This window comes from Mariprofundus sp. KV (assembly GCF_013387475.1).
GTDB lineage: Bacteria > Pseudomonadota > Zetaproteobacteria > Mariprofundales > Mariprofundaceae > Mariprofundus.
Genome location: NZ_VWNB01000002.1, coordinates 1 through 57,671, shown reverse-complemented (window position 1 = coordinate 57,671; position 57,671 = coordinate 1). Strand labels below are relative to the sequence as shown.

The window sequence follows — 57,671 nt, the reverse complement described above, 5'->3', positions numbered from 1 at the left end:
GCTCTTTGAGTCCGGCTATTTTTTTGTTTATACGTTGATGTTCCTGTAGTCAATTGCAGGAGTTCTTTCCAGTTTCATAAAAGTGGTTTATGTTTGGTAGGTTGACTGAAAGTCATTAACGTATCAAATCATGCTTCGGGGTTTTAAAGGGATCTATGCATTTAAAGCAGCAACGGCAACTGATTCAGCTGGGGGTGGTAACAGAGGCTCAAATTGCCGAGGCTGAGCTGCAGGCTAAAGCCAACAAAAAGAAGGGGCTTCTGCTCTGTCTTCTGGAATTGCCGGATGTGGAGCCTGATGCGCTTCTCTCTGCACTCTCCAAAATTTTTAAAACGCCCTATATCGATCTCACCAACATTAAAATCGATGATGAGCTTCTTGAGATCTGTCCGGAAAAGCTCTGTCTGGATTACCATTTTGTACCTTTAAAGCATAATGCTACTGATATCCATATCGCCACAGGCGATCCGCTGGATTTGAACATGCTTAACGCACTCGGCTTTAAGCTGGGCAAACGTATTATTCCTCACTTTACCCGACCTGATCACATTCACCGTAAAATATCAGAGGTGTATCAGGATAGTGATAGTGCATTTGATGCGGCGATGGAAGATCTGGATGAGGAGCACACCCTTACTCAGGAGATGGACTCAACAACAGAGTCTGCCAACCTGGATGAACTCAAACGGGGCGCTGAGGATTCACCCATCATCAAACTGGTCAACGGTGTCATTGTGCAGGCCATGAAAATCGGCAGTTCGGATATCCATATTGAACCGGGTGAGCGTCAGAGTGTGGTACGCCTGCGTGTTGATGGCCGCCTGCGGCCCATGCTCAGGTTCCCGTCCAAAGCGCATGCGCTTGTTGTCTCTCGTATTAAAATCATGTCCAAACTCGATATTGCTAACGCCAGAACACCTCAGGATGGTCGCTCCCGTATCAAGTTGTGGGGCAAGAGTTACGACATGCGCATCTCCACGCTGCCCGCCATGCATGGCGAAAAGGTGGTAATGCGAATTCTGGATAAGGGTGGCCTTGCCCTTAATCTTGATGTGTTATGTTTTGAAGAGCTTGCCTACAAGCGCATTCGAGAGTGTATCGGCCAGTCTACCGGTGCCGTGCTGGTAACCGGCCCAACGGGTAGTGGTAAAACCACAACGCTCTACTCATTCCTGCATCACATCAAAGATGAGGAGATGAACCTGATCACCATTGAAGATCCTGTTGAGTTCCAGATCGAGGGGATCAATCAGGTTCAGGTTAACGTTAAAGCGGGTATGACATTCGCCACAGTGCTGCGCTCGATTCTGCGACAGGATCCCGATGTGGTGATGATTGGTGAGATTCGTGATGAGGAGACTGCTGAAATTGCGCTGCATGCCGCTCAGACAGGCCATCTTGTGCTCTCCACGCTGCATACCAATGATGCGCCATCTACCATTACCCGCCTGATCGATATGGGTATCGAGCCGATGATGCTCTCCTCCTCTCTGAATCTGGTGGTTGCACAGAGACTGGTGCGCCGCCTCTGTCCAAAATGCCGAACACAGGTGAAGCCGTCTGCAGAGTTGATTGAACGACTGGATATTCCTGAAGATGTTGTCTTTTATGACAAGGTGGGTTGTAAGTCATGTATGGATATCGGTTATAAAGGGCGACTTGGCATCCATGAAGTGCTCTATGTTAATGATCGTATGCGCAAACTCATCGCCAGAGGGGCAACAGATCGTGAATTGATGCACGTTGCCCGGGAGGAGGGGATGTTTACCATGTTTGAGGATGGCCTCTCTAAGGTGCTTTCCGGTCAGACCAGCATTCAGGAGGTGATGCGTGTTTGTCCTCATCCTGAAGATTATAAGGTAAGCGAGCATCTGGATGAGAATCAGCAGCTTATCTCTTTTGGTGAACTGCAGAAGCAACGCGATAGGGCGCAGTTGCAAGAGAGTACAGATACCGATCAGCAGATCATTCTGATCGTAGATGATTCCAGTAGTGTTCGTAATCTGGTGGAGTTCATCCTGGATGCCGACGGTTATAAGGTGATTCAGGCCGAAGATGGGCAGCAGGCATGGCAGATGCTGCAGCGCGTAAAACCGAGCCTTGTGCTTACAGATTATGAGATGCCGAACATGACCGGGGTGGAGCTTCTGCAACGCATGCGTGAACAGGAACGTTTTAATGATGTGCCGATTATTTTGCTGACGGCACGCAAGAGTGAAGAGGATGAGGTCTTTGGCCTAAAAGCCGGTGCAGATGATTACATTGGTAAGCCGGTTGAACCCCTGAAGCTACAAGCCAGGGTAAGAAAAACGCTGGCTCTGTATCAGAATTTCCGGTCCAGGTTACATTGATGGAGATTAAAGCAGATAAAGGTGAAGTAGCCGCTATGAGCAGTGAGCAGACGGATCTTCTTCAGGTCGTGATCGGCGGCCGTGAGGTGCTGATTCGCTCATCAGAGATTCGTGAGGTGGTACGACCTCTGCCGCTGACCAGGGTGCCTATGGGGCCAGACCATATTCTGGGGCTTGCCAACATTCATGGTCAGATCGTCTCGGTTATTGATGTGGTCAAAGTATCTTCGCTGTCTGCCATCAGCAGTGACGGGAGTAGTTCCAAAGCCCGTTTTCTGGTTCTGCGCCACCCGGTGATGCATGTGGCTGTATGGGTGGATGAGGTGAAACGACTTAGAAAAGTAGAAACCCGATTGTTGAAGCCGACAAAGAGTAGCTCTGATACGGTGCACGACATCGACATCGACGGCTCTAGATTCGCTCTCCTCGATACAGGCAAGCTATTTCACTGATCCGACAAAGTATAAAGTATTGAACTGTTTTAAAATATCCTGCTAAAGTTGATTCGGCAGGGGAATTGCTGAAGCAGAGAGGGGAGCATCATGGAAGATAGTATTGAAAACAGGTCAGTAAAGCAGGTTTCATTGATGCAGATGGCCAAGCGTAACTCTGTACTATCACTGTTACTTTTCATTACTCTTATCGCTATTATTTTTGTTGCCTTCCAGCGTGACCGGGACGCCATGGCAACGCTGGAAGATGTTTATCGCGATCAGTTTAATATTGAACATTTCAAAGCCACATTGTTTGATGTCATCTCTCCGCTGAATGACTTTGCCCTGACTGCTGATGAGAAAAATTTTCAGAAGCTGAAAGATGCCATCAAGCATTATGAAACGACCTATGCTGTAATTAAAACGATCCCAAATCTGACAGCAGAGCATCACAAGTCACTGGTCAAAGTGCATCAGTTGATGAGCGAGGTGATGAATATCGCCAGCGATGTGGCCGATCAGAAGATTGCAGTCAATCAGGCCGGAACAGTAACCATTCTTGCTCAGAATCTGGTGCTGGGTGCCCAGTCCAGGCTTGAATCCATTGTTCAAGGACTTGAAGAACAGCTTAATCGAAGTTCGGCAGCACGACAGGAGAAGGCGACCATGCAGCTCTATATTCTGCTCGCTTTCATCATTTTTATTGTGCTTCTGCTGGAGTTCCTGAGCCGGAGGCTACTCAAACATGCCCAGCAGCTCTCCAGGGCATCTTCAAGTGTAGCAACCGGAATCGGAGACATTCTTGATGCCAACAAAGCGCAGGCCAGTGCTTCAGAGCAACAGACACGCTTCATGGAGAAGGTGATTAAAGGACTTGAACTCATTGCCGACTCCGGAAGTAACATTGCAACAACAGCGTCCGGCGTAGAGAAAGCTACCTCTGTCTCAGCCTCATTTGCCAAGGGCGGTTTGATGGAGGTGGAGAATATCCTTGCAGCTGTCGAAGCGCTGAAAGGTGATGTAAACCAGGACCATAGCAAAATCAGTATGGTAAACAGTAAAGCCGACCAGCTGATCGGTGTGCTTGAGCAGATCTGTGAGGTTTCAGATGAGGCGCAGCTCATGGCTGTGAATGCCTCGATCGAATCATCCGGGACATCTGGCTCAGTGGTAGATGAGATGGAGCGCATGGCAAATCAGATTCGCTTAAACAGTGATGAGATCCGTGCCATTGTAAAAGAGTTGCGCGATGGTGTGGCTGCTTCAACCTCAGGTGATAGAGCCCAACACATTGAAAGTATTGAAGAACTTTCTCATCGTGTCTCAGGATTACTGAGTAAGATTCATAACATGTCAGAGAAGGGTAGCCTCTCTTCCGGCACTGTGATTCAAGCTACATTGCGTCAAAATGAGCGGAATCAGAAAATTCTGCAGGCCCTGAAGCACATCTCGGAGCTACTGCAGGTCTCCGGCAGTAAGCTCCATGCATCCAACGAAGCCTCTGCGCGATTAAGCAAAGCATCTGAAAGTCTGCAGAACATGTCGTAAAGACATAAGGCCATTCAAATGACAGATTTTGATCTATCTGGTTTTCTGCTTCAGTTTTTTGACGAGGCCAAAGAGCGACTGGTAGCCGTAAATCGAAGGCTGGTGCTTCTTGAGTCAGGAAAACTTGATGAACAGGGGCTGGCACAGTTGTGCCGAGATGCACACACCATCAAAGGCTCTGCAGAGATGCTTGGCGTCAAGGATATCAGTGCGCTCAGTCACCTGCTCGAAGATGCTGTTGCGTTTGTAAAAGCTGAAAAACCGGATCCAAAATCACATCCGATGATGCAGTTTATTTTCGATATTCATGATCAGCTAGTGGAGCGACTTAAACATCCTGATGCTGAAATACGAATTGATAGCGCACCATATGCAGAGCAGTTCAATAAGATTTGCGGTAAAACCTCCGAGATTAAAAAGGCTGAGCAGGCAGAAGGTAACACTGCGCCAGTTCAAAAGGAGGGAGCTGAACCGGCTGTGAGAAGGCGGCCACGCAAACCGGCTGCGAAGAAGATGACGATCAACAGGAATCTCATTGCAGCAGTCATGGGCACCATTGAGGGGTCACTGAAGAAGCCCAAACCTGAGAAGGGTTCCGATCAAGCAGTTTCAAAGCAGAAGGGTGGTGATGCCGACATTTCGGTTGCAGTAGAGGAGATCTGCTTTCGCCCTGATATCGCTTCGCTTGAACAGGCATCCAAGCGCGAGGTTGATAACAGCTCCGGAAATTTCCTGCGCGTGGATAGAAGTCGCTTGAACAGACTCTCAAATCAGATTATCGAACTGAGCTCGGATCGTTATCGTAGCAGTGCTTTAGAAGGCGAACTGGATCGGTTGATGCAGGATTTTATACAGCTCAGAGAGTTGCTGTTTGCCCCTTCATCGACACAGGAAAGCGTTGATCATCGCTCTGAATTTGACCAGCGACTGCGTCAACTGCATAAAACCGGAGAGCATCTACGCATGCAGCAGAGGCGCTCCTCAGCCATGCTGGATGATCTGCGCAAGCAGGTTTTCGGCCTGATGTTGCGCCCGATCAGCAGTCTGTTTTCAGTGTTTCCAAGAACAGTACGTGATCTTGCTGCCCGAAGTGGTAAAAAAGTGCAGTTGCTTATCTCTGGTGATGCCATTGAGATGGATCAGTTGGCAGCAGAGTCGCTATCAGAGCCTCTAATACACCTCATCAATAATGCAGTAGCCCACGGCATTGAAACGCCTGAAGAGAGGCTTGCAGCAGGTAAACCTGAAGAGGCGCAGATCACCATTACCGCAAGGCAGCAGGGAACTAAGGTTTGCATCGAGGTTATTGATGATGGCAGGGGCATTAAAATTGAACAGCTGCGCAATAAAGCAGTAAGTTCAGGCATCATCAGTGCCAGTGAAGCAGAAGAGATGGACTCATCAGAGATTCTTGAACTTATATTCCACCCCGGCTTTTCTACGCTGGCGGTGGCAAATGAGGCGGCGGGCAGGGGCATCGGGCTGAATGTTGTAATGAATGCCATGCGGGAAGTGACCGGTTCAGTCCACATTCAGACTCAACCTGGTAAAGGAACCAAATTTATTCTTAATCTACCGGTGAGTGTGGCCATTCAGAAGGCCAATACATTCTCTGTTGCAGGCAACCGTTTTGGCATGCTGTCCAATCTGATCGTGAAGGTACTCTCTCTGGATACACAGACCGTTGAGAAGGGGCACGGAGCCTACCATCAGGGTTATATCAGTTATCAGGGGCATCGCGTACCCATTATCGATCTCTATCCGGCACTCAATACATCAGAAAGGAGTCACCAAGGCTCTAACATCATGATTGTTGAGCATTTTGAAGGGTTTCTCGGTGTGTTGGTTGATGAAGTGCATGATGAATGTGAAATTATCGTGCGTGATATTGATCCATACCTGAAGTTCTACCAGCCAGTAGGGCTTATGGGTAATGCCATTGCTGAGGATGGCACCGTTCTGCTACTTATCGAACCCAACGGGCTCAAAGAGATGTGGCGGACATCTCCTGAGTATGATTCCGGCCTTATAGAAGAGGCCACTGCTGCAGAGGCTTCTGAGTTCTCTCACAAAGTACTGCTTGTCGATGATTCAACAATCGCCCTTAAAATAGAGAAGATGATCTTCGAATCGCTTGGATTCACTGTAGAAACTGCAGTTGGCGGTATGGATGCACTGGAGAAGATCGGCCTGCAGGTCTACCAGCTTATGGTTACAGACATGAAGATGCCCGGCATTGATGGTGCTGAGTTGATTGCACAAGTCAGGGCAGATGAGCGCTATGCCGAACTTCCAATTATGGTGATTGCCACGCTGGAAGCAGAAAAAGATAAAAAACGAGCCATGCAAGCCGGCGCCAACGCATTTCTGGGCAAACGGCACCTGAAAGGCCATGAAGATCTTCTAAATAAGACGATAAGATCGATTCTGGGCATTGACGTAGGGGAGTGATCGCAATAGAAATCGCCCTCCGCAAAATGCTCTGTTCGTCTAGCGGTTAGGACGCTGGCCTCTCACGCCGGAAACAGGGGTTCGATTCCCCTACGGAGTACCAAACAAATCAAGCACTTACGTTAACGCGTGAGTGCTTTTTTTATGCCTGTTCATCGCCCGTAATGAATAATTCGTGAAACATGACCTTGTTTTCAATGCGCTCCGACTCCGGGGTTGTATCGAATTCGCGCATTATCCAGACCAACTACTACTGCTTTATCAGTAATGAAAATAAGCTCATGCGTGGATTCTGAAAACTCACCAGCAACACTCTTATCTGATTCAATTTAACAGAGAGAAGGGGGCAAAGTGACACTCTTATATTCGTTTAAGGTACGTTTATCTAAGCGTACATGAGCTGAATTGATGCATCGACACGTGAAGTGACGGCATGGATATAATTGTTGGTTCTTTTATTTTTATGATTGGTTTTAATGATTGTCTTGTTGTTTTTATAGCGTGCAATATGATACAACCAACAAAAGAACCAACACGTTAAGATGTTGGTCTTTATGTTGGTTCTTATTTTATGAAAAAGAACCAACAGAGAGGTCGGGAATGGCGTTATCTGAAGCAGAGATCGAAGCAATGAAAGTTCCGTATGGAAGAAACCAGTTTAAGGTCAGTGATGGTGGCGGACTCTACCTGCTGGTTAAATCCTCAGGTCGATACTGGAAGTTGGCTTACCGTTTTGACGGCAAACAGAAGACACTGGCATTTGGTGTTCATCCGACTGTCGGCCTGGATGAAGCTCGCGAAAAGCGTGAGGCAGCAAAGGCGTTGTTGGCGCAAAACATCGACCCTGGAGAGATCAGAAAACAGGAGCGCGAAGAGATTCGTGCATCTGTAGAGCAAAAGAATTCTGTAACATCAGCACAAGAGTCAAATCAACGTAGTGTGCAACAGCGACCGGCGGTGATTGATGATGCTGAACAGCAGCGGTTAGAAGGGCGTCGATTGCGTATTATTCAGATTCTTGCTCGCACAAAAAATTTCACGACAAATGAAGCGACTCTGCTTGAATCATTGCATTCAGAAGGGTTTCATATTTCCTTTGATCGCCTGAGAACAGATCTTGCCTGGTTATCTGAACAACATGCGATTCAACTTAAATGTGGTGCACTATGGGGTATCTATTTAACACAACCCGGATTGGATGCATCACTGGGCAGTGTATGGATTCCCGGCATCCGGAAGCCTGAATTTTCTACAGAGCAGGAGTAGGATTTTCTAGTTCTCTCATTTTCTCTTCTGATTTGAAATAAGTTGCTGTGCATTCCATTTGCTTTGATACAATCTTTTTATGTTGGTGGGCAGAGGCTCTTAATTTTATCTCTGTGTGTTTATAGTGTATTCATAGCTATGATGAACGAGAGGGCGCATGTTATGGTAGTGTGCAGCTGATTTTAATTTTTTCGCCCTTCAGGTCGACTTGCATAATAAAATACATAACGTCGCATAATGGATATTATGTAAAGTATTGGAGATAGTGCGTGCCAGGACGTATTAAGAATAAAGATAATCATTACGAAAAGTTATACGCTCTTATGAAGGTTTTGCGTGAAGAGTGTCCATGGGATAAGGAGCAAACCCTGCTCTCTCTTCGACGCTATACACTTGAAGAAGTGCACGAAGTCCTTGAGGCGATTGATATCGCCGATTCAGATGATAACTGGGAGCCACTGAAATCAGAGCTCGGAGATCTGCTCATCCAGGTACTCTTCTATTCACGCATTGCCGAGGAGTCCGATAAATTTGCCTTCTCTGATGTTATCGATGCGCTGATCGATAAAATGATCTATCGCCACCCACATGTTTTTGACAAGGCCAATCCGGATGATCTAACTGACCAATGGAACAGCCTGAAGGATGCAGAGCATCAGAGCCGGACAAGTCTGATGGATGAAATCCCTCCTCTGCCAGCTCTTAAATATGCACAGAAGCAGCAACAGCGTGCTGCACGTGTCGGATTTGACTGGGTCAAGGCAACCGATGTGTTGGCAAAAATGCGTGAAGAGCTAGATGAGCTTGAGCATGAAGTGACACATAGCAAGGATCTGAAGCGTATTGAAGATGAGTTTGGTGACGTGCTGTTTACGCTGGCCAACCTCGCCCGAAAACTCGATCTGGATGCAGAACTCTGCCTGATGAGCACCAACCGAAAGTTTGCTGATCGCTTTAGAATGATGGAGCGTTTGGCTGATCAGCAAGGAATTTCACTTAAAGATCTCGACCTTGATCAACAGGAAGAGCTCTACAGTCGTTCAAAAAGCATTACAGGTTAAGGAGTTACAATGGATAACAATGATAATCCAGAGGCGCCACAGGATATTCAGGTTCAGATTCCACCTGAGGTGCAACGTGGCAGTTATGCCAATCAACTGGTGGTTGCCCATAGTCCTGAGGAGTTTATTCTCGATTTTATTTTCGTCACGCCGCCAGCTGGTGTTGTAAATTCACGCGTGGTCATCTCTCCTGCACATGCCAAGCGTATGGTTGCCGCACTTCAGGAGAATATCATTCGTTACGAGGCTACATTTGGTGAAATTAATGTAAGCCCCCTCTCTTCCGCGCCCGCCGCTAAGGTAAAAACCCATTAAAAACAAATAGTTAAGATTAACTCTTTACGTTAAATACAGGACGGTAATACTTATCACCATGCAATGGACTATATCCAATCAGCTTACCCTCGGCCGTGTTGTTATCATCCCGGTGTTCATGGCCGCCTTTTATCTTCCCGGTGAGCTTAGCTACTGGATCTCCGCCCTGCTGTTCACGCTTGCCTCATTTACAGATTGGCTGGATGGGTACCTGGCAAGAAGCCGTGGTGAAATCACTGCATTCGGTCGTTTTCTTGATCCTGTAGCAGATAAGCTGCTTGTAGCTGCTGCACTTGTGATGCTTGTCTCTGCTGAGATGGCCCCTGCGGTTCTGGCAGTGGTTATTATTGGCCGTGAAATCACCATTGGTGCACTTCGTGAATGGCTGGCAGAGCGCTCTACAGTGGTGCATGTCTCACTCATTGCCAAATGGAAAACCGCCCTGCAGATGGTCTCGATCATCGCTCTTCTCCTGCACGTCGATATTCTTGGCATATCAATGCACGATGTCGGACTCACCCTGCTGTGGGTCGCTGCAGCGCTCACCCTCTGGTCGGCTTACGACTATATCAAAGGGGCATGGCCTGAACTGATGAGTCGATCAGATGAAGAGAATCCTCAAAAGCCTACAGACGGGAAAGAAGAAGCGCTCTGATCTCTTTGTCGGTTAAAACAATGGGGTTCGTAGCCATGCTGCCCCCACTGATATTAGCAATAATCTTCTCAAGCCCGGCCTCATCAACGCCATAATGGGATATCAGAGGCATCTCCAGTCTCTTACTCCACTCCTCTAGCAGCTTCAAAAGCGCGCTACGCGCTTCACTTTCACTGAGTTCGGGTTGATTCGTTAACAGGCGCCCTGCATGTGCATATTTGAATAGTCCCGGATTCTCAGGCTCGCGCTCCAGCATGGCCTGGATATTCAAACGCGTTGCTTCAAACAGTAGTGTTCCGCAGACCACGCCGTGTGGAATCGGATAAAAGGCTCCAAGCGGGGATGCCAGTCCATGTACCGACCCCAGCCCGGCATTGGCCAGCGTCAGGCCTGAGATGGATGAAGCGTAGAGCATGCCTGAGCGCGCATTCAGATTACTACCGTCCTGAACGGCCACGAGCAGTGAATCCCTTACTTTCTCCAGCCCGCTTAGGGCCAGCGCATCGCTCATCGCAGATGCTCTGCTTGAAACATAGGATTCAAGCAGTTGCGTGAAAGCATCCATGCCACAGGAGGCTGTGACAGCTTTAGGGCAACTTAGTGTCAGTTCAGGGTCAAGAAGTATCTGTTTTGCGACCAGCGCGTCATCCCTGAATGATTTTTTATAACCCGCTTCACCAATCACCGACAATACAGCATTTTTACTGGTCTCTCCGCCGGTTCCGGCCGTTGTTGGCAGAGCAACAAAGGGTGTGGAGGGTCCCTGATAACATTTTCCGCGCCCTACCCCTTCCAGGTACTCCATGACCGACTCCCCTGAAGGCAGTAGTCCTGCAATAGCCTTGGCTGCATCCACAGCACTGCCACCGCCAATCGCCACCACTGCATCAGGAGCCCACGCGCGATGTTCAGTAACAGCGCCATCTACAAGCTGCGGTGAAGGCTCTCCGGTGACTTTAATGCGGTGTATTTCGAACATTGAGGCAAGTTGCTGCATCAAATCACCACACAGCGGTGAGTCATCAAATGATCTGCCACCGGTTACCAGCAGGATTCTGGTGCCATAGGTGTGAAGGATATCCGCGAGTTTAAAGCGAACTCCTGCACCAAAATGGATATGAGGGGTGGAAGCAAAACTGAATGGAGCGTTCATCTCTGCACAATAACAGGAGATAACAATGGCGACCAGATTTTGAGGTTGCGGAAATACACATGCGCAATGGATGCGCTTACAAGGCTCTTGTACCTAGCAGCTTGTGGCTTATGATTGCCATTCATGAACAAGCTGCTTCCAATTATCAGCACATTTCTGCTGCTTATCACGCTCTCTGCTGAAGGGTTTGTAGCGTGGAAACTTCATGAGAAGAGCGCACCAGTCGAGCAGACAGCGGATGAGGTGGCTGTTGCGGAGGAAGAAGAGACTGTAGAGGTCGAGCCTGTTTTCATGGATCTGGGTGAGACAACAGTCAACCTGCATGGCAGTGATTCGGACAACAACTTCCTGCGTATCAAGATAACTGTCCTGTTGAATGGAGCCGATTCACAGGAGCGAATCACCCGCAATATTACACAGGTGACAGACCTGATTCTGAATCTCCTCTCAGCTCAAACCTTTGCCGATATTCGCACTCAGGAAGGCAAAGAGTCTCTGAAGAGAGACCTCATTGAACGTATTAACCGACTTGTCGGGCAGGATCCCATACGCGACATCTTCTTTGTGGATTTTGTTTCTCAGTAAGTGATCGGGAATTAGCGACTTTAAACCATTAAATACTTTGATGTCTGAATAAAAAAAAGCACTCACGGTTTCCCGTAAGTGCTTTATATTGGCGTCCCCAAGGGGATTCGAACCCCTGTTGCCGCCGTGAAAGGGCGGTGTCCTAGGCCGACTAGACGATGGGGACCTGTTGGACGCGGCGAACAATAGCGAAGGTTTTTTTTGCGTCAATCAAAAATTGCACCTCGGTTATCTGTGAATCCTGTGAATGATTTGTTGTTGATCATCCAGTTCAATCACTACATCTGCAAGTCCTGGAAGTTTCTCAAGACTGTGCCGCGTCAGTCGTTCAAAATGTTGAATAAATCGTGTCAGTTGCTGAGTCTCCATCCCCTCACCTGCCTTGAATGTTTGACGCTCCTGCCTGCCCCGCCATTGCATGACAGCATCAAATCCAGGCACCTTCAGGAATAACAGCACATCAATCTTGCTAAAGAGCCGCTGGTAGTCACTCGCCAGTGCCTCATTTGCAAAACGTCTCCAGACTCCCTCTCTATCTTCTGATGCCTCAAGTTCATTGACTGTTGTAAGAAGCTGATTCTGAGGCTGCGGCGGCGTTGCGACACACCACCCCTCAAGGAACAGGATATCGACAGGTGTCCGGTAGCAAGGCCATTCGGTTTCGTCCCATCTATCATCGGTGGATTTATCAAAACGTGGCACCGCAACGTCTCCTGATTCAGTGATCAGCTTGACGATCGTATCTACACCCAGCTGAATATCATGGGTGCCCGGTACACCACGGGTTTTAAATAGTGGATGAACTGTAGTGGCGAGTCTGTTGCGCTCTTCTTTTCTCAGGTAAAGATCATCAATGGAGAGTGTCGCAACACGGTGCCCGAAACAGTGCTTCAGGATGATTGCCAGGGCTACACTCATGGTCGATTTGCCACTGCCCTGTGCACCGTTAATGCCGATCACCAAAGGTTTTTCCTGTTTGCGCTCGTGTATCCATGCAGTCAGAGGTATTAAATGCCCGTGAACGAGATTCATATAACCTTCAGGCAGCCCCTCCTGTTTGAAAAAATGGTTCAGCGCATTACTTAAAGCGGTATCCATGTTAGTGGTCACAGGGTTCGCAGCAGTGATGATTGCAGTTCTGAGAATCTGATTCCGGCTGCAGTGTGACGTGTTCAATGGCTGCTTCACGCAGATGCTGTTGCAGAAGTGCCAGTGTTTGATCCCAATGCTGTAACTCTTCAACAACGATATGGGCTGATAATGCCCTGCCTCCTGCCGGCAGTTTCCAAAGATGGATATGATGCGCCCCTGATACACCGGTTACGCCGCACATAAGCTTCTCAAGCACCACAATATCAACATCGGAAGGGGTAGCCGCCATTAGTTCGCCGGTGGTCTCGCGCAGCAGGCTCCAGCCACCCCAGGCCAGAATGCCTGCAACCAGAAACGAGAGAATCGGATCAATCGGCATCCAGCCGGTGAGAAAAATTACAGCTCCGGCAACAATGGCAGCGACTGAACCCAGCGCATCGCCAAGTACATGCCAGTAGGCAGCACGTGTATTGATATCATCCGCTCCATGCAGCCATCTTAGTATGACCAGATTGACCACAAGGCCGACACAACCAATTACAATTACGATCCAGCCCTCTACCTCGGGAGGATCAAGCAGGCGACCCAGCGCTTCCCATACGATCCAGCCACTCAAAAACCAGAGCGCCACACCATTGGCTTGTGCAGCTAGCACCCTTGCCCTGCCATAACCGTAGGTCATACCGCTGTGTGCCGGCCGCATGGCAACTCGCCCTGCGAATGCAGCAACGCCAAGTGCTATGACGTCAGAACTCATATGCACGGCATCCGCCAGTAGCGCCAGCGAGTTGGATATCCATCCGCCAGCAAACTCCACAATAGCAAACAGCGCAGTTAACAGCAGCGCCATATCCAGATGGTAATGCGTATGTCCATGATGATGGTGACCGGACACTAGAGATCGCTCAAAACAGAAGATTCATTCATCAGTTAATCATTGAGAAACAGAGACAAGAATTCAACCATTAGAAAATCAAGGCAAATCCACGAGACCAAAAGATCGGCATTAACAGAAGCAGGTTGCCAAAGCCATGATCTGCATGGGGTTGGCTGAAATGGTCAGGCTGAACTACAATAGCTAACTATGGGCCACTTTGGCTCTGAAAGAATGTTAACAGGAGTGAAACAATGCCTTTTGAACTGCCTGCACTGCCCTATGCCAGAGATGCACTGGTCCCTCATATTTCCGAGGAGACGCTGGATTATCACTATGGCAAGCATCACAACACCTATGTGACCAATCTGAATAATCTGATTGCCGGTACCGAGCATGAGAACAGCTCACTGGAAGAGATCATTCTCAACTCAACCGGAGGATTGTTTAATAACGCCGCACAAGTGTGGAATCACACCTTCTACTGGAACTGCTTGTCACCTCAAGGTGGCGGTGAACCTGCCGGTGCACTGGCTGAGGCCATCAACGAGACCTTCGGTTCATTTGAGGTATTTAGAGAGAAGTTCACCACCTCGGCAGCCACCAATTTTGGGGCAGGCTGGACCTGGCTTGTGAAAAATGAAGATGGTGGACTTGAGATTATCAACACCAGCAATGCAGCCAATCCGATGACCGATGGCTATAACCCCCTGCTCACCTGTGATGTGTGGGAGCACGCCTACTACATCGATTACCGCAATGCCCGCCCCGTTTACCTGCAGGCATTCTGGAAACTGGTAAACTGGAAATTTGTTTCAGATAACCTTTAACGAACAATAGTTTACATAGTGTATCTTAATGTAAAAAATTCAGCATAATTTAAATGAGCCGGGCCTGGTTTCCGGCTCTTATGCTATGAGGGCTTGCCATTGCCGATGTTCATACGTGGAATGAGGCGATGTCGAATGAGAAGAGCGCAATAGAGCAGTTAAAAGCCATTCCCCTTCCTGCCGGACTCATCAAGCTCTGCAACAGGATCAGGGAGGCTGGCGGTCTGGGCTGGCTGGTTGGCGGCTCTGTGCGTGATATGCTGCTGGGCCAAAACCCCAAAGATTTTGATCTTGAAGTCTACGGCCTTGAGGCAGATCAACTTAAGATACTGTTAACAGCAATGGGCAGGACAGAGTCTGTTGGCAAACAGTTTGGCATTCAGAAGCTCTGGATGGACAATCTTGAGATCGATGTTGCCCTGCCTCGTACCGAGCGAAAAACAGCAACGGGCCATTGCGGCTTCTCTATACAGACAGATCCACACCTGAGTCCTGAAAAAGCCTCTCTGCGTCGCGATTTCACCATTAATGCCATGATGTTTGATCCACTGGATGAGTCACTGCTCGATTTTCATGGCGGCCTGCAGGATCTGCAAGCGGGCACACTAAGACATGTCAGCCCTGCCTTTGCAGAAGACCCGCTTCGACCTCTGCGGGCGATGCAGTTTGCCGCCCGCTTCCAGCTGTCACTTCACCCTGACACCGCTCTTCTCTGTAAAGGTCTGCTTGCTGAAGCGGAAAAACTCCCCACCTCACGCATTTGGCATGAGTGGAAAAAGTGGGCGCTCTCCACTCACCCCTCATATGGATTGGCTGCTCTCTTAGATTCCGGCTGGTTGGCCATCTACCCTGAGCTGAAAACGATGATTGGTTGCGATCAGGCGCCACACTGGCACCCGGAAGGCACAGTATGGAATCACACGCTTCAGGTTTGTGATCAGGCTGCGATGATCTCCAGCAGAGAAAAACTTCCGGAGGAGACTCGTCTGCTTCTTGTACTCTCTTCGCTCTGCCATGATGTGGGCAAACCGGACACAACATTTATCAACGACAAAGGGAACATCTGCTCTCCAGGCCATGCTGAGGCCGGTGTCGCCATAAGCAGATCATTTTTGAAGAGGATTGCGACACCTTCGAGGCTTGTTGATCTGATTTTACCGCTGGTCAAAGAGCACATTACCCACCTGCATGGAGAACCGACCGCTCGCGCTGTGCGCAGACTTGCTGACCGACTGATGCCGGCAAACATTGAGTTATGGGAGATGCTGGTCGAAGCCGATGCCTCTGGCCGCTATCCGGCCCCACCATCGCGCCCGGCGCTTATCTGGCTCAATCTTGCCCGCAAGCTGAAACATCAGCACAACAGGCCCGAACCCCTGCTCACTGGTCAGATGCTGCTTGAGCTGGGCGAAAGATCTGGCCCTGGCATGGGAGAAATCCTCAGCAAGGCCTATCAGGCGCAACTTGATGGGACCATTTTCGACCGGCCTTCAGCCATGCAGTGGTACCACGATTACAGGCCCTGGAATCAGGGGTTAGAGGAAGATACCCGAGGTCAATAGTCAACTATTTGATTTTATTGGTCTTTCATTGACGATTTTATTCGTGCCGCTATAATGCCGTTGCAAGAAAAATCAGGAGTTTCCATGCCCCACTATCGTCGTTTTTCCGATGCCTCTGTCAGTGAAAAAATACTTGATACCATGTTCCTTGTCACCATCGGACTGGGTTATCTTTTCGCCCTGGGCCATACATTTTTTTCTCACGAAGGGCGTGATGGGCAAGCTGGGCTATCAGTCGAGGATGTGAAGATCGCCTACTACGGTGAACACCAGCAGACCCGCCTCGGTGCTGCACTAAACGGCGGCATGGCTGGCAATCTGGATAATGATGAGCAGAAACAGGTGATTGTTGACTGGATTGAGGGCGGCAATGATAAAGCTGCATTTGAACTCAATGTGGCACCTATCCTGAACAGCAACTGTATCGGTTGCCACTCGGCCGAAGCCGAAATGGGGCTGCCGCCTCTGACCAGCTATGAAGATGTTGTAAAACTGACCCATGCTGATACCGGCGCTTCGATCCAGAGTCTGGTGCGCGTCTCCCATATCCATCTCTTCGGCATAGCTTTTATTCTCTTCTTCGTTGGCCGTATCTTTATTCTTTGTGAAATGCCTGTGATGACCAAACGCATTACCGTTGCCATACCGTTCCTGGCCATCCTTGTTGATATCCTCTCCTGGTATATCACCAAGTTTATTCCCGGCTTTGCCTTTGTGGTTGTGATTGCCGGTGGCCTGATGGGAATATCCCTGACCATTCAGATTCTGGTGTCGCTCTACCAGATGTGGTTCTATCATCCAAAAGTAGAGCCTATTGAGATGTAAGAGGTTAAGAGGTGTAATGTTTGAGGCTTGTCGCGCAAACATTACTCTTACAACAGTTGCAACAAGAGATTAATATCCTCCCATAGCGGAGAAAACAAGGAGAAACCCCATGAAAAAAACAGTTGTGATGATGATGGCAGCAGCCTTTTTCGGCCTGAGTGCCCAGTCTGCTCTGGCCTCTGATATTGATGCTTCCAAGCTCTTCGGTAGCAAATGCAAAATGTGCCACAAGATCGATGGCAAAAAGATGGGCCCTGGCCTGAAGCAGATGACAACTGATGCCGCTGCTCTGAAGGCTACTATCACAGATGGTCGTAAAATGATGCCTACCTATGGCAACAAACTGAGCGGCGAAGAGATTGATGCACTGGTTGCATTCATTCAGAGCAATCAGTAAAGATTTGGTAGAGCCCTGATCATTTCAGGGCTCTATTTTTTAAAAGCTGCAATAAGCTGGTTGGCCTTGGTTGATCTGCTGCACAAACCCTTGCGCTAAGAATCCGTGTGGTAAATAGTTAGCACTTCACACGGGAGGAGATTACTTATGGATTTCAAACGAATAACAGGGGTTGCACTTGCCCTTCTCATTATGCCTATCTCTGCAAATGCAGACGACAGCCTTAATGGCAAGGCGCTCTACCAGGCAAACTGTGCTGCATGTCATGGGGTTGATGGCAATCCAACGGAATTTGGTAAATCACTGAAGCCATTCCCTGCTCGCGACCATCGCGCAGTGGTAGGACTGGTTGAGCGCGATGAACTGCGCCGCATTATCAACTACGGCATTGCCGGCACAGAGATGACGCCGAAGAAGTATGATCTTGATGGCCTGCAGATTGAAGCTGTAATCGATTATATGGAGACCTTCAAATACACCCCTGACCTGGCGAATGGTAAAGTCCGTTTTGAAGCGGTCTGCGCAAGTTGTCATGGGCTCGATGGTCGTGCCAAGACAGGCATGGGTGCCAAAAATCTGGTTTATTCAACACTGACCCTGCAGGAGATGGCGCACACCATGCGTTATGGTCGCCCGGGCACCAAGATGACCAGTAAACGTCATCAGTTGACCAACAAGGATATCGCCGATGTTGCCAACTACGCCCATGAGCTGCGTTACAAAGCAGATGCGGCCAAGGGTAAGAAACTCTACGCCTCAAACTGTGCCTCCTGCCATAGCACACCTTCAGCGATCAAGCTGACCGGCAATGCTGCATCCAAGCGTACACTTGCTGATCTCTCTGACCGTCTGCTTGACCTGCGCATCACTCATGGTCGTCATATCGATCGTGCAGGTAAGGATGTTGGTAAACTCTCTGCTGATAATATCTCCGATATCATTGCGCATATGAGGAAGAGTACTAAATAATGACGTTACACTCCGATAGAGGCGCCTCCCAATTGGGGGGCGCTGATCTTTTTGACCTGGAAGTTATCAAAAAGTATGACAAGGCCGGGCCGCGTTACACCTCCTACCCTACCGCTCCGATGTTTCACACCGGTATCGGTGCCAAAGAGTATGCGCAGACACTGAAAGATGTGGCTGATAGTGATGCTCCGCTTTCACTCTATATCCATATCCCGTTCTGCAACACAGTCTGTTACTACTGTGGCTGCAGTAAAATCGTCACCAAACAGTATGATCGTGCAGCGCCCTATCTGGAGCTGCTGCTCAAAGAGATTGACCGTGTTGCTGATGTGATGGGCAATACACGGCGTCCGGTCACCCAGCTGCACTTTGGCGGTGGCACACCAACCTTTATGAACAATGATCAGATGCGTGCGATCATGACGCGCCTGCGTGAGCGTTTTAACTTTGTCCCCAAAGATGAGGGTGAGTTCAGTATTGAAATTGATCCGCGTGAGTGTGATCAGGATACGGTTCGTGTCCTGCAGGAAATTGGCCTCAATCGCATGAGCATGGGTGTTCAGGATTTCGATCCGATTGTACAGAAGGCGGTGAATCGCATTCAGTCCAAGGAAGAGACGCTGCGCGTGCTCGCTGAAGCACGTCAGCACGGCTTTGAGTCGATGAATATCGATCTGATGTATGGCCTGCCACATCAGACTGTTGAAACCTTTGATGCCACCTTGAACACCATTATCGAATGTGATCCTGACCGGATTGCGCTGTTTAACTATGCACATATGCCGCACATGTTTATGCCACAGCGTCGTATTGATGAGTCAGCCATGCCTACGCCGCAGGAGAAGCTCAACATCCTTGAGCACAGCATCAACAAGCTGCTGGATGCAGGTTACGTATTTATCGGCATGGATCACTTTGCCAAACCCGAAGATGAACTGACCATCGCCCAGCAGAGCGGCAAGCTCTACAGAAACTTCCAGGGTTACAGCACCCAGGCCGATTGCGATCTGATTGGTCTGGGGGTTACCTCAATCGGTTATGTTGGTGGTGGATTCTTCCAGAATGCCAAAGAGATGGATCCTTATGCCGAGGCCATCAACAACGATGAGTTTGCGGTATTCCGCGGTTATATCCTCTCGGATGAAGATCATCTGCGTCGTCAGGTGATTATGCGCCTGATGTGTGACTTTTCACTCGATTACTCGCAGTTTGAGTCCGAGTTCGGCATCAACTTCAAGGAGCACTTTGCCGATGGCATTGCCGACCTTGATGAGATGGCCAGGGATAACCTTGTTGAACTGCGTGAAGACGGTCTGACCGTGCTGCCTGCAGGTCGCCTGCTGATCCGTAACGTTGCGATGGTATTCGATGAGTATCTGCAGAAGAAAAAAGAGGGTTCCAGCTTCTCTAAAACCATCTGATTGCTCTTATCAGAGTAAACGTAAGACCATATTAAGGCCGGGTTTAACCCCGGCCTTTTTTATAGCTATCTTGCCCGCCCATAAACAAGACGAGGAATACCTATGCAAATCCAGAGTGATAGCCGCACCTTTTATGAACGCATTGGTGGTGAAGCACCGCTGCGCCGCCTCGTGCAGCGATTCTATTTTCATATGGATGCATTAAAGGAAGCAGAGACCATCCGCTGGATGCATGCGGACAACCTGCAATCGGCCGAAGATAAGCTCTTCATGTTCCTCTCCGGCTGGATGGGAGGCCCCTCACTCTATATCGAAAAGTTCGGCCACCCTCGCCTGCGCATGCGCCACATGCCTTTCAAAATCGGCGAATCTGAACGCGACCAGTGGATGCTCTGCATGAGACATGCACTGGCAGACGTTGTAACTGATAAAACTCTCTCAGATGAGCTCTACGCCGCCCTCTACGGCGTCGCCGATTTCATGCGCAACCATCCGAATTGATTGTGGCATTACGACTCTTCCACTAATAATCTTTTGTAACGTGGCTTGAGCGCAATTCGGAACAATCACTGTATAGACTACACTCCATGAGCACACCCTGTTCTAGTCAAACCCCATTCTTTTTATTCTGCTTTAAGTCTTTGCTCAGGCTGCTGCCGGGAATTTTACCTTAGTTAAACCGATTGAATTGCAGGCAGATAGTGAATTTGTGAAATAGTTCACAGGTCAACGCTTCCATGACCATATATACTAGCCAAACAGCAGAAAACAGACCTTCGCCTCTCCCCCTCCCCCTCACAGGCGAGGGTCTTTAAAAGCCCCGACTTTGTCAGTCGGGGCTTTTTTATGGTTCCTACGTTGAGGATTTTACGGAGGTTACGCTGGCGGGGAAACCGACTTTTTCCAGATTAACCACGGGTCTGTTCACCCGAAAATCGGAGAGATCCATCGATGGGGCTTCACCCATAATCCAGCGGCTCATGATATCGGCTGTGCCGGGGGCTAAGGCTACGCCATTACGGTAGTGGCCGGTGGCTACAAACAGACCGGGATGGCCATCTACAGGGCCGAGATACGGCATGCCGTCGGGGCTACCCGGGCGGAAACCCATCCACTGCTCGATAATCTCGGCACCTTTTAGCCCCGGTGTAATGCGATATGTCGCTTCCAGCAGATTATTGACGACGGATTCAGTGGTGCCGGGCTGAAAACCTACCCGTTCCATGCTGGCACCAACGAGAATATGACCATCTACACGCGGCACAAGATAGACATCGTCATGTTTGATGATGCTCTTCACTCTGCCCGGCTGATCTTTAAGCAGTACGATCTGCCCTTTTACTGGCTCTACCGGCAATTCAAGCCCAATCTGACAGGCCAGATCACCACTCCAGCTGCCGGCAGCCAGCAGAACAGCATCGCAATCAATGGTTTCACCACCGGCAAGTGTGACCGATGCAATCTCACCCTCTCCGTTTTTACCGACGCCAATCACCTCGGCCTGTTCGCGAATCGGAACCTCGGCGTTAAGCAGCGCCTGTTTGACAGCAGCCAGCAGGCGTGGATTGCGTACCTGCCCTACTTCAGGCCAGAGCAGAGAACCAGAAACCTGATCGCTCATGGTCGGCTCATGCTCGCATGTCTCTCTGGTATCCAGCTCTTCAACCTTCCATCCGAAGCGTTTGGACCAGTTCAGGGCATCCTGACGGTGGTGAATGCGATCATCGGCAAACATCGGAATCATCAGGCCGCATGACTGCCACTCGGTTTTCAGGCCGCTCAACTCTTGCAGCATACCATTCATTTCAGGGAACATAGCGAGACTGGTATCCACCAGATGGGTGAAACTGTCGGGATAGAGCCAGGGGTGAATCGGGCAGAGAATACCGGCACCGGCCCAGCTCGATTCACGACCAGTATTGCCTTTTTCAAGGATAATGGGGGTTGCACCAAGGCGGTGCAGATAGAGCGCTGTCAGGCAGCCGATGACGCCGCCACCGACAACTGCTACGCGTTTACCACTACCCTGTTTGAAACTGCTCACGAAACTCTCCCCGGATTCATCGTTTATGGGCTTGCGGAATCACTGCTGCATTGCCACCATGCCGCAATGTCAGCCTCTACAGGCCAGCCAATGCAGCTAGCGCAAGCTTATCAACATTGTCTGGATATCGCACGGAACCACTATGAGAACTTCCCTACAGCATCCAAACTGCTGCGCGCTGACCTGCGCCCGGCTGTAGCGGCGATCTACGCCTTTGCCCGTCACGCCGATGACCTGGCTGATGAGGGTAATGCGGCACCTGAGACCCGAATCAAACAGATTGATGCCTGGGAGACACTACTGGAGCGCTGTGAAACGGATGCGAACATCGATCATCCGGTCTTTATGGCACTCGGTGATGCCATTCGCAGGCACAACCTTCCGGTTGAAGAGCTGTATAATCTGCTCATCGCATTCCGTATGGATGTCACCATCCACGCCTACTCAAGCTTTGATGAGCTGCTCTTCTACTGCAAACACTCTGCCAATCCGGTCGGGCGTCTGATGCTTGCCCTGCACGGCATTCATGATGCTGAAGCCAATCGCTGCTCTGATAGTATCTGCAGCGCACTGCAGTTGATCAATTTTTGGCAGGATCTGAGCATTGATCTGCCACGCGGGCGCTGCTATCTGCCACAAACATGGCTGCAGGAGTCAGGGTTTAGCAGTCAGGATATGCTCGATGGCGAGGTTAGTGATGCGATGTTGCAGCCAGTTCTCAGCTTCGCCCTGCAAAGCACCAGAGATCAACTTGAGTCGGGTGTTCCCCTGCTCTTGAAGCTGCCCTTCAGACTGCGTCTGCAGATTGCTGCAACCATCCATGGGGGCCGCCGCATGCTTCATAAGATTGAACAGAGTGAACAACCACTGCAGCAGAGGCCAAGCCTGGGCCGTGGTGAGTGGCGAGCGATGCTGTTGCCGGTTTTAAAAGATTCATTTTTTCCCGCCAGTGCGATCAAAAGGAAGCCTGCATGACACCTGAACAGTATTGTCGCAACAAAACCCGTGGCTCCGGCTCCTCTTTTTTCTATGCATTCCTGTTTCTGGATGATGAGCAGCGCCGGGCGATGATGGCGCTCTACGCCTTCTGCCGTGAAGTCGATGATATCGCTGATGAGGTGAAAGAGCAGGAGGTTGCTCTCTCCAAGCTGGCCTTCTGGCGTGAAGAGCTAAGCCGCGCATTTAAAGGCAGAGCGCAGCATCCGGTGGGTAGAGAGCTGGCCTGGACGGCTAAACATTTCCCCATTAATGAGGAGCTACTGGTTGAGATTATCGATGGCATGCTGATGGATGTGAAGCGCCAGCCAATGCTTAAACATGCCGATCTGTCGCTCTACGCCTATCGGGTTGCCGGTGTTGTAGGGCTGTTGACCATTGAGGTGTTCGGTTACAAAAACCGTAAAAGCCGCGACTTTGCCACCTCGCTCGGTGAAGCACTGCAGCTGACCAATATCCTGCGTGATGTCGCCACCGATGCCAAAATGGGCCGCATCTATTTCCCGCAGGAGGAGCGCATCCGCTATCGGGTCAGTGATCAGGATTTCAAGGATGGCAATATGAGCGATGGTATGCGCGCCCTGCTTAGTGATTATGCCGAACGTGCTGAAAAAGCCTATCGCCAGGCTCTGGAGAGCCTTCCTGATGAGGATCGTGAGAGCCTGCGGCCATCGATTCTGATGGGTACAATCTATTATAACTACCTGCAGCGACTGCGTGATGCGGATTATGATATGTGGCAGAAACCGGTTCATATCCTGCCCCTGCGCAAAATATGGACAGCGTGGAAGACATGGCGTTATGAAACCAGAGCGGTGAAGAAGAACATGCCGCTGAAACTGGAGTTCTGAGATTAGCCGATCTGTTGCGGTGATTGGTGGCGGCCTCTGCGGCCTCACCGCTGCAATCCGGCTGGCTCAGACCGGCATTAAGGTTGAACTCTTTGAAGCCGCCCCTAAAGCGGGTGGTCGAACCCGTTCATTTATTGATAAAACCACAGGTGAGCTATGCGACAACGGCCCTCATCTGCTTATTGGTGCTTATGAAGCGACACAGCGACTGCTGAACGATTGCGATGCCACAGCTAATGTCACATGGCAGCCATCACTGAAACTTTCGTTATGGGATGAGCAGCGCAACCACTTCAGGCTTCAACCTAATGCCTATATGCCATTTGCTATGGCTCTGCTGGTTGCCGTGAAAGCACTGCCCGATCATGACTGGCGTTCAGCAGCGGCGATGTTACGGCTGGCCCGTCAGCTGGATCAAAACGACCAAATTAACACCTCTGTTGCTGAGCTGTTCACAATAGCTGCCATCCCCGCAAACCTGCGGCGCGATATGCTTGAACCGATCTGCCTGGGTGTGATGAATGAGGATATAAGTACGGCCAGTGCTGCAACTTTCAAACGGGTTATCAAAGAGAGCTTTGCATCCAAAACCTCGGCCAGACTTGGCTGGTTTAACGCACCTCTGGATAAGGCTCTGATTACACCCTTGCTAGAGAAGGCTGAGCAGCTGGGTGTAACCATTAGAACCGGTTACCGGGTTCGTTCTGTTCAAGAGCAGGCCGGTGGTATCGTAGAGGTGAATGGCAAACCGTTTGCAGCAGCAATCCTTGCACTGCCTGCTTATGCAGCGGCTACCCTGTTAGGCATAGATAACTGCTTCCAAACACGCGCCATCACCAACGTGCACCTCTGGTTCAGGGATCACTGCGGACTGCCCGAACCTTTGATTGGTGGTATTGGCACCACCGGGGAGTGGTTTTTCGATGTGTCACAGGCCTTTCAACAGACTCCGTCCCTAAGGCATCTCTGTGCCGTCATCAGTGCCGATGAAAACAGGATCAGCGATGAGGCTTTGGTGGCACAGATCAGTCACGAAATCGGACTTATTTCTGGTGTCGATTTGGCGCCTGTTCATCACCGGATTATTCGTGAAAAGCGGGCAACTGTTCTTGTTCGAAACTACCAGCCGATGTTCACAGCCTCCTCCAGAATTATTGATGCATGCGAAGCGCCTACCCCTGGTCAACTGCCTGCCACCATTGAGTTTGCTGTATTGCGCGGCGAAAAAGCAGCCTCAGAAGTCTGCAAACTGCTCACCTGATCCTTTTTATCCACTTGACAGGTCATATTTAACGCAAAAGCACACATGGCGCATTTTCTTGCTGTCGAAGTCGATATAATTCCCTTAAGCTACTGAATAATAAGCACTATTAGAAATGCCTAATTATTAGGCAATCGGCAGACATGTCACCGAAGTGTAATAAACAGAGGCCTCAAACCGGTTTCATCCACACAGTTATCCACAGGCACTGTGGAGAGCCTTGGAAGGCGTTGAAAACAAAGGGATTAGGCCTGTGTATATCCATTGTTGCGTTAAGGAATTAGCGATTTATGATTCATTCATGAACAAACCATTCCGTAATCCGTCCCTGGCAGATCAGTTTATTGGCGAGATTGATCGCGCCCTGAATAACATCTTTTGCAGGCAGGTCAGCTCTCGCACCTACCCCGCCTCCACAGCAGATGATCAGACACCACAACTCACAGCTGATGAGAAGCGATTGGCAGCTGGTCTGATGCGGGTGAATCACTCCGGTGAGATGGCCGCCCAGGCCCTCTATCAGGGGCAGAGCCTGACAGCGCGTGATCCCAGGCTGGTGGATAAACTGCGTCACGCCTCCATTGAGGAGGCTGATCACCTGAACTGGTGTCGTAGTCGCCTAGATGAACTGGGAGAGCGACCCAGTCTGTTCGACCCCCTCTGGTATGCAGGCTCCTTTGCCATCGGCATGGCTGCCGGCATTGCCGGTGATCGCTGGAATCTCGGATTTCTGGCTGAAACAGAACATCAGGTAGTGCGCCACCTCAACTCCCATCTGGATAACCTGCCTGCCAATGACAGCCGTAGCCGGGCGATTGTGGAGCAGATGAAGATTGATGAGCAGAGTCATGCCGAGCTGGCCGAAGGTCTTGGTGCAGCTGATCTGCCTCAACCGATCAAACAGATGATGAAACTGACCTCCAAGGTGATGACCAGCGTCGCTGAAAAGATATAAACTGAGTGAAGGGTTAGGCGTAAAGCATGAGGAGTGAGATTCTTCACCCTTCACCTCACACCTAACGTTTCACACTCACTCCCCCCCTGTTATGGTACGCATGAAGCTAATTCTGAGGGGATCTTTCATGTCAGGACATCGTAAACGGTCCACGATTCAACATGCTGTGACAGTGATTATAGCCAATTCAGCGCTGTGGATGTGCCCTTGAGAATCATCGGTGTTGACCCGGGATCGGTAAAAACGGGGGTAGGCATTATTGATGTGCAGGGCAGCCGTATTCGCCATGTCTATCACGCCATGATCCGAACCGGCAAAGGCGAGTTTGATGAGCGCCTGTTTCTTCTCTATGCCGGCCTGTCAAAGATTATCGCAGAATTCAAACCGGAGAGCGCAGCCATTGAGGATGTTTTTGTCTCCAAAAATGTCAGTTCAGCCTTGAAGCTGGGTCAGGCACGCGGTGCTCTGGTAGCGGCCTGCGGCTTTCACGGGCTGCGCGTAACCGCCTACTCTCCAACCACGGTCAAGCAGTCGGTCGTCGGCTTCGGACGTGCTGATAAGGATCAGGTCGGCCATATGGTTCGCATGCTACTGCATCCGCCTGAGCCATGCCCTGAAGATGCTGCAGACGCCCTTGCCGTAGCCATCTGCCATGCGCATCATTCACCGATGCAGAAACTGGCTGAAAAAAAATGATCACTGCCACTTACAGCTGCTACGGGAGAGTCTAAATTGATCGGTTGGTTATCAGGTACAGTGCGTGAGCTCGATCCGGCAGGCCTAGTCATCGTGGAGACCGGTGGTGTCGGTTATGAAGTGGCCCTGAGCCTGCAGACCCTCTGCAAGCTTAAACAGGGCGGCAAAGCTGAACTCTCCATCCACACCTATGTGCGCGAAGATCAGATTACCCTGTTCGGTTTTGCCAATGGCGCTGAGCGCGCCCTGTTCCGTAAGTTAACCAGTGTATCGGGTATCGGTGCCCGCATGGGGCTGAATCTGATGAGTGGGATGTCTACCGAAGATCTGGTGCGTGCCATTGAAAACGCAGATGATCTCGCCATCTCGCGCACCCCGGGTATCGGTAAAAAGACTGCCCAGCGCCTGATTCTTGAACTGCAGGGCAAACTCGATGCCGGTGCAGTTAGCAGCAGCGGTGTAAGCGTTGGCAATAGCCATGACGATGTGCGCTCGGCCCTTGCCAACCTCGGTTATAAACCGGCCCAGATAGATGCCGCACTGAAAAAGGTGGAACCGGCTGACTTTGAAACGATGTTCCGTAACACACTGAAGGTACTGTAATGAGTGATGCTGAAGAGCGCCTGATTGATGGTATCTCAAGCCCTGCGGACAACTGGGATGCAGCGCTGCGCCCCAAAAGTCTTGATGAGTATGTGGGGCAGGAGAAGATCCGGGCTAATCTGAAAATCTATATTCAGGCTGCCAAAGCGCGCAGTGAATCACTTGATCATGTGCTGCTCTATGGCCCGCCCGGACTGGGTAAAACCACGCTGGCCAATATTATTGCTACCGAAATGGGTGTGAATATCCGTGCCACCTCCGGCCCTGTTATTGAGCGTCCCGGTGATCTGGCGGCGATGCTGACCAATATTGAGGAGGGTGATGTACTCTTTATTGATGAGATCCACCGCTTAAGTCCGCAGGTTGAGGAGATTCTCTACCCTGCCATGGAAGACTTTCAGCTCGATATTGTCATTGGTCAGGGCCCGGCGGCCCGCTCGATCAAGATGGATATTCCCCGTTTCACCCTGATTGGAGCCACCACACGTGCAGGACTGCTGACCAATCCGCTGCGTGACCGTTTCGGCGTGATTGAACGGTTGGAGTTCTACACCCATGAACAGCTGGCACGCATTGTCAGCCGCTCTGCCTCCCTGTTGCAAATTCAGACTGCCGCTGTCGGCTCAATGGAGATCGCCAAACGTTCACGCGGCACACCGCGTATCGCCAATCGCCTGCTGCGCCGGGTCCGCGATTTTGCCGAGATCGAACATGATGGGCTGATTGATCAGGCCGTTGCCGACTCATCCCTGAAGCGACTTGAGGTCGATCATCTCGGTCTGGATCATCAGGATCGACGCCTGTTACTGGTGATCATTGATAAATACAGTGGTGGTCCGGTTGGTCTGGATACCTTGGCTGCCTCCATCTCAGAAGAGCGTGATACCATCGAAGATGTGCTGGAGCCCTACCTGTTGCAGGAGGGGCTCATAGCCCGCACGCCGCGTGGCCGCACCGCCACACCGCTGGCCTATGCACATCTTAAACGTGAACTGCCGGGCACAGGCAGGCAGGAGTCACTGCTGTGACCAGCTTCAGTGAATCATGGCCCATCCGCGTCTACTATGAGGACACCGACCATGGTGGTGTTGTCTATTATGCCAACTACCTCAAATTCATGGAGCGTGCGCGCAGTGAATTCCTGCGCTGTGCAGGTCTGGAGCTTGATACAATCGAAGCGGAGTTCGGTGTGATGTTTGCCGTTCGTCAGGCCAATGTCAGCTATCATGCCCCTGCCCGCTTCAATGAGATGTTGAATGTTGAAAGCGCACTGGTTGAGATGCGCGGTGCCCGTATCGCCTTTAAACAGCAGATCTACCGCCAGAGTGATGGTCTGTTGCTCACCGAAGGTGATATCCAGCTCGCCTGCATCAGCCGGGATGGTAGCGTTAGCCGCATACCCAAAGCTGTAACTGAACGTTTGCAAAGCCATTTAAATCAACCCGAGGAGTCTTCTTCATGAATCAGGACCTGTCGATCCTAACCCTTATCCTGAACGCCGGTTTTGTCGTTCAGGGCGTACTCATCCTGCTGATGCTGCTATCGCTTGTCTCATGGGCGATTATCTTCAATAAATGGCGTCTTTACAGCAAAACCCGCCGTCAGGCCGAGTCCTTCTCCAAAACCTTCTGGAGTGGCACCGATATGGACACTGTACTGGCAGGCATTCCGCAGCAGTATCCCAACTCGTCACTGCCCAACATCTTTCAGGCCGGTTACCGCGAATTCATGCGCACCCGACGTGATGCCAAGCAGAGTGAAGCGGGTAAAATTGTTGCTGCCGGTGGCATGGACGGCATCCGACGTGCCCTTGATGCCGCCTTCTCCCGAGAGATGGAGCGCCTCTCCCGCAACCTCGCCTTTCTCGCCACAGTAGGTTCCACCTCACCCTTCATCGGCCTGTTTGGTACCGTCTGGGGTATTGTTAATGCGTTTCAGAGTATCGCTCTGACCCAGAACACTTCCCTTACCGCCGTTGCACCGGGCATTGCTGAAGCACTGGTAGCGACCGCATTCGGCCTGATCGCTGCGATCCCAGCCGTTGTCGCCTACAACAAGTTTACCGCTGATCTAAAGCGTCTGGCCTCGAATATGGAGCAGTTCAACTCCGAGTTCCTGAACATCATTTCGCGCCACATAAAAGGTTAGATCCTGTGATCCACAACAACAGGCCTGGAGCCTTAATCCCTTTGCTAAGCAGCTTGACCGCTGCAGTGACTGATCTGTTTAAAGTTGTATGCAAGCCATTTGCAGAATCTGGCTTGCCCATTTGCAGCGAATGCGGTCCCTCGCCTGCAAGCCATAGCTCAAGCTATGCCTTTTGGCTGCAGAACCACCTCGAACGCAAATATTCTGCGCCATATTTCTGCAATCTTATGGATCACAGGAGCTGAGTATGTGGGCCGGACAGAGCAAATGGAGTAAAGAGAACGAACCGATGGGTGAGATCAATGTCACGCCACTGGTTGATGTGATGCTGGTGTTGCTGATTATCTTTATGGTCACGGCTCCCCTGCTCACCCAAGGGGTAAATGTCGACCTTCCGGATGCCGAAGCGCCTGCCATGCAACAGAATATTGAACCGCTGGTTGTGACCATTCGTGCCAATGGTGATATTTATATGCAGAAGCAGAAGCAGCCGATCAGCATTAAACAGCTGGCTCCGCGCATCCAGGCGATGCGCCAGCAGAAGCCGGAACTGCCCGTATTCATTCGTGGCGATGCAAAAACGCCCTATGGTCGTGTCGCTGAGGTGATGAGTCTTCTCGAAACAGCAGGCATCAGGAAGGTTGGTCTTGTCACAGAGCCGCGCCGTTAGACGAGTCCCGGCCGAAGATCATTCAGCAGATCTGACTAAACTCGATCTGCTCTATGCTTTTCTGCTGCATGCTCTGATCCTGATTGTCGTGGTCACCCTCTCCTTCTGGCAAAGCCAGAAGAAGGAGCAGCCACTGCAGCGCATCGAGGTGATGATGATCTCTGCCAAACAGCTCGCTGCCATTGAGCAGCAGTCTCGGCGCAAGATGAAACCGGTCAAAAAGCAGGAGCAAAAACCAGCCGCAGTAGAGAAGCCCAAGGTAGATACTAAAAAGGCTCCGGTTTTGAAACTTGAAGAGAAACCAAAACCCAAACCAAAAGCAGAGCCTAAAGTGGCGGCAAAGGTTGAACCCAAAGCTGTAGCCAAGAAGGTGGAGGATGATTTCGATCCATTCGCCCCTATCGGCTCATCTACTGATCGCAGCAGCTCAACCAACAAAGCCTCCACCTCACGCCCCGATATCGCCAACATCGCAGGCCAGCAGCTCTCTAAAAATGAGATCGAGCGCTATGTTGCGCTGATGCAGGCTGCAGTTCAGGAGCAGTGGAAGGTGCCTGCCAGTAGCGACAAACTCACCGACCCGCTGGTTGAGATGGTGCTTGCCCCCAGTGGTGCAGTCGTATCCGTGAAAGTCATTGAGAGCTCCGGCAATGAAATGATGGATGCATCACTCATCCGTGCGATTCAGGCAGCAGCACCATTTCAGCTTCCCCAACAGCAGTTCGAGTACTTCCGTACCAATCGCCTCCGTTTCCGCCCGCTGAAATAACAGAACACTGTATAACTGATCGAACACCCCTCTCCCGCCATGTGATCGTTAGAAGCCTTCGGTAAACAGGACGGTGTACAATAAAAAAACCGCCCAGATCGGACGGCTTTTTACTGCTTCAATAGAGCGCGAGTTTAAAAGATCGAGCTGTGTGCCCAGGCCGTTTTGCCACTGTCGAGTTTAACCTGATACCACCCCTCCTGCTCACCCGTTTTGGTGACGTAATCGCCCTTTTTCAAACGAGTGACGATGCCGCCTTTAGCCGTCGGCTGCTGACGAATATTGGCAAGTTGCACGCCAACCTGCAGTCGAGGAGAGAATACCGATCTGTGTACCCATGCTGTGGTCTCACTATCCGTCTGTCTGATATGGAACCAACCATCTTTCTCTGCAAGTTTATAAACGATTTCACCCATTTTTACGCGTGAGATAACCTTGCCACTGTTATCCGGAGTATCGCGCACATTGCCATAGTGGGCAGTTACTGTGATCTGTTCAGCACTGCTCTGCTCCGCAGCTGGCCACAACCCCAATACCAGAACCAGTGAGCCAATCACGCCTGTGGCGAGCATCTGCTTTACAGAAACACGTTTCGCTTCAGTGATTCCATTGGCCTGTTTAATGCCGTAGGTATCGAACTCTTCATCCAGATTCATTACATGTTCAATTCCACTTTCTGCTTTATCCATATCTACCTCCCGTCCTTGCAGGACGATCTGCTTATCAGCAGATAGTGCATCAATCGGTCAAATGAAACTGTGATCCACACCATATGAAGAGACGATGTTGATTTACAGACCTCCGATCAGCTGACCAAAAAAAGCCGCCCGTATTGGGCGGCTAATTAATATTGATAGAAAAAACCAATCAGAAGATTGAGCTGTGTGCCCAAGCTGTTTTGCCGCTATCGAGTTTGACCTGATACCACCCCTTCTGCTCACCCGTTTTGGTGACGTAATCACCCTTCTTCAGGCGTGTAACAATTTTTCCATTACCGGACGGAACGGTGCGAATATTCGCAACATCGACACCAACCCGCATACGTGGCGCAAACAGGGATTTGTGTACCCATGCTGTTTTCTCTGCATCGAGTCTGACGCGGTACCAGCCATCCTTCTCTTCGAGTTTATAAACGACTTCACCCTTTTTCAGACGTGAAACTACTTTACCGCTGTTATCAGGAGCGCTGCGCACATTACCGAAATGGGCAGTCACCTTGATCCTCTCACCCTTAATTATGGCCGCAGCCACTTTTTCAGCTTCTTCAGAGATTACGGCTTCAGCCATTTCAGGCGCTACAACTTCCTCCACTGCAGCAGGTGCCGTTGCTTTGGCAACGATAACAGGTTTAGCGCTCTGTTCAGGCTCGACCACAACAGCTTCAGGTTGCACTGCAACCTCCTCTTTAGCAGGTATAAGTGCTTCAACAACTTTCGCTTCAACAGTTGCAGTATTCTCTTCAGCTGTTGCAACGATAGCTGGCTGTGCGACCTCAACAGCAACCTCTGTGACTGCAGTTGCACTCTCACGCTGTTCAGATGCCGGCCAAAATACCCACATCAAAGCGACTGCAATGGTTGCACCGGCCAGAGTCTGGATAATGGTTTCGCGCGTTGAGCGTTTGCGTTCAAAAATACCATTGGCCTGCCTGATGCCGTAGGTGCCGAACTCTTTTTCAAGGTTCATGATCTCTTCGTTATCGCGCGCGGCATGCTCAGTCGCTGTTGCTGCCAGCGCGGCTTCCACTGCATCGTCCTCAGCCCGTTCGGCTGCTGATGCATTCTCTCTCTCGATTTCGAGGATGTAATCGTCAAAGCGCTGCTGCAGATTAGCCATGAACTGGCTTACCTCTGCCTGCAACTGGCTCACTTCAGCAATTTTGTCGACGTCTGCGAAGAGATCCATCTCGCTATTCACGATGGCATGCAGCTGCTCTCGCAGGTCTGCGCCCTGATGCTCTATTTCACTGTCTGATCTACTCATATGATCCATCTCATCCCATTGTCCCGCAGGACTGATTTATTTTCGCGAACACTATGGGGCTGAGCAGATAGAAAATGTGATCTATGCCATACTTATGCAGAAAAGTTGTTATTTATTAAAAACTTCCAAACAGGTTCAGGTTAAAAATGGATTGATGAGCCCACGCTTCAACACCATTATCCAGGCGTACCTGATACCACTCACCTTCAATACTGATACGTGTCACAGCAGTCCCATGCTTCAGCTTATAGATAATCTGGCTTTTAGGATGCGGATCTCTGCGGATATTGCCTACATCTACGTTTACCACTACGCGTGACGTGGCTGCAGATCGTGTCGTGGCTGCAGGTTTTTTGACCGCTGTCAGCACAGAGTTGTGTGCCCAGCCGCTCTGATCACCACTAAGGCGAATCTGATACCACTCTCCCCGCTCGGCCACAACCAGTACCGGTGTGTGACGTGGCAGTTTTGCCACAACTTTGGCCCCGGCCTCAGGCATGGCGCGCACGTTGCCAAAGCTCACCGAGATTTTCATCGTTCTGTCTGAAACCGCAGGCATCTGTAAATCGCCATCAGACACATCAGCTTCAACGGCAGCTGCCTGCTCCTCAATCATCGTTTCAACTACCGGCTCAACGGTACTATCTTCAATCATAGCAACCACTTCAGGCTCAGGGTCAATAACCAGGGCATCAGGCTCTGCATCGATCACCGGAAGGCCAGGCTCTGCAGCCACCGGCTCATCATTTGTAGCATAGTGATTTACAGGCCCTGATGGCCAGACAAACCAGACGACGACTATAACCAGTAACAACGTTGCCACCAGGGCAGCGGAGATCAACTTGCCATACGAGCCTTTGCCACTATCAGACTGGCTGGAGGGGTGCGTTGGGTCATCTTCAAAAGCTGCCAGCTGCTCATCTGCAAAGGGGTCAAGGTGGGAGAGTTCACGATCAAAAGCCTCCTCCTGGCCGGTCTCAAGCTGATGATCTATATCCTCAACAAAGTGATCGAGATGATCCTGAACTGCTGCGTCTGAATCGCTATTCTCATCGAAAAGAAGCGACTCCTCCTGCTCCATAAATACATCAAGTTGATGTTGGAAGGACTTGGATTCATTGTCTTTTTCGACCTTTATTTTACCACTTCCAGTAACAGAATCATTTTTTTCGTTCATATCACCTCTTGCACAGGAGAGTAGATCTCATGTTTATAATAGAGATTAAGCCTGACAGGCCCCAATACCTTCCCCGTGACTATAGCCTCTTTTTTGGATTCGGCCAATGGATGCAGAAAAGGGTTTGACACGTGCGTCTAAATTCGCACACTTCGCCGCGCTGCAAAGCGATGCGCCTATAGCTCAGTTGGTAGAGTAGCGGACTTTTAATCCGTGGGCCGAAGGTTCGAGTCCTTCTGGGCGCACCATATGAGACAAGGGGTTACGAGCAATCGTGACCCCTTTTTTCTTTATCATCTCCTCTCTCCTGAAGAAACATTCGTTGCGGCTTTGCTTCACAGCTTTACAATCGGCACATGACTTATCGACCTCTCCCCGACTATCACATGCATACGCCTCGCTGTAACCACGCCACCGGCACGGTGATGGAGTATGTGCAGGCGGCCATTGATGCCGGACTCAACGAGATCGGCATGTCGGATCACTCCCCGATGCCGGACGGCTTTGATAAACCCTGGCGCATGGATCGCAGCGAGCTGCCCGACTATCTGCTGGAGGTAGAGCAGGCTCGCGATGCAGTGAAAGTGCGGTTAACAGTACGGATTGGGCTGGAAGCTGATTTTCATCCCGGCACAGAGCCTTATGTGGCTGAGATGATTGATTCATACAACTGGGATTATGTGATCGGCTCGGTGCACTACATCGGCGACTGGGGATTTGATAATCCCGACACCATACAGATCTGGGACACCTGGAAGATTGAAGAGGCCTACTGCGCCTATTTCAAGCTGGTGCAGCAATCGGCTGAATCCGGTCTGTTCGATATCATCGGGCATCCCGACCTGATCAAGAAATTCGGCCACCGACCACCAGCTGATTCATTGGCGGTGAAAGAGGCGATGGAAGCGATGTTACAGGCGGTCAAACAGGCGGATGTGACACTGGAGATCAGTTCGGCGGGCCTGCGCAAACCGGTAGCCGAGATCTATCCCCATAAAACAATCGTGAAGCGTGCCGCCGAGTTGGGCATCCCCTTCTCTTACGGCTCCGATGCCCACGCCCCCACTGAAGTCGGCCATGGCAGTGCTGACTGCCTTGCTCTGCTGGAATCATTCGGAATCAACGAGATCGCCAGCTTTAAACAGCGCCAACGCACCATGATAGCGATTGAACATGGTTAACAACAACGAGAAACAGGCGGCAGTACTGATCACCGGAGCTTCCGGTGGTTTCGGTCTGGAGTTCGCCAAACAGATTGAACCGCAGGGCTACCGGCTGATTCTGCACGGACGCGATCTGCCCCGTCTGAAGATGACGCTGGGTGCTCTGAAGCATCCTGAACGTCATCAGCTCCTGCAGGGCGATATGACAACCAAAACCGGCGTAGCCACCCTGCTGCAGGCCATTGAAAAGGAGAAGCTGATTGGGCTGGTCAACAATGCCGGCTTCGGTATCTGGGGCAGTTTTGAGCGAACCGGCATCGTGCCGCAGATCGATGTGATCAAAACCGATCTCAACGCACCGATTGCCATCACCCATGCCCTGCTTCCCAATCTGCTCAGAAACAACGGCTTTATCATCAATGTCTCATCACTGGCCGGCGAAGCACCACTGCCCTACATGAGCACCTATGCTGCGGCTAAGTCCGGACTGACCTACTGGAGTGAGTCACTGCGCACGGAACTTGCTGGCAAGCTGCGCATTGTCACGCTGGCTCCCGGGCCTTCACCCACAGGTTTCCGTGAAGTTTCGGGAATGCCGAAGGGGCCGGGCAGCTTCTTTCGCACCCCGATCCCGCTGGTTGTAGGAGCATCTCTGAGTACACTCGCCAAAGGCGGTGGCTTCTGCGTTCCGGGGTGGAGGCATAAACTGCTGTTTTTATTGCAGAAAATTGTACCGCGATCAATCTCCCTAAAGATCATGGAGAGTCATCTTCGCCCCTGATGAGAGGCTCTTTTTTTTCCAAACTATTTCAGGATGCAATTAGGGTGGAGAATTCTCTCCACTTTCGCTAGATTGCGCCCCCTTTTCGCTCCGGGGGGAGTGATCAGAAAGTTTGATTGAGGAATTCAGATTCAGATACGTCGTGCGTCCGGTTTTGCCGAGTGTTTTGAGTCTAAATCTGTGAGGTTAATAGAATGAGTAATTCACATCCAAGTGTGAACAGAAAGCCTGTTAAGCAGGGTCTCTACGATCCAAGAAACGAACACGATGCATGTGGCGTTGGTTTTGTCGCCCACATCAAAAACAAAAAAAGCCATGATATTGTTGAGAAAGGACTGGAAATCCTTGAGCGCCTGACCCATCGCGGCGCCGCCGGTGCCGACCCTCGCGAAGGCGATGGTGCGGGCATTCTTCTGCAGATTCCTCATCAGTTCTTAGAAGCAGTAACCACAGACCTCGGATTTGATCTCCCTGCTGTCGGTGAGTACGGCGTTGGCATGGTCTTCTTCCCGCAGGATGAGGCCTACCGCAAGCAGTGTCAGGAGATATATGAAAAGGCAGTTGCCGATGAAGGTCAGATTATGCTTGGCTGGCGTGATGTGCCGACAGATGCTGTACGTGCTGATCTGCCGGAGAGTGTTACCGCCTGTGAACCTGTGATTCGCCAGCTGTTTGTAGCTAAAGGTGAAAGCTGCGCAGATCAGGACGCATTTGAGCGCAAGCTGTATGTGATCCGCAAAGTGGCCAGCAGCGCTGTATCGGCTCTGGGCAGAGATGATGCCGCCAACTTCTATACGGCATCATTCTCAAGCCGCACCATCGTCTATAAGGGTATGTTCCACTCCCACCAGGTCTCCCCCTATTATGAAGATCTGCGTGATGCGCGCGTGACCAGTGCTCTGGCTCTGGTTCATCAGCGCTTCTCTACCAACACCTTCCCGTCGTGGGAGCTGGCCCACCCGTTCCGCATGATGGCACATAACGGTGAGATCAATACTGTACGCGGTAATATCAACTGGATGAACGCCCGCCGTCAGTCCATGAAATCTGAACTGCTGGGTGATGATCTGACCAAATTGTGGCCAATCAGCCACGATGGCCAGTCAGATACCGCATGTTTTGATAATGCACTGGAACTGCTGGTTGCAGGTGGCTATTCACTGGCACACGCTGCCATGCTGATGATCCCGGAAGCCTGGGCTGGCAACAAACTGATGGATGAGCAGCGCAAAGCCTTCTATGAGCACAATGCAGCCCTGATGGAACCATGGGACGGCCCCGCTGCTGTCGCCTTTACCGATGGCCGTCAGATAGGTGCAACCCTGGACCGTAACGGCCTGCGTCCTACCCGTTATCTGGTGACTGAAGATGATTTGGTACTCGGCGCATCCGAGATGGGTGTTCTGGACATCCCTGAAGAGAAGATTATCAAGAAGTGGCGCCTGCAGCCGGGTAAGATGCTGCTTATCGACCTTGAAGAGGGGCGCATCATTGATGATGCCGAAATCAAGCAGCAGCTTGCTTCAGCCAAGCCGTATAAAGAGTGGCTGGCTAAAACCCAGATTCAGCTGGAGAGCCTGCCTGAAGAGGTTGCGCCACAGGCTCCTGATCACGACACCATGCTGCATCGCCAGCAATCATTCGGTTACACTCAGGAGGATATCAAGTTCCTGATGACTCCAATGGCTGTTTCCGGTCAGGAAGCTACCGGTTCGATGGGTAATGACAGTCCTTTCGCTGTCCTCTCCAACCGTGCCAAACCACTCTACAACTACTTCCGTCAGCTCTTTGCACAGGTTACCAATCCACCGATTGATCCGATTCGGGAAGAGATGGTGATGAGCCTGACCTCGATCATCGGCCCTCGCCCGAACCTGCTTGGCCTTGAAGAGAGCGAGCCGCAGCTGCGTCTGGAAGTGCATCAGCCGATCCTCTCCAATGTTGATGTTGAGAAGATTCGCCATATCGATCAGTACACCGACAACCGTTTCCGCACCATCACGCTCTCATCCTGTTATGCCATTGATCAGGGTGCTGCGGGCATGGAGACAGCTATTGCCAACCTCTGCAGACAGGCGGAAGAGGCCGTACGTGATCGTTTCAATATCATTATCCTCTCCGATCGCAAGATGGATGCGCAGCACATCGCCATTCCAGCCCTGCTGGCCACCTCGGCAGTACATCACCACCTGATCCGCGAAGGTTTGAGAACTGAAACAGGCCTTGTAGTTGAAACCGGTTCCGCACGTGAAGTGCATCACTTTGCCTGCCTGGCAGGTTTTGGTGCAGAGGCGATCAATCCATACCTCGCTTTTGAAACTCTGGTGGACATGAAACGTCAGGGGCAACTGCCTGAAGATCTCTCTGAAGAGGAGATTGCCAAGCGTTATACCAAAGCGATCGGCAAAGGGCTGTTTAAGGTGATGTCCAAGATGGGCATTTCGACCTATCAGTCCTACTGTGGCGCGCAGATCTTTGAAGCAGTTGGACTTGCTTCTGATTTCGTAGCCAAATACTTCACCGGCACAGCCTCTCAGATTGAGGGCGCTTCTCTTGCAGAGATTGCACAGGAGGCTACCCAGCGTCATATCGATGCCTTCCGTGGTGTGATGATCTACAAGAATGCACTCGATGTCGGCGGCGAATACGCATGGCGTGCACGCGGTGAAGATCACACCCTGACACCGGGTGTTATCGCTAAAGTTCAACATGCAATCAGGACATCTAACTACTCGCTTTATAAAGAGTATGCCGATGAGATAAACAATCAGGCAGGCAAACTTAAAACACTGCGCGGACTGTTTAAATTTAAAGCCTCCACCCCTGTCCCACTGGATGAGGTAGAGCCTGCAACATCGATTGTGAAGCGCTTTGCAACCGGTGCGATGAGTTTCGGCTCGATCTCGCATGAGGCGCACAGCACGCTGGCGATCGCCATGAACCGTCTTGGCGGCAAGTCCAATACCGGTGAAGGCGGTGAAGAGCCTGAGCGTTTCAAACCGATGGCCAATGGCGACTCCATGCGCTCTGCCATTAAGCAGGTGGCTTCTGGTCGTTTTGGTGTAACCACTGAATACCTGGCCAACTCCGATCAGATTCAGATCAAGATGGCACAGGGTGCAAAACCGGGTGAAGGTGGACAGCTGCCGGGCCATAAGGTTGATAAACGTATTGGCCGCGTACGCCACTCCACACCGGGTGTGGGACTGATCTCCCCGCCTCCGCATCACGATATCTACTCGATTGAGGATCTGGCACAGCTGATCTTTGATCTTAAGAATACCAACCCGGCTGCTGATATCTCAGTAAAACTGGTTTCCGAGATCGGTGTTGGAACCGTTGCTGCCGGCGTGGTCAAAGCACACGCCGATCATGTGGTGATTGCCGGCCATGATGGCGGTACAGGCGCCTCACCACTCACCTCGATAAAACATGCAGGCTCTGCATGGGAGCTGGGTCTGGCTGAGACACAGCAGACACTGGTTCTCAACCGTCTGCGTGGCCGCACCGTTGTGCAGGCCGATGGTCAGATGCGTACCGGTCGCGATGTTGTTATTGCCGCCCTGCTTGGTGCAGATGAGGTTGCATTCGGCACCATCGCTCTGATTGCCGAGGGCTGTATTATGATGCGCAAGTGTCATCTCAACACCTGTCCTGTTGGTGTTGCCACCCAGGATCCGGAGCTGCGCAAGAAGTTTGTCGGCAAACCGGAAGATGTGGTCAACTTCTTCCTCTATCTGGCTGAAGAGGCGCGTGAAATTATGGCAGAGCTCGGTTTCCGCACCTTTGCCGAGATGATTGGCCGTGTTGATATGCTCGATACCAATGACGCGATTAAACACTGGAAGTCTGAAGGGCTGGATCTCTCCCCTATCCTGCATCAGGTCGATGCCAACGGTACATCGGTATCTCATACCGAGACGCAGGATCACGGGCTGGACAAACTGATCGATAATAAACTGATCGAACAGGCAAAGCCGGCGCTGGAGAACAGAACCCCTGTTGTCATCGAAACACCGATCTGCAATGTTGATCGCAGTTTCGGCACCATGCTCTCCGGTGAAGTAGCCAAACGCTTCGGCCATGAAGGTCTGGCTGAAGATACCATTGCCATCAAGGCCAAGGGTACGGCTGGTCAGTCTCTCGGTGCATGGTTAACACGTGGTGTATCGATCGATCTGGCCGGTGAAGGTAACGATTATGTTGGCAAAGGCCTATCCGGTGGCCGCATCGCCATCTATCCGCCTGCCGAGTCCAAACTTGTCGCTGAAGAGAACATCATTGTTGGTAACACTGTTCTGTTCGGTGCAACCGAGGGTGAATGCTATTTCAACGGTGTCGGCGGTGAACGTTTTGCCGTGCGTAACTCAGGCGCCGTAGCTGTTGTTGAGGGCGTTGGCGACCACGGTTGTGAATATATGACCGGTGGCACCATCGTAGTACTCGGTGATACAGGCCGAAACTTTGCTGCAGGCATGTCCGGTGGTATCGCTTATGTTCTGGATGCCGATGGCACCTTTGAGAGCCGTTGTAATATGGCGCAGGTAGCGCTGGAGCCTGTGGCTTCTGAAGCCGATGCGCTGGAAGCGCTGGATCATCAGGGACCTGATCTGGAGACACATGGTCGTGTAAATATTAAACACACCCTCTCTCAGAATGATCAGAAGATTCTGCGTACACTGATTCAGCGTCATGTGCACTACACCAACTCTGATGTTGGCAAGCGGATTCTCGAGAACTGGAGCGATTACCTTGGTCAGTTTGTCAAAGTGATTCCGGTGGATTACCGCCGTGCACTGGCCGATATGGAAGCGGAAAAAGCAGCAACTGCAAAGGAGAGTATCAATGGGTAAGGCAACCGGATTTAAAGAATTCGCACGCGAAAACCTGAGCTATGCACCGGTCGCAGACCGTATTGTACATTTTAAAGAGTTTTCCAAACTACCTGAAGATATGGCAACACAGGGTGCACGCTGCATGGATTGCGGCATCCCCTTCTGCCACAACGGCTGCCCGATCAACAACATCATCCCTGACTGGAATGATGCGGTCTATCACGGCAACTGGCGTGAAGCGCTGGATGTGCTGCACTCCACCAACAACTTCCCCGAATTTACCGGTCGTATCTGCCCTGCTCCATGTGAGGAGGCGTGTACTGTTGGCCTGATCGGCGATCCTATCTCGATTAAAAATATCGAGCTCTCAGTTGTTGAAAAAGGGTGGGAGGAAGGCTGGATCACACCCCAGATTGCAGAGGTTAAAACCGGCAAACGTGTTGCGGTTGTCGGTTCAGGCCCTTCAGGCATGGCAGCGGCCCAGCAGTTGGCCCGTGTCGGCCATGAAGTGGTCGTCTTTGAGAAGAATGATCGTATCGGTGGCCTGATGCGCTATGGCATTCCGAACTTCAAGTTCGACAAAGCTGTCATTGATCGTCGTATGTCCCAGATGCGTGCAGAGGGTGTGGAGTTCCGTGTGAACTCAACTGTCGGTGACAATGTTTCCGCAGCAGACCTGCTCAACCGTTTTGATGCGGTAATCCTCTCCGGTGGTTCTGAAAAACCGCGTGATCTGCCTGTGCCGGGCCGTGAGCTCAATGGCGTCCATTTCGCCATGGATTTTCTGACCAAGAACACCAAACGCGTTCTCGGTGATGAGATCCCTGACGATGAGTTCATCTCTGCTGCCGGTAAACATGTGGTGGTGATCGGTGGTGGTGATACCGGTTCTGACTGTATCGGAACCTCTGTTCGTCACGGCGCCAAATCAGTAACTCAGATTGAAATTCTGCCCAAACCTGAAGCTGTACCGAACAAACTGACCACCTGGCCGAACTGGCCGATGAAGCTGCGCACCTCCACCTCTCAGGAGGAGGGTTGCGAGCGCGACTGGGAGGTCTCCACCAAGCGTTTCATCGGTGATGCCGACGGCAACCTGCAGGCTGTTGAGTGTGTTCGCGTGGAGTGGACGCAGGTTGATGGTCAGTGGCGAATGAACGAGATCAAAGGCTCTGAATTTGAACTGCCTGCACAGCTGGTTACTCTGGCGATGGGTTTTGTACACCCTGTGCACGAAGGCATGCTCGAAGAGCTCGGCGTAGAGAAGGATGGTCGCGGTAACGTTGCCGCCAACGACTCCGATTATGCCACCAGCATCGACAAGGTCTTTGCTGCCGGCGATATGCGTCGTGGTCAGTCACTGGTTGTCTGGGCTATTCGCGAAGGCCGTCAGTGCGCTCGTGCTGTCGATGAATTCCTCATGGGTTCAACCACCCTGCCCCGCTAAATTGAGGCATTAACCGAAACAACGAAGGGCCGCGATATGCGGCCCTTTTTCATGGCTGTCTATTCTCTTTGTGAGAGGAAAAATCCGTTCCTCTTTATCAGATACCGGGTCAATGTCACCCAGGCGGGACTCAACAGCAGGGTTAGAGAAATCACAGCTATGACCAACTGATAGGAGGCCTCTATAATTACCCCTGCATGCATGCCGACTGCTGCCAGCACGAAGGCGAACTCACCAATCTGAGCCAGCAGAGCGCCAGCATAGATGCTATCTCCCCAACAGCTGCCAAGCCCTCGCAAGATCAAGGCATTAATAGCCATATTGGTCACAAAAACAGCCAGCACCAGCAGGCCAATCTGCATCCAGTTTTGCAGGATCAGGGAGATATCCACCAACATGCCTACAGAGACAAAAAACAGCGCCACAAAAATAACTCTGAATGGTTCCAGGCTGTGATGAACCCACTGTGTCTCTTTGGCTGCACCAATAATCATACCACCGATAAAGGCACCTAATGCAGTAGACAGGCTGAACAGTCCGGTCAGCATGCCCAGCCCCAGACAGATGATCATGGCAGCAAAGACCTGAAGTTCGTGGTCCCGTTTAATAAAGTGCGCCAGTGGCAGACGTATTTTCCCGTGATAGACGATCCAGGCAAACAGGCCGATCATGAGGGCACCTCCGACCAGCTGTATGGCCAGATCCCCGGCCTCTATCTCTTTGCCGCCAAGCAGATTCACAACAATGAGCATCGGAATGATGGCCAGATCCTGAGTAAGCAGAATAGCCAGTGAATTTTGCCCGACCGGAGTATCTAATTCACCCCAATCCTGTAACATTTTCAACACAACGGCCGTGCTACTCAGACTGATAACAAAACCGAACAACACAGTTTTACCCACGCTCCAGTCAAACCATGTCCCCAGGATCCAGATTGCGCCAACACTGATAATGATCTGCAAAAGGGTTCCCAGCAGTGCAACACGCCAGTTGCTCATCAGTCGCTGCGGAGAGACCTCCATGCCAACAAAAAACAGCAGCAGCACCACACCAAAGGCACCAAGTCGTTCAAGCAGCACTTTATCAGTGATCAGCCCCAGAATTTCAGGCCCCAGGCAGATACCCGCCAAGAGGTAACCCACGACGTGCGGCTGATTCAACAACCTCAAGCTCAGGCCGAGCAGAAAGATCACCAGCAGTACAATCACCAACGCGGGTAGTGCCGGATCCATATGCATATTATTCACTCCCCCTGTAGAGCCAGTTTCTCAAAAGCAGCGGCACAATAAGTGTGGTCAGCAGACTCATCAGAACAATGGCCACATAGGCTGGCTGGGCAATCACACCACCCTGCAGAGCCAGCAACGCCACAACCATTGCCACTTCACCCCTAGGCATCATGCCAACGCCGATAATCAATGCGTCACGAATTTTTATGCCCATCATCCAGGCAGGAAGTCCACAGCCGATCAGTTTGGTTGCGATTGCCATCATGGTTAACGCCAGCACGAACCAGATCAGGTCGCTATCAAAGGCGCGAACATCAGCCAGAACCCCCAGCGATATAAAAAATATCGAACCAAAAACAACCCGCAGGTATTCCGCCCCCTCCCGGAATGAGCGGCTGTTACGTAGTTGAATCGCTTCAAGGGAAACGCCTGCGACAAAGGCACCGACAATAGCCGAGAGGCCTATCATCTCTGCAATCATGGCATAGAGAAAGGCGATCATCATCACTGCTGCAAAAACAAAATCAGGATAGCGACTGGCAAAATCAGTCGCATCGACGCGAATAATTAAGCGTCCGAAAACAAACACCCCCATCAGTGCACCAATCACCAGAAAAAGAATCGCTGCGACCACCGACTGCATGACAACTGAAGCAGTGAAAGAGCCCTCTGCCAGTTGAATGGATACCGACAGCGCCAACAGGGCCAGAATATCATCAAGGATGGCAGCGCCAATAATGGCCTTGGCCGTTTCAGATTGAAGTTTGCCAAGCTCGCGCAACACATCCGCGGTAATGGCGATACTGGTCGCAGTCAGCGCGACTCCTAAAAGAATCGCCTTTCCCGGAGCAAATCCAAAGCCGATAGCTAGGAAATAACCACCAACCCATGGGACGATGACACCTGACAAAGCGATGATGGCGTAACGAATAGATACAATATCACGCAGCTTGAATTCCAAACCTGTAACAAACAGCAGGATTACCGCACCGAGGGTCGCCACATTGGCAACAAAATCGGTATAGGTCACCCAACCCAGCACACTGGGGCCGATGATCAAACCAAGCAGAATCTGTCCCACCACACCGGGCTGATGCATCCATGAAGAGAGCAGGTAGCCACCCAGTGCTGTAAACAACAACAGGCTCATCTGCATTTCAATATGTTGCGTCAACTCAATCATATAAGCTCACCATCGGACTATCCCTGTTTTGGATATTAATGTTATAGTCCTCTGCTCGAGGATACGATATGCAGACAGTAGAAGAAACCATTGATAGCGGAACCTCCATGCACGCCCACCTGCTGGAAGATATGCAGGAGATTGATCTGGAGAGTGCGCTGGCTACCAAAGCCCACACGCTGTGGCGAATGGCCAGTCCTTCAGCAGAGATGCTGGAGGCTCTGCGTGACCGTTTTTCACTGGATGGACTGCATATTAAGGATATCTGCAACTCGAACCATCCGCCTCATTTCACCCGGCTTAAAAATGGCACTATGCATATTATTCTGCGTTTTCCGGTTGAAAAACAGACAGATGATGAGGCCAGCGAAATCACCAGTGTCTCCATTCTCGTTGACAGTGACATGTGTGCCCTGATCTGGCCCGGCAAACGATTCCACCGCTTTACCAGCGATGATCTGAAAGGGTTGAATGTCGATCAGTGCGCCAGCAAAATTATTCATATGCTGGTTGATTACCTGCTCTCGCGCGTTTACATCCTGCGTGAAGAGATGGACGAGTTTGAAGAGGAGTGTCTGGCCGACGTCAACAATGCCGATCTGGGCAAGCTTCTCAACATGCGCAAGGAGATATCGACACTGGCAAGACACGCCAGAACCAATGCCATTGCCATTGAAAAGCTGATGGTTGATCCGACTTATAAAGAGAACCTGCGTCTTGCCGATGCGCACGAGCATATGCATCGCGCCACGGCCATTGCAGAATCAAAGGCTGAACATGCCCTGAATGTGATGCAGGCAGCACAATCCCTGCTCAGCCAGCGACTGAATGAGGTGATGACCTTGCTTGCCGTTATCACCGTTGTACTGACTCCGATGGGAATTATCGCCGGTATCTTCGGTATGAATTTCACCCAGATGGAGGTGCTGGCCAACCCCAACGGCTTCGCCATGTCAGTCTGGGGTATGCTGCTCCTTGGAGCCATGCTGGCCGCCTTCTTCAAGTATAAAAAATGGTGGTAAACAGATGCGACTACTGCAACTGATCAAGTCGTTTATTCTGCCTCGCGCCGTTCTGGCCTGGCTGCTGCTGCTCTTTTTTGCATCTGCGCTGCTTTTACTCTCCAGCCTCGGCTACCTGCAACCGATCATCTCTCTGCTCGACAGTAATGCACTCTCCTTCTTTGTCGGAGATCTCCGCCTCTCGGTTTATCTTATTGGCAAGGCAGTTCTGCTGACTCTGGCACTCTTCTGGTCGAGCAGCATTGCATTGGATTTTGTTGAGAAAAGGATCAACAGCATTGCGTCGATCTCCAGCAACAGTCGTGCCCTGTTTATCAAGGCGGTGCAATTTATCGTCTATTTCCTGCTCTTTATCTTTACCATGAACGTCATCGGCATTGATCTTACCGCCTTTGCCGTGCTTGGTGGTGCCATCGGTATCGGTATCGGTTTTGGCCTGCAGAAGATTACATCCAACTATATCAGCGGCATTATCCTGCTGGTTGAAAGAACCATAGAGAATGGTGATCTGGTTGAGCTTGATGACGGCACCTTCGGCTTTGTGCGCCACAACAGCGCCAGATTTACGCTGATTGAAACGTTCAATGGTAAAGAGATCATGGTTCCCAATGAGGATTTCATTACCAACAAGGTGGTCAACTGGACCTACAGCAACAAAAAAGGACGTGTCGATATTCCTGTTGGTGTCTCATACAAATCCGATATCACGAAAGCTCGTGAATTGATTCTGGAGGCGGCGCGTGAGCACCCGCGCTGCATCGTCGAGCCGGAACCTGAATGTTATCTGCGCGAGTATGCAGAGAGTTCAGTGAACTTCCTGCTCATCTTCTGGGTAGACGATGTCACCGAAGGGCGCTACAAACCCCAGAGTGATGTGATGTTCTCCATATGGGAGAAGTTCAAGGCCAATGATATCGCTATCCCGTTCCCGCAAAGGGATGTGCACATCATTGATTTGGGGCAATAGTCTCAACTGCAATTGATTCATCGCTGCACTGATATCGACTACCTCTTCTGCGTCCCGGAACCGAACCACTCCTTGCTGTAGCGCAACCCCACCCTGGGAGCCAGATTCATGGTCTGCCTGGCAAAGATGGAGACACTTCGTGTCAGCATATACTCCAGCGTAACCGCTGTGCTCGGCTCTTTGGCAACGATCTGTTCAACAGCCAGCGTCATCTGCTCAGAGAGCTTGCGTCCTGCCCTGATCTGTCCACCCTCCGCATTACCACCTACCTCGAACAGATCCAGTCCGGTCACCTGCATCACCTTACCCTGCACCTCCTGCATCATCGTGCCCGGACCGAGAATGAATTCAGCGGCTGTCATCATATCGCTGGCACTGTCCGTGCCGAGTGAGGCCAGCGGGCGACCCGTGGCGATGTAGGAGAATATCTCGGCATTGGACATTGCCGGCTCGGAATAGAGTCGCGTGTTAAGCTGATCGGCAGCCCCCTCAACCATAATGCCGGCGGTAACATCACCCACCTTGCGTGCCGCCCTGAGCTGAATAGTCGGCCGCTTGGGATCACCCGAAAAAAGAACCCTGCTGCCGGGAACAATTTCAAGCTTAACACTGCGAAACTCTATCTTACCGCTGCTGATCTCAAGCACGCCGGTCAGGCGTGGTTGTGAGAGGCTGCCACCAAGATGCAGGTTCCCTTTTGGTTTCAGACTCATACCGCGACCATAAATTTCAGAATCGCCGTTCAGGTTGAGATCGACATCGATTTTCGAAAGCGGCACCTTCTTCTTTGCCGTATCTGTCTGTTGCTCATCTTCCCAAAGCAGATCCTCCGTCAGCCCCGGCACAGGATCAGGAATCTCAAGGCGCATACGATCAATCAAGAGCTCGCCGTGGATCAGGCTTACCTTCTGCCTCTCCGAAGCGGTTATCTTGCCACTGACCACCAGCTGCTGATCCGGAAGCTGCATCAGCGGAAACCTGTTGAACCGGATATCAGGTAAAGTTCGGCTATCTATATCGACCGCCCCCTTCATATTCAGCTCTCCGTCCCCTCCCTTAAGATGGAGATCTATTAGCGGCTTTCCTTTGCTGATGCTCGCCTTAAGTGCACCACTCACATCCAGTCCAAATTCAGGGATACCGACCGCATCCAGATGGATCGATCCGGCACCACTGAGCGAATGGAGATCAAGCGGCATACCCCACTTCACATTGATATCGCTACGCCCCTCGACAGGATCGATACGTGGCACAAGCGGCTGAAAATCGGAGAGGCGTTCGAGCCTGACAGTAAGCGCTGCGCTACTACCTGCCTGCTCATCGGGGAGCGTCAACTGCCAGGGGGTCAGGCTGAACAGCAGTATCGTGCTGCCCTCTCCCGCCAGAACCCCTTCGGCCGGAGCCTTCGCTTGCAGCTTCCATAGAAGCTTCTGTAATCGGTAATCGAGGTTCAGCTGCAGATCGTCGAGCTGCAGTGCACGCCCCGCCACCCCCTCATACATCGGGTGACGCAGCTTCAGCTGTCGGGAAGTGAACGCCAGCTCCGCAGTCGGTGTTTCCGGGTTCCCGCCAACGGCGAGCGACAGATCAGCCAGCCCTGCAAACTGGAACGGCAACCCGTTCATCCAATCCTCATTCCCTGAAAATTTCATTGCTGAAATATCCAGTTGCCCGGAAACCTGCGCAGAATTCATGGTAAAGGCCGCACTGCCGTTGCCTCCCAGCAGACGCAACGTAGATTTCTCAAGGTAGAGCGTCTTCCCGTCGATACCGAAAGGGAGGCGTTTTGCACTCAACACCGAACTGCCAGCATAGTTGACCAGTAGCTCACTGAGCACACCCTCTATCTTATCTTTGCCTGAGTAGTAGCCAGCAAAACGGGCGCTACTCTGCAATCTCCCCTGTGAGGCCCAGTTGAGCCTCACCTCATCCCCCTTTTGTCGCGCCTCCAGCTTCACAGAATCGATCTCCTGCCTGCCGCTGTAAGAGATGCCCGACACCCTGAAATGAGAGCTGGTATCACCGGAGCTGTGGCTGGCTGAGAGCTTAACCGCCTCAATCGCAACCGATTCAAGATGCACCCTTTTTGCCTCCCCCTGAACGGTTAATTCCGGGTTACCATACCCCCCCTGCAGAGCGACCTCCCCCTTCAGACTGCCGCCCCCATCCCCCAGGCCTGCAAACTTCAACGCTGACGATATCTCCGCCCCCTGCAATCGACCTGTCAGTGAGAAGCGATCCGCATCACCCTTGCCGTTAAGTGTGAGAGTGAGGCCAAGCGCCTGGATATCGGCTCTGCTCACGCTCCAGTTGCTGCCGTCCCCCATCCCATCGAGCTGCATGCGGGCGACAAGACCGGCCAACCGGCCCTCATCAATATCACCTTTAAGACGCCAGTTGCCGGCTTGCCACGTGCCATCAATCTTGCCGCTGAGCTGGCCAGCTGCATTTTTCAGCGGAGAGTTCCACCCCGCCAGCGTCATCAGCCCATGCAACTGTTGTGCTGCATAGTTCAGTTCAAGCCTGAAGCCCTGCTTGCGCTCCTCGAGAGCTGCCTGCAGCCCGCTTTTTGCCCAGTCGGCTGTGATATCAAGCGCCATCGTCCTGTTCAGCATCGACTCAGCGGTGATGGTGGCATGCACATTCAGCTCCCCCTGTTCAAGCGAGTGCGGCGCATGCATTACCCATGTGCCATTAATACCGCCGATGTCGCTGCCAAGATAAACAGTTCCCTCAGCCTTCAGGGCCTGTTTCTCTCTCTGCCAGTTAGCCTCCAGCACACCTCTGTTGCCGTTGAGCGCACTGGTCAGCTTTAGCTTACCGCTCTGCAGCCGCTTGCCCGTGAGTTCTGCAGCGACTGATCCGAAGCTTTCACTCTCCACTCTTGCATCAGCCAGCCATCGCCCCGGTGAACCGCCAAGCTCTACGGTAAGTTCCCCCTCAGGAAGCATTGCCTGCAGCTGCCCTGCCAGAGCGCCGCTCAAACGCAGATTATCGATCCGGATATCACCTGCCCGCCTCTGACTCTTACCGCCACTGCCGATCGTAAGCTCGCCAATGCGCAAGCTGTTCAGGCGCAGGGAGAGAGGAGGGAGAGCGGCAGATCTGTCATCCTCGACTGAAACACTCTCATGCTGGTTAAGCCTGACCCTCTCCACACTCAACAGTGCAATAGCGAGATCGCCAGCCAGCAAGCGCCAGGGTGACCACTCCATCGTAACTGCTGAGAGCAGTGTCTGCATACCACTGCTTTGAATCACAACCCTTTCAGCAGAGAGGTGTGACAACGGATGACCAGTAAGACCGTGCACTTCAACAGTGCCATCACTGAGCATTGCTACCTCAGCAGCCAGCCACTGACGCCCCTCATCACCTCCCAACCAGTACCAGAGACCAGTTGAGGTGAAGGTGAAAAGCAGCAGTAGCGCTGCCGTAGCAGCTATAAACCAGCGCCGCATCAGAACACCTCTCCGAGAGTAATATAGAACTGGAAATGCCTGTCCTGTGCCCGTCGATTCAGCGGAACTGCGAAGTCAATCCGTAACGGGCCCGCCGGGGTACGCATAATTGCTCCGATACCGGCAGACCAGAGTGTCGGCGCTTTAGTGCCTAATGCCTGCCACACCTTCGCCACATCCCCGAACAGCACCGGCGAAAACGTTTCGGCATCCGGCATCAGTACCAGATCAAGGCCACCGTAACTTTTCATCAGGCCACCTGTAGCCAGTCCGTCGATACCGACCGGTCCAATAGAATCCAGTGCATAACCCCTGATGCTGGAAGCACCACCGGCAAACTGACGGTAGGTCTTGGGAACCGTTCCCTGCAGGTTGAGGGTGCGACCATAACCAGCGCGTGGAGAGATAAGCAGCCAGTCAGATGGCCGGTAGAAGAGGCGACCACTGACATCGAATACGACCCACAGCCCCTGTCTGTTGACTCGCTGCGGCAGGCCAATACCGGTATCCAGTCGCCAGCCATCAACAGGAAGCATACCGCCATGTTCATGTGCAAAATGGAAATCGACACGGGGGCCGAGGGTAACCAGGCTGACACCGGCTTCACGTACGTTTTCACCCTGCAGCGAGAGGCGCAGGTAATCATTGAAGCCAAAATTCCACTGCCAGAAGGGTCCTGCGCTGAGCGCATCATAACGGCGACCATCTGTATCTACCCTGCTGTAGTCAGCATTGATACCAACACTCTGATCAGCAGCAGGCCAGACTGGCCGCATAACTGTCGCACCGACACCCGAAGAGGTTCTCGAAGCTTCAGCACGCAGTGAATATTCAATATTGCCCTGATAGAGGCTGCGATCCACCCAGGCAGCGGCAAGGCCAAGGCCGGAATCGGTCGTATATCCGATATCACCCGTCAGCTTCCGCCATGGCGTCTCGGTCACTGAGATGCGAACCGGAACACGATCTCCGTCGGCCTCATTGAGCTGCGGCACTACCATTGCATTCTGGTAGCGGGAGTCATCGGCAATATGCTTCATCGCATCCTGCAGCAGCCGCTGTTCTGCGACTTGACCGGGCTGAAGCCGACTGATCTTCAAAGCCAGCTCCGGATTATACTGTCTGGCCCCCTCAACATTGATCTGCGAAATATAGAAGCGTGTCCCCGGCTCAATATGCCAGCTGATATCCACCACTCTGGCCTGCCTGTCCGCTGTAACAACCGCCCTGATATAGTCAGCCTTCAGATAGCCCTCATCACGCCAGGCCCAGCGCAGGGCTGTCTTTGCCTTCTCATAATCCTCGCTGCGAAAAGGATCCCCCTGCTGTGGCAGAACCACCCTGGCAACAGATGCAGGCATCACCTCCACATGGCGCACGCGCCACAACTCACCGGCCTGAACACGCCAGTGTGCCACGCCCGCCTCGACAGAAACCATAACCTCACTATCAAGATAGCCTTCGCTCTGTAACCAGCCACGAATCAGCCCGGCATCCTGAGTGGCCATATAACGAATCAGCGCGATTCCGGCTGAGGGTTTAAGCTTTAATGTATCCATTTTTTTAAGCAGCGATTCGGGAACGGCAACGGGAGTGTCGTGAATCTGTTTGCTACTATCGGCAAGAGCGGGAAAAGAGAAGGTGGTAATCAACAAAACGACCAACAGCGATCCGGGGATTCGCCTGATAAGAAAAAACAACCACTCAATCACTATCACCAGCTTGATGCTAACTTTATAGCGCCTACGTTGTCCAAAATTCTGATTTATGCCTCCCCTTCGCCAAAGCCCGGATCGGAGAGATAAAATCATGCCAGAGTGATAGAGCCTGCGAATGATGATAGCATGGCTAACACAACCCAAAAGTGCAGTAATACCGCCATTGGGGAGAAGGGAGAAGCCGATGTGTCGCGTTGCCCTTTCAACACAGAGACGTGCATATTATAAATTCGGTGAAATAATAGCCGCATCGGCCTTTTACAGTGACAACAGGGAGAACTATGTTAGAAGCCATTCAGTACAATTATGAAGCATTGCAGAGCCATGTGATGCAGATCGACTTCTGGTTACAGCTTGTTATTCTCGCCGTTGCTGTTGCTGTTGCCTCGGCTGTGCGCACCTTCATGCAGCGCGCAGAAGATGGTGATAAAGAGAGTCGTGCTGATGCCAGCCGCCTGGCCAGACTTTCACGCAAAGGACTGAACCGCATCCAGTTTCCCATCTCAATGCTGCTGGTCACGCTGATTGGCGAGGCCATTCTTCAACACCTTGAACTGCATACACCCCTGCTAAGCATTGCAACGCCCCTGCTGCTCTCACTGGCTGGCATCCGTATCGCTGTCTTCATGCTGCGCAAAGGCTTTTCACCCGGCCCGCTGGTAAAAGCCTGGGAAAACCTGATTGCCAGTACGATATGGATTCTGGTTGCCCTGCATCTGCTGGGCTGGCTTCCGGATGTGCTGACAGCACTTGACGGCCTGGCCTTTAATCTTGGTGAGGCACGCATCTCGCTGCTACTGGCACTTAAACTGGTCTTTACTGTCGCATTTTTCTGGATTGCAGCGCTCTGGCTGGCCAGTTTTATCGAGCAGCGTCTGAGTACATTCGAGCACTTCAGCCTCAGTGCCCGCGTCGCACTGGCCAAAACCAGCAAATTCCTGCTCATCGCCATCGCCATGTTTGTAGGTCTTGATGCTGCGGGTGTGGATCTGACAGCGCTTACTGTGTTCAGTGGTGCGGTTGGTGTGGGAATCGGTTTCGGTCTGCAGCGTATCTCCAGTAACTTTATCAGCGGCTTCATCCTGCTCTTTGACCGCTCTATTAAACCCGGCGATGTGATCACCGTACGCGACAAATTCGGCTGGGTACAGGAGCTCAGGGCCCGCTATATTGTTGTGCGCGACCGTGATGGTGTGGAGACGCTGATTCCCAACGAGAATCTGGTGACTTCAGAGGTGATCAACTGGAGCTATACCGATCCTGATATCCGTATGAAGCTGCGTGTGCAGATCAGTTATGACGATGATCCTGAAGAGGCGATGAAGCTGATGCTGGAGTGTGCCAAGGCATCACCACGTGTGCAGGATAATCCTGTACCGCTGACCAGACTCATGGAGTTCGGTGACAACGGCATTGTGCTGGAGCTGCGTATCTGGATTCTTGATCCTGAGAACGGACTTGGTGGCGTACGCTCCGAAGTGAATCTGGCTATCTGGCGCGCCTTTAAAAAGGCTGGCATTACCATCCCCTACCCACAACGCGACATTCATATCAAGGATAGTACTGTGGTCCGTACAGCAGTGGAGAGTAATCATGGATAAAACAACGCTGGGCTGGCGCGAGTGGGTCTCACTACCTGAACTCGGCATCGAGGCGGTCAAGGCCAAGGTGGATTCCGGTGCCCGCAGCTCAGCCCTGCACACCTTTGAACTGGAGACATTCAGTGAGGATGGCATTGCCAAGGTGCGTTTCAGCATCCACCCCTACCAGCATGATTCGAGCATCGTGAAAACATGCATTGCTGAACTACTTGATGAGCGTAATGTCACCGACTCAGGCGGTCACACCGAATTGCGACCGGTTATATCAACCGCATTGCTACTCGGCGGTATCAGTAAAAAGATAGAGATCACCCTGACCAATCGTGAAAACATGAAATTCAGAATGTTACTGGGGCGTACAGCCATGACAGGCGATTTCCTCATTGATCCGCAGCGCTCCTATCTGTTAGGCACGCCTAAAATCGCACAACAGTAAAAGGAACACATATGAAAATAGCTATCCTCTCACGCAATCCGAAACTCTACTCAACCCGCCGTCTGGTTGAGGCCGCTAAAGCGCGCGGTCATGAAGTAGAGGTATTTGATCATCTGCGCTGTTATATGAACATCACCTCGATGCGACCATCGATCCACTATAAGGGGGCGAAACTGGAAGGCTTTGATGCTGTGATTCCGCGTATTGGCGCCTCGGTTACCTTTTACGGTACAGCAGTGCTCAGGCAGTTCGAGATGATGGGGGTTTATCCACTCAACGAATCGGTAGCGATCTCCCGCTCACGCGACAAACTGCGCTCCATACAGCTGCTGGCCCGCAAAGGTATCGGTCTGCCGGTGACTGGCTTTGCCCGCAACCCCGATGATATTGATGACCTGCTTAACTCAGTTGGCGGCAATAAATTCGTCATCAAACTGCTGGAGGGAACGCAGGGTATCGGTGTGGTACTGGCAGAGAACAAGAAAGCTGCAGAGAGTGTGATTGAGGCATTCTTCGGGCTGAATGCCAATATTCTCGTACAGGAGTTCATCGAGGAGGCCGGTGGCGCAGATATCCGCTGCCTTGTTGTTGATGGCAAGGTGGTGGCGGCGATGAAACGGCAGGGTAAAGAGGGTGAATTCCGCTCCAATCTGCACCGCGGAGGCACTGCTGAAGTGGTTCGCATCACCCCTGAAGAGCGCTCAACAGCCGTGCGCGCAGCCAGTATCATGGGCCTGAATGTGGCCGGTGTGGATCTGCTACGTTCCAATCACGGGCCTGTGGTGATGGAGGTGAACTCATCTCCCGGCCTTGAAGGTATTGAGCGGGCTACGGGTAAAGATGTTGCAGGTATGATCATCGGCTGCATTGAGAAGAATGCCAAAGCGGGTAAAACCAGCACCAGGGGTAAAGGGTGACCGAACCGTTTATTATTGCCGGCAGAGAGATCAAACCGGGAAGTCGGGAAATTGTAGAGTTCCCTCTCCCCCCTCTTTCGACCCATTCCGATCTCGAGATGCCTATCCATGTACTGCGCGGCAAAAAAAGCGGGCCATGCCTGCTGGTATGTGCCGCACTGCATGGTGATGAGATCAATGGCATTGAAATCATCCGCAGACTGGTTGGTCTGAAAACACTCGCAAATCTGCGTGGTACACTCATCGCTATTCCGATTGTGAATGTCTACGGCTTTATCCATATGAGTCGCTATCTGCCTGACAGGCGCGACCTCAACCGCTCATTCCCCGGTTCAGATAAAGGCTCCCTTGCCGCACGACTGGCCAACCTCTTTATGCAGGAGATTGTGTCCAAAGCCACGCATGGCATTGATCTGCACACTGCAGCCATTCACCGCGACAATTTTCCGCAGATCAGGGGTAATCTCGAATGCCCTGTAACACTTAAACTGGCTGAAGCCTTCCGCGCTCCACTGATTATCGATGCCGCCCTGCGTCCGGGCACCATTCGTGAAGCGGCGGTAGCCAAAGGCATTCCATGGCTGGTCTATGAGGCCGGAGAGGCACTGCGTTTTGATGAGGTAAGCATCCGTGCCGGTGTGCGCGGCATTGTAAATGTTATGCGTGAAATCGGCATGTTGCGTAAATCGATAAGCCTGAAAAGCTTTGTGCCGCGCACCGTTAAATCCAATGCCTGGATCAGGGCACCACAGAGCGGCATTTTAAGGCTGGTTGTTAAACTCGGGGCCTGCGTTAATAAAGATGATATACTGGGCTATGTCTCTGATCCGTATGGCGAGAATCAAACAGAGATTACAGCCCCCAACACAGGTATCATTATCGGTAGAACCAATTTACCTCTGATTCATGAAGGTGATGCCCTCGTTCATCTGGCCCGCTTCCGCAACACAGAGAATGCAACAGAGGCTGTTGATGTTTTCCAGTCTGAACTAGAGCCTTCTGAAACAGAGGGTTTATCTGGAACTACGCCGATCATATAGCTCAGTCTTCAATACAAAGGTGGTGTATATGAACGAAAATATCAGCAGATTAATCGAGAATATACGGACGCTGGAAGAAGAGCTTGAAAATGAATTGAATCAGCGACGTGAAGAGCTTCGCTTCGAGCTGATTGGCCACAAGGTTCGCTTTGAACTGGAGGTTCTGAAGAGGCACAGGCAACTCAAAACCAGACTCATTCGCTATATCGTTGAAGCACGCCCGCTTGTTGTTCTGACGGCACCTTTCATCTACATCATTATCCTGCCAATGCTGCTGTTCGACCTGTTTGTCACCCTCTATCAACTTGTCTGTTTTCCGGTTTATGGCATTCCAAAAGTGCGGCGTCAGAATCACTTTATATTTGACCGGCATCGGCTCGGTTATCTTAACCTTCTGGAGAAGTTCAACTGCTTCTACTGCGCCTACGGCAACGGCCTGATCTCATATGCACGTGAGATCGCTGCCCGTACCGAGCAGTACTGGTGCCCTATTAAACATGCTCGTCGTGTTATTGGCCCCCATGCACGTTATAGCCACTTTCTCGACTATGGTGATGCAGAGGCGTGGAGAGATGAGTTAAACGATGTCCGTTGCGACTTTGGTAATAAGAACAAGAAGAAAAGAGCCGGCAAGCCAGATACATAACTCTCCAGGTTGAGGCATCGCTTAGTAATCGAGGCTCTCTTATGAACGGCTTTGCACTTACCCTCTTTTCATTCAGTTTTCGCTGATGAACCAGAACCTTCTCGATATTGTCAAACAGGCTACAGGCGCTTCTGGCGCCTCTCAGAGCGAGATTATCCAGTCCCTCTGGAGCGGTTACGGCCAGATTGTGCGTATACAGCTTGAAGGCGCACCGATGGCCAGCGTGGTGCTTAAACATGTGCGTTTCCCAACTGAAGCGGATCATCCGCGTGGCTGGCACTCTGATCGCTCGCATGCACGCAAGGTGAAATCCTATGATGTCGAGATGGCCTGGTATGCCGAATATGCCAATCGCTGTGATGAGAATGCACGTCTTCCCCACTGCTACTACTCGGCAACACTTGCAGATGATGAGCGTGTGATGGTGCTTGAAGATCTGGATGCTGCTGGCTTTCCTTTACGCAGACATGAGATGGATCGCCCTGCTGTTGAACTCTGCCTGCAATGGCTGGCCAACTTCCACGCGACATTTATGAGTGAAGAGCCGGACGGTCTTTGGCTGACCGGCACCTACTGGCACCTTGCCACCCGCCCGGATGAGCTGGCGGTTACCGATAATCCCGCGCTGAAACAGGCTGCTGCGGCCATTGATGCCAAACTCAATAGCTGCCGTTTTAAAACATTCGTGCATGGTGATGCCAAGGTCGCCAACTTCTGTTTCTCAAACGACAGTAAAAAGGTCGCTGCTGTGGATTTCCAGTATGTCGGTGGCGGCTGCGGCATGAAGGATGTGATCTACCTCCTCGGCAGCTGCCTGGATGAATATCTCTGTGAAATCTGGCAGGACGAACTCCTCAATTTATACTTTAACAATCTTAAGCAAAGCATTGATAAACATGGTAAATATGTCGATTGGAATGCATTGGAGTCGGAGTGGCGCGCCCTCTTCCCCATCGCCTGGGTCGATTTCAACCGCTTCCTTGCCGGCTGGATGCCCGGCCACTGGAAGGTGAACAACTACAGCCGCCGCCTTACGGCAGAAGTGATCTCCCTACTGAATGATGCGTAGGTACAGATGCGGATTTTGCGTAATCAGGGTATGGTGATCTGCCTGCAGTTGTGATCAATCGCTACAGCAGCAAAAATTTATATAAATTAACACTGCTGTCCGGTTAAGCATGGATGAGCGTCATTTGCCGATGAGTTTCTGCTGATGTTGGCTTTCCGGGAGGATCTTTCTCGATTAGCAGTTCGAGAAAATCTCGTCGGTGCATGATGTTCGTTGT

At 51.5% G+C, this 57,671-nt stretch carries 50 protein-coding genes, 3 tRNA genes and 1 pseudogene; 41 read left to right on the top strand and 13 right to left on the bottom strand.

The features are described from left to right. The first annotated feature begins 155 nt into the window (after positions 1-155). From F3F93_RS01940 to pgsA, 9 genes are all read left to right on the top strand, one after another. Complete coding sequence (locus F3F93_RS01940) at positions 156-2,351, top strand: ATPase, T2SS/T4P/T4SS family (RefSeq protein WP_176957475.1); 2,196 nt, start codon at positions 156-158, stop codon at positions 2,349-2,351. Beyond that, positions 2,351-2,803, top strand: coding sequence for a chemotaxis protein CheW (locus F3F93_RS01935; protein ID WP_241696896.1), 453 nt, complete (start codon positions 2,351-2,353; stop codon positions 2,801-2,803). The genes F3F93_RS01940 and F3F93_RS01935 overlap by 1 nt, the downstream gene beginning before the upstream one ends. 90 nt (positions 2,804-2,893) lie before the next feature. Beyond that, the gene (locus tag F3F93_RS01930) at positions 2,894-4,333 is read left to right on the top strand and encodes a methyl-accepting chemotaxis protein (RefSeq protein ID WP_176957474.1); all 1,440 of its coding nucleotides are present in this window, start codon (positions 2,894-2,896) and stop codon (positions 4,331-4,333) included. Between the two features lie 18 nt (positions 4,334-4,351). Further along, positions 4,352-6,784 carry a response regulator gene (locus F3F93_RS01925; RefSeq protein WP_176957473.1) on the top strand — a complete coding sequence of 811 codons (2,433 nt, stop codon included), beginning with the start codon at positions 4,352-4,354 and terminating at the stop codon, positions 6,782-6,784. A gap of 28 nt (positions 6,785-6,812) precedes the next feature. Further along, positions 6,813-6,887: transfer RNA gene (locus F3F93_RS01920), tRNA-Glu, on the top strand. 398 nt (positions 6,888-7,285) lie between these two features. Continuing rightward, positions 7,286-8,050: an Arm DNA-binding domain-containing protein gene (locus F3F93_RS01915; RefSeq protein WP_347239168.1), complete on the top strand. Its 765-nt coding sequence runs from the start codon at positions 7,286-7,288 to the stop codon at positions 8,048-8,050. A 269-nt stretch (positions 8,051-8,319) separates the two neighbouring features. Then, positions 8,320-9,111, top strand: coding sequence for a nucleoside triphosphate pyrophosphohydrolase (mazG, locus tag F3F93_RS01910; RefSeq protein ID WP_176957472.1), 792 nt, complete (start codon positions 8,320-8,322; stop codon positions 9,109-9,111). A 9-nt stretch (positions 9,112-9,120) separates the two neighbouring features. Next, positions 9,121-9,426 carry a DUF3467 domain-containing protein gene (locus tag F3F93_RS01905; protein WP_176957471.1) on the top strand — a complete coding sequence of 102 codons (306 nt, stop codon included), beginning with the start codon at positions 9,121-9,123 and terminating at the stop codon, positions 9,424-9,426. Between the two features lie 58 nt (positions 9,427-9,484). Beyond that, the gene (pgsA, locus tag F3F93_RS01900) at positions 9,485-10,081 is read left to right on the top strand and encodes a CDP-diacylglycerol--glycerol-3-phosphate 3-phosphatidyltransferase (RefSeq protein WP_176957470.1); all 597 of its coding nucleotides are present in this window, start codon (positions 9,485-9,487) and stop codon (positions 10,079-10,081) included. On the opposite strand, the gene F3F93_RS01895 is transcribed toward pgsA, so the two are convergent. After that, positions 10,053-11,234 carry an iron-containing alcohol dehydrogenase gene (locus F3F93_RS01895; protein WP_176957469.1) on the bottom strand — a complete coding sequence of 394 codons (1,182 nt, stop codon included), beginning with the start codon at positions 11,232-11,234 and terminating at the stop codon, positions 10,053-10,055. The genes pgsA and F3F93_RS01895 overlap by 29 nt on opposite strands. Positions 11,235-11,357: 123 nt before the next feature. On the opposite strand from F3F93_RS01895, the gene F3F93_RS01890 reads away from it, so the two are divergent. After that, complete coding sequence (locus F3F93_RS01890; RefSeq protein WP_176957468.1) at positions 11,358-11,819, top strand: flagellar basal body-associated FliL family protein; 462 nt, start codon at positions 11,358-11,360, stop codon at positions 11,817-11,819. Between the two features lie 89 nt (positions 11,820-11,908). On the opposite strand, the gene F3F93_RS01885 is transcribed toward F3F93_RS01890, so the two are convergent. From F3F93_RS01885 to F3F93_RS01875, 3 genes are all read right to left on the bottom strand, one after another. Next, positions 11,909-11,985 (bottom strand) — tRNA-Glu (locus F3F93_RS01885). A 62-nt stretch (positions 11,986-12,047) separates the two neighbouring features. After that, entirely contained in the window at positions 12,048-12,917 is an 870-nt protein-coding gene (locus F3F93_RS01880) for a hypothetical protein (protein ID WP_176957467.1), read from the bottom strand. 1 nt (position 12,918) lies between these two features. Continuing rightward, positions 12,919-13,761: a cation diffusion facilitator family transporter gene (locus tag F3F93_RS01875; RefSeq protein ID WP_176957466.1), complete on the bottom strand. Its 843-nt coding sequence runs from the start codon at positions 13,759-13,761 to the stop codon at positions 12,919-12,921. A gap of 278 nt (positions 13,762-14,039) precedes the next feature. Between F3F93_RS01875 and F3F93_RS01870 the strand changes: the two genes are divergently transcribed. From F3F93_RS01870 to F3F93_RS01840, 7 genes are all read left to right on the top strand, one after another. Further along, positions 14,040-14,615 (top strand): Fe-Mn family superoxide dismutase, encoded by a 576-nt coding sequence (locus F3F93_RS01870; protein WP_176957465.1) that lies wholly within the window; start codon positions 14,040-14,042, stop codon positions 14,613-14,615. Between the two features lie 128 nt (positions 14,616-14,743). Then, on the top strand, positions 14,744-16,177 hold the full coding sequence (locus F3F93_RS01865; protein WP_176957464.1) for an HD domain-containing protein: 1,434 nt from the start codon (positions 14,744-14,746) through the stop codon (positions 16,175-16,177). 84 nt (positions 16,178-16,261) lie between these two features. Then, positions 16,262-17,002 (top strand): hypothetical protein, encoded by a 741-nt coding sequence (locus F3F93_RS01860; protein WP_176957463.1) that lies wholly within the window; start codon positions 16,262-16,264, stop codon positions 17,000-17,002. A gap of 109 nt (positions 17,003-17,111) precedes the next feature. Next, a complete protein-coding gene (locus F3F93_RS01855; RefSeq protein WP_176957462.1) occupies positions 17,112-17,399 on the top strand; it encodes a cytochrome c in 288 nt (95 codons plus the stop codon). 192 nt (positions 17,400-17,591) lie between these two features. After that, entirely contained in the window at positions 17,592-18,368 is a 777-nt protein-coding gene (locus F3F93_RS01850) for a cytochrome c (protein ID WP_241696895.1), read from the top strand. Next, positions 18,368-19,789, top strand: coding sequence for an oxygen-independent coproporphyrinogen III oxidase (hemN, locus tag F3F93_RS01845; protein ID WP_176957460.1), 1,422 nt, complete (start codon positions 18,368-18,370; stop codon positions 19,787-19,789). Before F3F93_RS01850 ends, hemN begins: the two co-directional genes overlap by 1 nt. 102 nt (positions 19,790-19,891) lie before the next feature. Next, a complete protein-coding gene (locus tag F3F93_RS01840; RefSeq protein WP_176957459.1) occupies positions 19,892-20,290 on the top strand; it encodes a group II truncated hemoglobin in 399 nt (132 codons plus the stop codon). Here F3F93_RS01840 and F3F93_RS01835 read toward each other — a convergent pair. Then, a pseudogene (locus tag F3F93_RS01835) lies at positions 20,285-20,368 on the bottom strand (IS1595 family transposase); the annotation flags it as partial. The gene F3F93_RS01840 and the pseudogene F3F93_RS01835 overlap by 6 nt on opposite strands. Positions 20,369-20,642: 274 nt before the next feature. Then, on the bottom strand, positions 20,643-21,833 hold the full coding sequence (gene thiO, locus F3F93_RS01830; protein ID WP_347239166.1) for a glycine oxidase ThiO: 1,191 nt from the start codon (positions 21,831-21,833) through the stop codon (positions 20,643-20,645). A 66-nt stretch (positions 21,834-21,899) separates the two neighbouring features. Between thiO and hpnC the strand changes: the two genes are divergently transcribed. The 11 genes from hpnC (at position 21,900) to F3F93_RS01775 (ending at position 30,782) form a co-directional block, all read left to right on the top strand. Then, complete coding sequence (gene hpnC, locus F3F93_RS01825) at positions 21,900-22,808, top strand: squalene synthase HpnC (RefSeq protein WP_176957458.1); 909 nt, start codon at positions 21,900-21,902, stop codon at positions 22,806-22,808. Beyond that, on the top strand, positions 22,805-23,680 hold the full coding sequence (hpnD, locus tag F3F93_RS01820; protein WP_176957457.1) for a presqualene diphosphate synthase HpnD: 876 nt from the start codon (positions 22,805-22,807) through the stop codon (positions 23,678-23,680). The genes hpnC and hpnD overlap by 4 nt, the downstream gene beginning before the upstream one ends. A 19-nt stretch (positions 23,681-23,699) precedes the next feature. Next, the gene (locus F3F93_RS01815) at positions 23,700-24,941 is read left to right on the top strand and encodes an FAD-dependent oxidoreductase (protein ID WP_347239165.1); all 1,242 of its coding nucleotides are present in this window, start codon (positions 23,700-23,702) and stop codon (positions 24,939-24,941) included. Between the two features lie 301 nt (positions 24,942-25,242). Then, complete coding sequence (gene coq7, locus F3F93_RS01810; RefSeq protein ID WP_176957456.1) at positions 25,243-25,896, top strand: 2-polyprenyl-3-methyl-6-methoxy-1,4-benzoquinone monooxygenase; 654 nt, start codon at positions 25,243-25,245, stop codon at positions 25,894-25,896. 207 nt (positions 25,897-26,103) lie between these two features. Beyond that, complete coding sequence (ruvC, locus tag F3F93_RS01805; protein WP_176957455.1) at positions 26,104-26,592, top strand: crossover junction endodeoxyribonuclease RuvC; 489 nt, start codon at positions 26,104-26,106, stop codon at positions 26,590-26,592. 36 nt (positions 26,593-26,628) lie between these two features. Next, on the top strand, positions 26,629-27,195 hold the full coding sequence (ruvA, locus tag F3F93_RS01800; RefSeq protein WP_176957454.1) for a Holliday junction branch migration protein RuvA: 567 nt from the start codon (positions 26,629-26,631) through the stop codon (positions 27,193-27,195). Next, positions 27,195-28,223: a Holliday junction branch migration DNA helicase RuvB gene (gene ruvB, locus F3F93_RS01795; protein ID WP_176957453.1), complete on the top strand. Its 1,029-nt coding sequence runs from the start codon at positions 27,195-27,197 to the stop codon at positions 28,221-28,223. Before ruvA ends, ruvB begins: the two co-directional genes overlap by 1 nt. Continuing rightward, complete coding sequence (gene ybgC, locus F3F93_RS01790) at positions 28,220-28,657, top strand: tol-pal system-associated acyl-CoA thioesterase (protein WP_347239164.1); 438 nt, start codon at positions 28,220-28,222, stop codon at positions 28,655-28,657. The genes ruvB and ybgC overlap by 4 nt, the downstream gene beginning before the upstream one ends. After that, on the top strand, positions 28,654-29,343 hold the full coding sequence (tolQ, locus tag F3F93_RS01785; RefSeq protein ID WP_176957452.1) for a protein TolQ: 690 nt from the start codon (positions 28,654-28,656) through the stop codon (positions 29,341-29,343). Before ybgC ends, tolQ begins: the two co-directional genes overlap by 4 nt. Positions 29,344-29,590: 247 nt before the next feature. Then, positions 29,591-30,013 (top strand): protein TolR, encoded by a 423-nt coding sequence (tolR, locus tag F3F93_RS01780; protein WP_176957451.1) that lies wholly within the window; start codon positions 29,591-29,593, stop codon positions 30,011-30,013. Beyond that, entirely contained in the window at positions 29,991-30,782 is a 792-nt protein-coding gene (locus F3F93_RS01775) for a TonB family protein (protein ID WP_176957450.1), read from the top strand. The genes tolR and F3F93_RS01775 overlap by 23 nt, the downstream gene beginning before the upstream one ends. Positions 30,783-30,916: 134 nt before the next feature. Here F3F93_RS01775 and F3F93_RS01770 read toward each other — a convergent pair whose 3' ends face one another. The 3 genes from F3F93_RS01770 to F3F93_RS01760 form a co-directional block, all read right to left on the bottom strand. Beyond that, positions 30,917-31,471: an SH3 domain-containing protein gene (locus F3F93_RS01770; protein ID WP_176957449.1), complete on the bottom strand. Its 555-nt coding sequence runs from the start codon at positions 31,469-31,471 to the stop codon at positions 30,917-30,919. Positions 31,472-31,649: 178 nt separating this feature from the next. Beyond that, positions 31,650-32,765, bottom strand: a complete 1,116-nt coding sequence (locus tag F3F93_RS01765; protein WP_176957448.1) for an SH3 domain-containing protein — start codon at positions 32,763-32,765, stop codon at positions 31,650-31,652. 115 nt (positions 32,766-32,880) lie between these two features. Continuing rightward, positions 32,881-33,942: an SH3 domain-containing protein gene (locus F3F93_RS01760; RefSeq protein WP_176957447.1), complete on the bottom strand. Its 1,062-nt coding sequence runs from the start codon at positions 33,940-33,942 to the stop codon at positions 32,881-32,883. Between the two features lie 172 nt (positions 33,943-34,114). Between F3F93_RS01760 and F3F93_RS01755 the strand changes: the two genes are divergently transcribed. From F3F93_RS01755 to F3F93_RS01735, 5 genes are all read left to right on the top strand, one after another. Further along, positions 34,115-34,190, top strand: a tRNA-Lys gene (locus F3F93_RS01755). A gap of 108 nt (positions 34,191-34,298) precedes the next feature. Beyond that, positions 34,299-35,123, top strand: coding sequence for a histidinol-phosphatase HisJ (gene hisJ, locus F3F93_RS01750; protein ID WP_241696894.1), 825 nt, complete (start codon positions 34,299-34,301; stop codon positions 35,121-35,123). Then, positions 35,116-35,886: an SDR family NAD(P)-dependent oxidoreductase gene (locus tag F3F93_RS01745; RefSeq protein ID WP_176957446.1), complete on the top strand. Its 771-nt coding sequence runs from the start codon at positions 35,116-35,118 to the stop codon at positions 35,884-35,886. Before hisJ ends, F3F93_RS01745 begins: the two co-directional genes overlap by 8 nt. 194 nt (positions 35,887-36,080) lie before the next feature. Then, positions 36,081-40,739, top strand: coding sequence for a glutamate synthase large subunit (gene gltB / locus F3F93_RS01740; RefSeq protein WP_176957445.1), 4,659 nt, complete (start codon positions 36,081-36,083; stop codon positions 40,737-40,739). Next, entirely contained in the window at positions 40,732-42,168 is a 1,437-nt protein-coding gene (locus F3F93_RS01735) for a glutamate synthase subunit beta (protein ID WP_176957444.1), read from the top strand. Before gltB ends, F3F93_RS01735 begins: the two co-directional genes overlap by 8 nt. A gap of 59 nt (positions 42,169-42,227) precedes the next feature. Here the strand turns inward: F3F93_RS01735 and F3F93_RS01730 are convergent, their stop codons facing one another. Continuing rightward, positions 42,228-43,406 (bottom strand): cation:proton antiporter, encoded by a 1,179-nt coding sequence (locus F3F93_RS01730; RefSeq protein WP_176957443.1) that lies wholly within the window; start codon positions 43,404-43,406, stop codon positions 42,228-42,230. A 1-nt stretch (position 43,407) separates the two neighbouring features. After that, complete coding sequence (locus tag F3F93_RS01725) at positions 43,408-44,580, bottom strand: cation:proton antiporter (protein WP_176957442.1); 1,173 nt, start codon at positions 44,578-44,580, stop codon at positions 43,408-43,410. 68 nt (positions 44,581-44,648) lie between these two features. Here F3F93_RS01725 and F3F93_RS01720 point away from each other — a divergent pair, with 68 nt between their 5' ends. After that, positions 44,649-45,602, top strand: a complete 954-nt coding sequence (locus F3F93_RS01720; protein ID WP_176957441.1) for a CorA family divalent cation transporter — start codon at positions 44,649-44,651, stop codon at positions 45,600-45,602. A gap of 4 nt (positions 45,603-45,606) precedes the next feature. Then, entirely contained in the window at positions 45,607-46,569 is a 963-nt protein-coding gene (locus F3F93_RS01715; RefSeq protein ID WP_194334943.1) for a mechanosensitive ion channel domain-containing protein, read from the top strand. Positions 46,570-46,607: 38 nt separating this feature from the next. Here the strand turns inward: F3F93_RS01715 and F3F93_RS01710 are convergent, their stop codons facing one another. Further along, positions 46,608-50,027, bottom strand: coding sequence for a translocation/assembly module TamB domain-containing protein (locus tag F3F93_RS01710; protein ID WP_176957440.1), 3,420 nt, complete (start codon positions 50,025-50,027; stop codon positions 46,608-46,610). Further along, a complete protein-coding gene (locus F3F93_RS01705; RefSeq protein WP_347239163.1) occupies positions 50,027-51,745 on the bottom strand; it encodes a BamA/TamA family outer membrane protein in 1,719 nt (572 codons plus the stop codon). The genes F3F93_RS01710 and F3F93_RS01705 overlap by 1 nt, the downstream gene beginning before the upstream one ends. 281 nt (positions 51,746-52,026) lie before the next feature. Here F3F93_RS01705 and F3F93_RS01700 point away from each other — a divergent pair, with 281 nt between their 5' ends. The 6 genes from F3F93_RS01700 to F3F93_RS01675 all read left to right on the top strand — a co-directional run bounded on the left by F3F93_RS01700 (position 52,027) and on the right by F3F93_RS01675 (position 57,454). Beyond that, complete coding sequence (locus F3F93_RS01700) at positions 52,027-53,346, top strand: mechanosensitive ion channel domain-containing protein (protein WP_176957438.1); 1,320 nt, start codon at positions 52,027-52,029, stop codon at positions 53,344-53,346. Further along, a complete protein-coding gene (locus F3F93_RS01695; protein ID WP_176957437.1) occupies positions 53,339-53,782 on the top strand; it encodes a RimK/LysX family protein in 444 nt (147 codons plus the stop codon). The genes F3F93_RS01700 and F3F93_RS01695 overlap by 8 nt, the downstream gene beginning before the upstream one ends. Positions 53,783-53,793: 11 nt before the next feature. Next, a complete protein-coding gene (gene rimK / locus F3F93_RS01690) occupies positions 53,794-54,699 on the top strand; it encodes a 30S ribosomal protein S6--L-glutamate ligase (protein WP_176957436.1) in 906 nt (301 codons plus the stop codon). Next, the gene (locus F3F93_RS01685) at positions 54,696-55,739 is read left to right on the top strand and encodes a succinylglutamate desuccinylase/aspartoacylase family protein (RefSeq protein WP_176957435.1); all 1,044 of its coding nucleotides are present in this window, start codon (positions 54,696-54,698) and stop codon (positions 55,737-55,739) included. Before rimK ends, F3F93_RS01685 begins: the two co-directional genes overlap by 4 nt. Positions 55,740-55,767: 28 nt before the next feature. Next, positions 55,768-56,385 carry a hypothetical protein gene (locus F3F93_RS01680; protein ID WP_176957434.1) on the top strand — a complete coding sequence of 206 codons (618 nt, stop codon included), beginning with the start codon at positions 55,768-55,770 and terminating at the stop codon, positions 56,383-56,385. An 85-nt stretch (positions 56,386-56,470) separates the two neighbouring features. Continuing rightward, positions 56,471-57,454: a phosphotransferase gene (locus F3F93_RS01675; protein ID WP_176957433.1), complete on the top strand. Its 984-nt coding sequence runs from the start codon at positions 56,471-56,473 to the stop codon at positions 57,452-57,454. The last annotated feature ends 217 nt before the right edge of the window (positions 57,455-57,671 follow it).

Excerpts from the sequence above, each read along its gene's own strand:
- F3F93_RS01870 (WP_176957465.1), top strand. The coding sequence starts at position 14,040 with ATGCCTTTTGAACTGCCTGCACTGCCCTATGCCAGAGATGCACTGGTC.
- F3F93_RS01760 (WP_176957447.1), bottom strand. The coding sequence starts at position 33,942 with ATGAACGAAAAAAATGATTCTGTTACTGGAAGTGGTAAAATAAAGGTC.
- coq7 (WP_176957456.1), top strand. The coding sequence starts at position 25,243 with ATGAACAAACCATTCCGTAATCCGTCCCTGGCAGATCAGTTTATTGGC.
- gltB (WP_176957445.1), top strand. The coding sequence starts at position 36,081 with ATGAGTAATTCACATCCAAGTGTGAACAGAAAGCCTGTTAAGCAGGGT.
- F3F93_RS01720 (WP_176957441.1), top strand. The coding sequence starts at position 44,649 with ATGCAGACAGTAGAAGAAACCATTGATAGCGGAACCTCCATGCACGCC.
- F3F93_RS01905 (WP_176957471.1), top strand. The coding sequence starts at position 9,121 with ATGGATAACAATGATAATCCAGAGGCGCCACAGGATATTCAGGTTCAG.
- F3F93_RS01675 (WP_176957433.1), top strand. The coding sequence starts at position 56,471 with ATGAACCAGAACCTTCTCGATATTGTCAAACAGGCTACAGGCGCTTCT.
- F3F93_RS01725 (WP_176957442.1), bottom strand. The coding sequence starts at position 44,580 with ATGATTGAGTTGACGCAACATATTGAAATGCAGATGAGCCTGTTGTTG.
- F3F93_RS01680 (WP_176957434.1), top strand. The coding sequence starts at position 55,768 with ATGAACGAAAATATCAGCAGATTAATCGAGAATATACGGACGCTGGAA.
- F3F93_RS01865 (WP_176957464.1), top strand. The coding sequence starts at position 14,744 with ATGTCGAATGAGAAGAGCGCAATAGAGCAGTTAAAAGCCATTCCCCTT.
- F3F93_RS01770 (WP_176957449.1), bottom strand. The coding sequence starts at position 31,471 with ATGGATAAAGCAGAAAGTGGAATTGAACATGTAATGAATCTGGATGAA.
- F3F93_RS01715 (WP_194334943.1), top strand. The coding sequence starts at position 45,607 with ATGCGACTACTGCAACTGATCAAGTCGTTTATTCTGCCTCGCGCCGTT.
- F3F93_RS01860 (WP_176957463.1), top strand. The coding sequence starts at position 16,262 with ATGCCCCACTATCGTCGTTTTTCCGATGCCTCTGTCAGTGAAAAAATA.
- hemN (WP_176957460.1), top strand. The coding sequence starts at position 18,368 with ATGACGTTACACTCCGATAGAGGCGCCTCCCAATTGGGGGGCGCTGAT.
- F3F93_RS01730 (WP_176957443.1), bottom strand. The coding sequence starts at position 43,406 with ATGCATATGGATCCGGCACTACCCGCGTTGGTGATTGTACTGCTGGTG.
- F3F93_RS01930 (WP_176957474.1), top strand. The coding sequence starts at position 2,894 with ATGGAAGATAGTATTGAAAACAGGTCAGTAAAGCAGGTTTCATTGATG.
- hisJ (WP_241696894.1), top strand. The coding sequence starts at position 34,299 with ATGACTTATCGACCTCTCCCCGACTATCACATGCATACGCCTCGCTGT.
- F3F93_RS01895 (WP_176957469.1), bottom strand. The coding sequence starts at position 11,234 with ATGAACGCTCCATTCAGTTTTGCTTCCACCCCTCATATCCATTTTGGT.
- rimK (WP_176957436.1), top strand. The coding sequence starts at position 53,794 with ATGAAAATAGCTATCCTCTCACGCAATCCGAAACTCTACTCAACCCGC.
- F3F93_RS01855 (WP_176957462.1), top strand. The coding sequence starts at position 17,112 with ATGAAAAAAACAGTTGTGATGATGATGGCAGCAGCCTTTTTCGGCCTG.
- tolR (WP_176957451.1), top strand. The coding sequence starts at position 29,591 with ATGTGGGCCGGACAGAGCAAATGGAGTAAAGAGAACGAACCGATGGGT.
- F3F93_RS01890 (WP_176957468.1), top strand. The coding sequence starts at position 11,358 with ATGAACAAGCTGCTTCCAATTATCAGCACATTTCTGCTGCTTATCACG.
- ruvB (WP_176957453.1), top strand. The coding sequence starts at position 27,195 with ATGAGTGATGCTGAAGAGCGCCTGATTGATGGTATCTCAAGCCCTGCG.
- F3F93_RS01745 (WP_176957446.1), top strand. The coding sequence starts at position 35,116 with ATGGTTAACAACAACGAGAAACAGGCGGCAGTACTGATCACCGGAGCT.
- pgsA (WP_176957470.1), top strand. The coding sequence starts at position 9,485 with ATGCAATGGACTATATCCAATCAGCTTACCCTCGGCCGTGTTGTTATC.
- F3F93_RS01710 (WP_176957440.1), bottom strand. The coding sequence starts at position 50,027 with ATGCGGCGCTGGTTTATAGCTGCTACGGCAGCGCTACTGCTGCTTTTC.
- tolQ (WP_176957452.1), top strand. The coding sequence starts at position 28,654 with ATGAATCAGGACCTGTCGATCCTAACCCTTATCCTGAACGCCGGTTTT.
- F3F93_RS01940 (WP_176957475.1), top strand. The coding sequence starts at position 156 with ATGCATTTAAAGCAGCAACGGCAACTGATTCAGCTGGGGGTGGTAACA.
- F3F93_RS01765 (WP_176957448.1), bottom strand. The coding sequence starts at position 32,765 with ATGAGTAGATCAGACAGTGAAATAGAGCATCAGGGCGCAGACCTGCGA.
- F3F93_RS01735 (WP_176957444.1), top strand. The coding sequence starts at position 40,732 with ATGGGTAAGGCAACCGGATTTAAAGAATTCGCACGCGAAAACCTGAGC.
- F3F93_RS01700 (WP_176957438.1), top strand. The coding sequence starts at position 52,027 with ATGTTAGAAGCCATTCAGTACAATTATGAAGCATTGCAGAGCCATGTG.
- F3F93_RS01935 (WP_241696896.1), top strand. The coding sequence starts at position 2,351 with ATGGAGATTAAAGCAGATAAAGGTGAAGTAGCCGCTATGAGCAGTGAG.
- F3F93_RS01695 (WP_176957437.1), top strand. The coding sequence starts at position 53,339 with ATGGATAAAACAACGCTGGGCTGGCGCGAGTGGGTCTCACTACCTGAA.
- F3F93_RS01840 (WP_176957459.1), top strand. The coding sequence starts at position 19,892 with ATGCAAATCCAGAGTGATAGCCGCACCTTTTATGAACGCATTGGTGGT.
- hpnD (WP_176957457.1), top strand. The coding sequence starts at position 22,805 with ATGACACCTGAACAGTATTGTCGCAACAAAACCCGTGGCTCCGGCTCC.
- F3F93_RS01875 (WP_176957466.1), bottom strand. The coding sequence starts at position 13,761 with ATGGCGCTGCTGTTAACTGCGCTGTTTGCTATTGTGGAGTTTGCTGGC.
- hpnC (WP_176957458.1), top strand. The coding sequence starts at position 21,900 with ATGTCAGCCTCTACAGGCCAGCCAATGCAGCTAGCGCAAGCTTATCAA.
- F3F93_RS01925 (WP_176957473.1), top strand. The coding sequence starts at position 4,352 with ATGACAGATTTTGATCTATCTGGTTTTCTGCTTCAGTTTTTTGACGAG.
- F3F93_RS01880 (WP_176957467.1), bottom strand. The coding sequence starts at position 12,917 with ATGGATACCGCTTTAAGTAATGCGCTGAACCATTTTTTCAAACAGGAG.
- F3F93_RS01850 (WP_241696895.1), top strand. The coding sequence starts at position 17,592 with ATGCCTATCTCTGCAAATGCAGACGACAGCCTTAATGGCAAGGCGCTC.